56 protein-coding genes (1 of these 56 running past the window's edge) are annotated in these 56,414 nt (G+C 69.5%); 35 read left to right on the plus strand and 21 right to left on the minus strand.

The genetic code is table 11. The annotated features are described in order from the left end of the window. The first annotated feature begins 366 nt into the window (after positions 1-366). Both E1181_RS17565 and E1181_RS17570 read left to right on the plus strand, forming a co-directional pair. The gene (locus E1181_RS17565) at positions 367-1,167 is read left to right on the plus strand and encodes an exodeoxyribonuclease III (protein ID WP_132676113.1); all 801 of its coding nucleotides are present in this window, start codon (positions 367-369) and stop codon (positions 1,165-1,167) included. A 64-nt stretch (positions 1,168-1,231) separates the two neighbouring features. Then, positions 1,232-2,644, plus strand: coding sequence for an amidase (locus E1181_RS17570; protein ID WP_132676115.1), 1,413 nt, complete (start codon positions 1,232-1,234; stop codon positions 2,642-2,644). A gap of 180 nt (positions 2,645-2,824) precedes the next feature. Here E1181_RS17570 and E1181_RS17575 read toward each other — a convergent pair whose 3' ends face one another. Beyond that, a complete protein-coding gene (locus E1181_RS17575) occupies positions 2,825-3,484 on the minus strand; it encodes a hypothetical protein (RefSeq protein WP_132676117.1) in 660 nt (219 codons plus the stop codon). Between the two features lie 236 nt (positions 3,485-3,720). Here E1181_RS17575 and E1181_RS17580 point away from each other — a divergent pair, with 236 nt between their 5' ends. Further along, the gene (locus tag E1181_RS17580) at positions 3,721-5,172 is read left to right on the plus strand and encodes an MFS transporter (protein ID WP_132676119.1); all 1,452 of its coding nucleotides are present in this window, start codon (positions 3,721-3,723) and stop codon (positions 5,170-5,172) included. Positions 5,173-5,182: 10 nt separating this feature from the next. Beyond that, entirely contained in the window at positions 5,183-5,758 is a 576-nt protein-coding gene (locus tag E1181_RS17585) for a TetR/AcrR family transcriptional regulator (RefSeq protein ID WP_132676121.1), read from the plus strand. A 106-nt stretch (positions 5,759-5,864) separates the two neighbouring features. Here the strand turns inward: E1181_RS17585 and ssuE are convergent, their stop codons facing one another. Next, complete coding sequence (ssuE, locus tag E1181_RS17590; RefSeq protein WP_132676123.1) at positions 5,865-6,425, minus strand: NADPH-dependent FMN reductase; 561 nt, start codon at positions 6,423-6,425, stop codon at positions 5,865-5,867. A gap of 310 nt (positions 6,426-6,735) precedes the next feature. Here ssuE and E1181_RS17595 point away from each other — a divergent pair, with 310 nt between their 5' ends. The 4 genes from E1181_RS17595 to E1181_RS17610 all read left to right on the plus strand — a co-directional run bounded on the left by E1181_RS17595 (position 6,736) and on the right by E1181_RS17610 (position 11,104). Next, a complete protein-coding gene (locus tag E1181_RS17595) occupies positions 6,736-7,986 on the plus strand; it encodes an aminotransferase family protein (protein WP_132676125.1) in 1,251 nt (416 codons plus the stop codon). Between the two features lie 378 nt (positions 7,987-8,364). After that, positions 8,365-8,874 (plus strand): ATP-binding protein, encoded by a 510-nt coding sequence (locus E1181_RS17600; RefSeq protein WP_132676127.1) that lies wholly within the window; start codon positions 8,365-8,367, stop codon positions 8,872-8,874. Between the two features lie 150 nt (positions 8,875-9,024). Beyond that, entirely contained in the window at positions 9,025-10,845 is a 1,821-nt protein-coding gene (locus tag E1181_RS17605) for a transketolase (protein ID WP_132676129.1), read from the plus strand. Between the two features lie 58 nt (positions 10,846-10,903). After that, positions 10,904-11,104, plus strand: coding sequence for a DUF2795 domain-containing protein (locus tag E1181_RS17610; protein WP_132676131.1), 201 nt, complete (start codon positions 10,904-10,906; stop codon positions 11,102-11,104). Positions 11,105-11,108: 4 nt separating this feature from the next. Here E1181_RS17610 and E1181_RS17615 read toward each other — a convergent pair whose 3' ends face one another. Beyond that, a complete protein-coding gene (locus E1181_RS17615) occupies positions 11,109-11,387 on the minus strand; it encodes a DUF3040 domain-containing protein (protein ID WP_132676133.1) in 279 nt (92 codons plus the stop codon). A gap of 176 nt (positions 11,388-11,563) precedes the next feature. Beyond that, positions 11,564-12,580, minus strand: a complete 1,017-nt coding sequence (locus E1181_RS17620; protein WP_132676135.1) for an MBL fold metallo-hydrolase — start codon at positions 12,578-12,580, stop codon at positions 11,564-11,566. A gap of 194 nt (positions 12,581-12,774) precedes the next feature. Between E1181_RS17620 and E1181_RS17625 the strand changes: the two genes are divergently transcribed. From E1181_RS17625 to E1181_RS17645, 5 genes are all read left to right on the plus strand, one after another. Further along, a complete protein-coding gene (locus E1181_RS17625; protein ID WP_132676137.1) occupies positions 12,775-13,428 on the plus strand; it encodes a FadR/GntR family transcriptional regulator in 654 nt (217 codons plus the stop codon). 49 nt (positions 13,429-13,477) lie between these two features. Further along, entirely contained in the window at positions 13,478-15,331 is a 1,854-nt protein-coding gene (locus E1181_RS17630) for a CocE/NonD family hydrolase (protein WP_132676139.1), read from the plus strand. Then, positions 15,328-16,170: a HalD/BesD family halogenase gene (locus E1181_RS17635; RefSeq protein WP_132676141.1), complete on the plus strand. Its 843-nt coding sequence runs from the start codon at positions 15,328-15,330 to the stop codon at positions 16,168-16,170. The genes E1181_RS17630 and E1181_RS17635 overlap by 4 nt, the downstream gene beginning before the upstream one ends. 101 nt (positions 16,171-16,271) lie before the next feature. Continuing rightward, on the plus strand, positions 16,272-18,035 hold the full coding sequence (locus tag E1181_RS17640; protein WP_235876846.1) for a choline/carnitine O-acyltransferase: 1,764 nt from the start codon (positions 16,272-16,274) through the stop codon (positions 18,033-18,035). After that, entirely contained in the window at positions 18,032-18,835 is an 804-nt protein-coding gene (locus E1181_RS17645; protein ID WP_132676145.1) for a hypothetical protein, read from the plus strand. The genes E1181_RS17640 and E1181_RS17645 overlap by 4 nt, the downstream gene beginning before the upstream one ends. 103 nt (positions 18,836-18,938) lie before the next feature. On the opposite strand, the gene E1181_RS17650 is transcribed toward E1181_RS17645, so the two are convergent. Further along, positions 18,939-19,328, minus strand: coding sequence for a winged helix-turn-helix transcriptional regulator (locus E1181_RS17650; RefSeq protein WP_132676147.1), 390 nt, complete (start codon positions 19,326-19,328; stop codon positions 18,939-18,941). 101 nt (positions 19,329-19,429) lie between these two features. On the opposite strand from E1181_RS17650, the gene E1181_RS17655 reads away from it, so the two are divergent. Both E1181_RS17655 and E1181_RS17660 read left to right on the plus strand, forming a co-directional pair. Continuing rightward, on the plus strand, positions 19,430-20,287 hold the full coding sequence (locus tag E1181_RS17655; protein WP_132676149.1) for an alpha/beta fold hydrolase: 858 nt from the start codon (positions 19,430-19,432) through the stop codon (positions 20,285-20,287). A 76-nt stretch (positions 20,288-20,363) separates the two neighbouring features. Continuing rightward, on the plus strand, positions 20,364-20,570 hold the full coding sequence (locus E1181_RS17660) for a hypothetical protein (RefSeq protein ID WP_132676151.1): 207 nt from the start codon (positions 20,364-20,366) through the stop codon (positions 20,568-20,570). A 106-nt stretch (positions 20,571-20,676) separates the two neighbouring features. On the opposite strand, the gene E1181_RS17665 is transcribed toward E1181_RS17660, so the two are convergent. The 4 genes from E1181_RS17665 to E1181_RS17680 all read right to left on the minus strand — a co-directional run bounded on the left by E1181_RS17665 (position 20,677) and on the right by E1181_RS17680 (position 25,818). Beyond that, entirely contained in the window at positions 20,677-22,440 is a 1,764-nt protein-coding gene (locus E1181_RS17665) for an acetyl/propionyl/methylcrotonyl-CoA carboxylase subunit alpha (RefSeq protein WP_132676233.1), read from the minus strand. 70 nt (positions 22,441-22,510) lie between these two features. Further along, positions 22,511-22,750: an acyl-CoA carboxylase subunit epsilon gene (locus E1181_RS17670; protein WP_132676153.1), complete on the minus strand. Its 240-nt coding sequence runs from the start codon at positions 22,748-22,750 to the stop codon at positions 22,511-22,513. Between the two features lie 23 nt (positions 22,751-22,773). Next, entirely contained in the window at positions 22,774-24,414 is a 1,641-nt protein-coding gene (locus tag E1181_RS17675) for an acyl-CoA carboxylase subunit beta (protein ID WP_132676155.1), read from the minus strand. 222 nt (positions 24,415-24,636) lie between these two features. After that, on the minus strand, positions 24,637-25,818 hold the full coding sequence (locus tag E1181_RS17680) for a TetR/AcrR family transcriptional regulator (RefSeq protein WP_132676157.1): 1,182 nt from the start codon (positions 25,816-25,818) through the stop codon (positions 24,637-24,639). A 304-nt stretch (positions 25,819-26,122) separates the two neighbouring features. Between E1181_RS17680 and E1181_RS17685 the strand changes: the two genes are divergently transcribed. Continuing rightward, positions 26,123-27,469 (plus strand): DUF2252 domain-containing protein, encoded by a 1,347-nt coding sequence (locus E1181_RS17685; RefSeq protein ID WP_132676159.1) that lies wholly within the window; start codon positions 26,123-26,125, stop codon positions 27,467-27,469. A gap of 3 nt (positions 27,470-27,472) precedes the next feature. Here the strand turns inward: E1181_RS17685 and E1181_RS17690 are convergent, their stop codons facing one another. The 4 genes from E1181_RS17690 to E1181_RS17705 all read right to left on the minus strand — a co-directional run bounded on the left by E1181_RS17690 (position 27,473) and on the right by E1181_RS17705 (position 31,614). Beyond that, on the minus strand, positions 27,473-28,159 hold the full coding sequence (locus E1181_RS17690; protein ID WP_132676161.1) for a GNAT family N-acetyltransferase: 687 nt from the start codon (positions 28,157-28,159) through the stop codon (positions 27,473-27,475). Positions 28,160-28,218: 59 nt separating this feature from the next. Next, positions 28,219-29,598, minus strand: a complete 1,380-nt coding sequence (locus E1181_RS17695; protein WP_132676163.1) for a type I glutamate--ammonia ligase — start codon at positions 29,596-29,598, stop codon at positions 28,219-28,221. Between the two features lie 313 nt (positions 29,599-29,911). After that, entirely contained in the window at positions 29,912-30,514 is a 603-nt protein-coding gene (locus E1181_RS17700; protein ID WP_132676165.1) for an FMN reductase, read from the minus strand. Next, positions 30,511-31,614, minus strand: a complete 1,104-nt coding sequence (locus E1181_RS17705) for an LLM class flavin-dependent oxidoreductase (protein ID WP_132676167.1) — start codon at positions 31,612-31,614, stop codon at positions 30,511-30,513. Before E1181_RS17705 ends, E1181_RS17700 begins: the two co-directional genes overlap by 4 nt. A gap of 196 nt (positions 31,615-31,810) precedes the next feature. Here E1181_RS17705 and recQ point away from each other — a divergent pair, with 196 nt between their 5' ends. Together recQ and E1181_RS17715 are read left to right on the plus strand one after the other, a co-directional pair. Beyond that, the gene (gene recQ, locus E1181_RS17710) at positions 31,811-33,676 is read left to right on the plus strand and encodes a DNA helicase RecQ (protein WP_132676169.1); all 1,866 of its coding nucleotides are present in this window, start codon (positions 31,811-31,813) and stop codon (positions 33,674-33,676) included. A 53-nt stretch (positions 33,677-33,729) separates the two neighbouring features. After that, positions 33,730-34,533 (plus strand): SAM-dependent methyltransferase, encoded by an 804-nt coding sequence (locus tag E1181_RS17715; RefSeq protein ID WP_132676171.1) that lies wholly within the window; start codon positions 33,730-33,732, stop codon positions 34,531-34,533. A gap of 7 nt (positions 34,534-34,540) precedes the next feature. On the opposite strand, the gene E1181_RS17720 is transcribed toward E1181_RS17715, so the two are convergent. After that, a complete protein-coding gene (locus E1181_RS17720) occupies positions 34,541-35,533 on the minus strand; it encodes an aldo/keto reductase (protein ID WP_235876847.1) in 993 nt (330 codons plus the stop codon). A 101-nt stretch (positions 35,534-35,634) separates the two neighbouring features. On the opposite strand from E1181_RS17720, the gene E1181_RS17725 reads away from it, so the two are divergent. Both E1181_RS17725 and E1181_RS17730 read left to right on the plus strand, forming a co-directional pair. After that, positions 35,635-36,480 carry a helix-turn-helix transcriptional regulator gene (locus E1181_RS17725; protein WP_207922195.1) on the plus strand — a complete coding sequence of 282 codons (846 nt, stop codon included), beginning with the start codon at positions 35,635-35,637 and terminating at the stop codon, positions 36,478-36,480. A 374-nt stretch (positions 36,481-36,854) separates the two neighbouring features. Beyond that, positions 36,855-37,049, plus strand: a complete 195-nt coding sequence (locus E1181_RS17730) for a hypothetical protein (RefSeq protein WP_132676173.1) — start codon at positions 36,855-36,857, stop codon at positions 37,047-37,049. Positions 37,050-37,114: 65 nt separating this feature from the next. On the opposite strand, the gene E1181_RS17735 is transcribed toward E1181_RS17730, so the two are convergent. Beyond that, positions 37,115-37,276, minus strand: coding sequence for a DUF4236 domain-containing protein (locus E1181_RS17735; RefSeq protein WP_165944655.1), 162 nt, complete (start codon positions 37,274-37,276; stop codon positions 37,115-37,117). A 356-nt stretch (positions 37,277-37,632) separates the two neighbouring features. Here E1181_RS17735 and E1181_RS17740 point away from each other — a divergent pair, with 356 nt between their 5' ends. After that, positions 37,633-38,250: an acyltransferase gene (locus E1181_RS17740; RefSeq protein ID WP_132676177.1), complete on the plus strand. Its 618-nt coding sequence runs from the start codon at positions 37,633-37,635 to the stop codon at positions 38,248-38,250. On the opposite strand, the gene E1181_RS17745 is transcribed toward E1181_RS17740, so the two are convergent. Then, positions 38,247-39,482, minus strand: a complete 1,236-nt coding sequence (locus tag E1181_RS17745; protein WP_132676179.1) for a DUF445 domain-containing protein — start codon at positions 39,480-39,482, stop codon at positions 38,247-38,249. The two genes, E1181_RS17740 and E1181_RS17745, sit on opposite strands and share 4 nt — an antisense overlap. A 75-nt stretch (positions 39,483-39,557) precedes the next feature. After that, positions 39,558-40,373: an Abi-alpha family protein gene (locus E1181_RS17750; protein ID WP_132676181.1), complete on the minus strand. Its 816-nt coding sequence runs from the start codon at positions 40,371-40,373 to the stop codon at positions 39,558-39,560. Positions 40,374-41,008: 635 nt separating this feature from the next. Here E1181_RS17750 and E1181_RS17755 point away from each other — a divergent pair. Both E1181_RS17755 and E1181_RS17760 read left to right on the plus strand, forming a co-directional pair. Then, the gene (locus E1181_RS17755) at positions 41,009-41,203 is read left to right on the plus strand and encodes a ferredoxin (protein ID WP_132676183.1); all 195 of its coding nucleotides are present in this window, start codon (positions 41,009-41,011) and stop codon (positions 41,201-41,203) included. After that, positions 41,200-42,399: an NAD(P)/FAD-dependent oxidoreductase gene (locus E1181_RS17760; protein ID WP_165944656.1), complete on the plus strand. Its 1,200-nt coding sequence runs from the start codon at positions 41,200-41,202 to the stop codon at positions 42,397-42,399. The genes E1181_RS17755 and E1181_RS17760 overlap by 4 nt, the downstream gene beginning before the upstream one ends. A 75-nt stretch (positions 42,400-42,474) precedes the next feature. Here E1181_RS17760 and E1181_RS17765 read toward each other — a convergent pair whose 3' ends face one another. Continuing rightward, positions 42,475-44,049, minus strand: coding sequence for a Rieske 2Fe-2S domain-containing protein (locus E1181_RS17765; protein ID WP_132676187.1), 1,575 nt, complete (start codon positions 44,047-44,049; stop codon positions 42,475-42,477). 417 nt (positions 44,050-44,466) lie between these two features. On the opposite strand from E1181_RS17765, the gene E1181_RS17770 reads away from it, so the two are divergent. Next, positions 44,467-45,456 (plus strand): NAD-dependent epimerase/dehydratase family protein, encoded by a 990-nt coding sequence (locus E1181_RS17770; RefSeq protein ID WP_132676189.1) that lies wholly within the window; start codon positions 44,467-44,469, stop codon positions 45,454-45,456. 162 nt (positions 45,457-45,618) lie between these two features. Then, positions 45,619-46,590 carry a glycosyl hydrolase family 18 protein gene (locus tag E1181_RS17775; protein WP_165944657.1) on the plus strand — a complete coding sequence of 324 codons (972 nt, stop codon included), beginning with the start codon at positions 45,619-45,621 and terminating at the stop codon, positions 46,588-46,590. Between the two features lie 112 nt (positions 46,591-46,702). Here E1181_RS17775 and E1181_RS17780 read toward each other — a convergent pair whose 3' ends face one another. Continuing rightward, entirely contained in the window at positions 46,703-48,223 is a 1,521-nt protein-coding gene (locus E1181_RS17780; protein WP_132676193.1) for an acyl--CoA ligase family protein, read from the minus strand. A gap of 397 nt (positions 48,224-48,620) precedes the next feature. On the opposite strand from E1181_RS17780, the gene gvpJ reads away from it, so the two are divergent. The 8 genes from gvpJ to E1181_RS17820 are packed head-to-tail and all read left to right on the plus strand — an operon-like array spanning position 48,621 to position 52,193. Further along, positions 48,621-49,040, plus strand: a complete 420-nt coding sequence (gene gvpJ / locus E1181_RS17785) for a gas vesicle protein GvpJ (RefSeq protein WP_408010091.1) — start codon at positions 48,621-48,623, stop codon at positions 49,038-49,040. Beyond that, on the plus strand, positions 49,037-49,813 hold the full coding sequence (locus E1181_RS17790) for a GvpL/GvpF family gas vesicle protein (protein ID WP_132676197.1): 777 nt from the start codon (positions 49,037-49,039) through the stop codon (positions 49,811-49,813). Before gvpJ ends, E1181_RS17790 begins: the two co-directional genes overlap by 4 nt. 1 nt (position 49,814) lies before the next feature. Then, complete coding sequence (locus E1181_RS17795; protein WP_132676199.1) at positions 49,815-50,060, plus strand: gas vesicle protein GvpG; 246 nt, start codon at positions 49,815-49,817, stop codon at positions 50,058-50,060. A 6-nt stretch (positions 50,061-50,066) separates the two neighbouring features. Then, positions 50,067-50,480 carry a gas vesicle protein GvpO gene (locus tag E1181_RS17800; RefSeq protein ID WP_132676201.1) on the plus strand — a complete coding sequence of 138 codons (414 nt, stop codon included), beginning with the start codon at positions 50,067-50,069 and terminating at the stop codon, positions 50,478-50,480. Positions 50,481-50,496: 16 nt separating this feature from the next. Beyond that, positions 50,497-50,880 carry a gas vesicle protein gene (locus tag E1181_RS17805; RefSeq protein ID WP_132676203.1) on the plus strand — a complete coding sequence of 128 codons (384 nt, stop codon included), beginning with the start codon at positions 50,497-50,499 and terminating at the stop codon, positions 50,878-50,880. Continuing rightward, on the plus strand, positions 50,873-51,652 hold the full coding sequence (locus E1181_RS17810) for a GvpL/GvpF family gas vesicle protein (protein ID WP_132676205.1): 780 nt from the start codon (positions 50,873-50,875) through the stop codon (positions 51,650-51,652). Before E1181_RS17805 ends, E1181_RS17810 begins: the two co-directional genes overlap by 8 nt. Beyond that, a complete protein-coding gene (locus tag E1181_RS17815; RefSeq protein ID WP_132676207.1) occupies positions 51,649-51,867 on the plus strand; it encodes a gas vesicle protein in 219 nt (72 codons plus the stop codon). The genes E1181_RS17810 and E1181_RS17815 overlap by 4 nt, the downstream gene beginning before the upstream one ends. After that, positions 51,864-52,193, plus strand: a complete 330-nt coding sequence (locus tag E1181_RS17820) for a gas vesicle protein K (RefSeq protein ID WP_235876849.1) — start codon at positions 51,864-51,866, stop codon at positions 52,191-52,193. Before E1181_RS17815 ends, E1181_RS17820 begins: the two co-directional genes overlap by 4 nt. A 58-nt stretch (positions 52,194-52,251) precedes the next feature. Here E1181_RS17820 and E1181_RS17825 read toward each other — a convergent pair whose 3' ends face one another. Then, a complete protein-coding gene (locus tag E1181_RS17825; RefSeq protein WP_132676209.1) occupies positions 52,252-52,749 on the minus strand; it encodes an XdhC family protein in 498 nt (165 codons plus the stop codon). A 43-nt stretch (positions 52,750-52,792) separates the two neighbouring features. After that, positions 52,793-53,407 carry a class I SAM-dependent methyltransferase gene (locus tag E1181_RS17830; protein WP_328590897.1) on the minus strand — a complete coding sequence of 205 codons (615 nt, stop codon included), beginning with the start codon at positions 53,405-53,407 and terminating at the stop codon, positions 52,793-52,795. Positions 53,408-53,686: 279 nt separating this feature from the next. Between E1181_RS17830 and E1181_RS17835 the strand changes: the two genes are divergently transcribed. Both E1181_RS17835 and E1181_RS17840 read left to right on the plus strand, forming a co-directional pair. Then, positions 53,687-56,173: an ATP-dependent Clp protease ATP-binding subunit gene (locus E1181_RS17835; protein WP_132676213.1), complete on the plus strand. Its 2,487-nt coding sequence runs from the start codon at positions 53,687-53,689 to the stop codon at positions 56,171-56,173. Between the two features lie 179 nt (positions 56,174-56,352). Then, positions 56,353-56,414: the 5' end (the start) of a DUF3040 domain-containing protein gene (locus E1181_RS17840; RefSeq protein WP_132676215.1), read on the plus strand. Its footprint extends 205 nt past the window's final position; the window shows 62 of its 267 coding nt (coding positions 1-62); the start codon lies at positions 56,353-56,355; the stop codon falls past the right edge of the window.

Raw genomic sequence — 56,414 nt, forward strand, 5'->3', positions numbered from 1 at the left:
CTGGGGCAGCCTGACCCTCTACAAGATCATCCGCGAGCTACAAACCCTGCTCGCCACCTGGTCCGGCACCTGCCCCACCTGCCATCAACACATCCACCGATTACCGACCTAACAAAGCACTACTAGGAGCTGTCGAGGAATTCCGTTGCTTGGCGGTGCCAGTGGCAGAACCTGAGCGGCTCCGTGGACTCCGTGCGCCGCTCCTTATGTATGTCCAAGACACGGCGTCCCGGCGTACTCACCACGAAACCGCTCAGAACCTGCGGCGGTGCAGGTTGCGTCCCACACCTGAAACAACGGCTTCGCCGGGTCCTCAAACAGCACCTAGCCGGTCCGAGCGTCGGGGGGCTGTGCCAAGCTGCGGCCATGCGGATCGCCACGTGGAACGTCAACTCGGTAGGAGCCCGGCTGCCCAAGCTGCTGGACTGGCTCGGCACGGCCGAGCCCGACGTGCTGTGCCTGCAGGAGCTCAAGTGCGCCGAGGACGCCTTCCCGTTCGACGAGGTCGGTGAGCTCGGCTACGAGATCGCCGCGCACGGGACCGGCCGCTGGAACGGCGTCGCCGTGCTCTCCCGGGTCGGCCTGACCGACGTCCGCCGAGGGTTGCTCGACCAGCCCGGCTTCCAGGCCGACGGCTCCATGTTCGAGACGCCCGAGCCCCGCGCGGTCGCCGCGACCTGCGGCGGGGTCCGCGTCTGGTCGGTCTACGTGCCCAACGGACGCGAGGTCGGGCACGCCCACTACGACTACAAGCTGCGCTGGCTGGAGGCGCTGCGCGCCACCGCGGTCGAGGAGCTGGCCGCCGACCGCCCGTGGGCGGTGCTGGGCGACTTCAACATCGCGCCCAACGACGAGGACGTGTGGGACATCGCCGCCTTCGAGGGCTGCACCCACGTCACCCCGGAGGAGCGCAAGGCGCTCACCGCGCTGACCGAGTCCGGGCTGACCGAGGTGCACCCGAGGGCGCTGAAGTACGACGTGCCGTTCACCTACTGGGACTACCGGGCGCTGCGGTTCCCGAACAACCAGGGCATGCGCATCGACCTCGCCTACGGCAACGCGGCGTTCACCGGCGCGGTCACCGACTCCTACGTCGACCGCAACGCGCGCAAGGGCAAGGGCACCTCCGATCACGCCCCGGTGGTCGTCGACCTCGACCTGGGCTGATCCGCCCGGCACGTCCGGGCGGCTATCTTGCGTGGCGAACCACGCTGCGAGGAGGAGCCACGACGTGCCGGATTCGCTCTGCCACCACACCGCCACCGAACTGTCCGCGCTGATCCGGGCGCGGGAGGTCTCGGCGCGCGAGGTGATGCAGGCCCACCTGGATCGCATCGAGCTGCTGAACCCGAAAGTCAACGCCCTGGTCTCGGTGGACCCCGAGCGGGCGCTGGCCGCGGCCGCCTCCGCCGACGAGCGGCTGGCCTCGGGCGCCCAGGTCGGTCCGCTGCACGGGTTGCCGATCGCGCACAAGGACACCCACGACACCGCGGGCATCCGCACGACCTACGGCTCACCGCTGCTGGCCGACAACGTCCCGGACCGCGACGAGCTCGTCGTGGAACGGCTCAAGGCCGCGGGCACGATCGCGATGGGCAAGACGAACGTGCCCGAGTTCGCGGCCGGTTCGCACACCTTCAACCCGGTCTTCGGCACCACCGCCAACCCCTACGCCCTCGACCGCTCGGCGGGCGGCAGCAGCGGTGGTGCGGCGGCCTCGCTGGCCTGCCGGATGCAGCCGCTCGCCGACGGCAGCGACATGGGCGGCTCGCTGCGCAACCCGGCGTCGTTCTGCAACGTCGTGGGCCTGCGGCCGGCACCGGGCCGGGTGCCGACGTGGCCGGACCTCGCGGCGTGGTCGACGCTGTCGGTGCAGGGCCCGATGGGCCGCACCGTCGCCGACGTGGCGCTGATGCTCTCGGCGATCGCCGGGCCCGACGACCGCAGCCCGATCGCGATCAGCGAGCCCGGCTCGGCGTTCCAGGGCTCCCTGGAGACCGACCTGTCCGGGCTGCGGGTGGCGTTCTCGCTGGACCTCGGCGGCGAGCTCGTGGTGGACCCGCAGGTGCGGGCGGTGCTGGAACCGGCCGCGCAGGTGCTCACCGACCTCGGTGGGGTCGTGGAGGAGGCCGCGCCCGACCTCACCGGCGCTGACGAGGTCTTCCGGACGTTGCGCGCCTGGCAGTTCGAGCTGGCCCTCGGCGAGTTCCGCGACGCCCACCCGGACCGGATCAAACCCAGCCTGCGCGACAACATCGACGCGGGACGGGCGCTGACCGGTGCCGACGTGGGGCGCGCCGAACGGCTCCACGCCGGGCTCTACCACCGGGTCCGCGAGTTCTTCGGCCACTACGACGTGCTCGCGCTCCCGGTGAGCCAGGTGCCGCCGTTCGACATCGACCTGGAGTTCCCCACCGAGATCGGCGGCGTGGCCATGCCGTCCTACCTCGACTGGATGCGCTCGGCGTACTGGATCTCAGCCACCGGCTGCCCGGCGATCTCCGTCCCGGCCGGTTTCACCCCGCAGGGCCTCCCGGTCGGCATCCAGCTCGTCGCCCCGCACCGCGGCGAACGGCGTCTGCTGCAGATCGCCCACGCCTTCGAGCGGGCCACTCACCACGCCACCGTCCTCCCCCAGCTCTGACCGTCGCGGAGCCGTTTCAGGTGTGGGACTCAGCTCGCACCGCCGCGGGTTCTGACACGTCTTCTGGCGAGGACAGCCGTTGCGCCGTGTAGTGGACATACATCAGCAACGGATCCCGCAGCCAGAAGACGTGTCAGGTTCCGCCACCCGCACCGCCAAGCAGAACAACCCATCAAGAAACTAGCCGCGGTCGGCGGTCGTGGCGTGGTCGTAGTAGCCGACTACGCCGGTGGCACCGTGCAGGGCGAAGCCCGCTTCGGGCGTGGCGGGCTCGCCCGCGGTCTCGATGATCCGACGCATGGTGGTGTCGACGAGCGCGTCGAGGTCCCGCCAGCGTCGCGCCGGGTCGCCGCCGACCGGGGCGTCCTCGGCGAAGTCCTCGGCGCACCGGTCTAGCCCTTCGCGCAGCAGCCGCGCGTGGTTCATGAACTCGCCCCTGCCCCAGTCCGGAGCCAGGTCTTCGGCGTGGGTGGCGAGCAGACCCGCCATGTGGGCGATGTCCTCGACGTGGTTGCCGAGCCACTTGCGGCGCCGGTGGATCGACCCCAGCTCCGGCCACCGCTTGCGCGCGGCCTGCCGGGTCCTGCCGGTGACCGCGCTCAGGTCGGCCAGGCTGGCGCCCAGCCACACGCTCTCGGCCGACGCCGACTCGGTCTGCTGAGCCGCGGCCTCGGCCACGAGCTCTTCGGTGGCCAGCGCCGCCTGCAGCCGCGCGAGCGAGGCCGCCCGCCGCTGCTGCTCATCACCCACGTCGGAGCCCTTCGGGCCGGGATCGCGGACCTCCACGACGACGTCCGCGGCCAACTGCTCGACGAGCCGAGCTGCTTCCTGTGCCGCCACGACTCCCCCTCTCTGTAAACCCGAGGTTCACAGTATCAGTGTGAACCTCGGGTTTACAACGTCGAGCCTCAGCCTCCCGCCGGAAGACACCCCCACTTGGTGTCCACAGTGGACGTCACGGCGGTGAATTTTCGCGACTGCCACGCGAAATCGGACACCCGGCGCCTTGCATCCAGTGGTGAACACAGGTTTACTCACCTGGTGAACACGAGTTCACGCTGGGAGTGAGGAGTCTGATGAGCGTCGCCGGGTCCGCTTCGTCCGCAACGCGCAGTTCGAAAGTGGTCATCATCGTGCTCGCCTCCTGCGGGATCGCGGTATCGCTGATGCAGACCCTCGTCGTCCCTCTGCTCCCCGAGTTCCCCCACCTGCTCCACACCACCGCCGCCAACGCCGGCTGGCTGGTCACCGCCCCGCTCGTCGCGGGCGCGGTGTGCGCGCCGGTCACCGGACGGCTGGGCGACATGTACGGCAAGCGCCGGATGCTGCTGTTATCCCTGGCCACGATGGCGGTGGGCAGCGCGATCGGAGCGGTCAGCGACGACTTCACCGCGGTGCTGGTCGGCCGCCTGCTGCAGGGCGCGGCCGTCGGCGTGGTGCCGCTGGGCATCAGCATCATGCGCGACGAGCTGCCCGAGGAGCGCGTGGGCTCCGGGGTGGCGCTGATGAGCGCGACGCTGGGCATCGGCGGTGCGGTCGGGCTGCCGATCACCGGTGTGGTCGCCCAGGAGCTCAACTGGCACTGGCTGTTCGCCGGAGCGATGGTCTTCGCCCTCGTCGAGATCGCGCTGATCCTGTGGGTGGTGCCGGAGTCATCGCTGCGCACGGGCGGGAAGTTCGACTTCGTCGGCGCCGTGGGGCTCTCGGCGGCGCTGACCTGCCTGCTGCTGGCCATCTCCAAGGGCAACGAATGGGGCTGGTCGAGCGCCCTGGTGCTCGGACTTCTCGCCGGAGCCGTGGTCGTCCTGCTGCTGTGGGGCGCCTACGAGCTGCGGACCGCCGCGCCGCTGGTGGACCTGCGGGTGTCGGCGCGCCCGACGGTGCTGCTGACCAACATCGCGTCCGTGCTGGTGGGCATCGCGATGTTCACCGGCTTCCTGGTCGGTTCGCAGCTGCTGCAGGCCCCGCCGGAGACCGGCTACGGATACGGCCTGTCGCTGGTGGTCGCGGGCCTGGTCCTGCTGCCCATCGGTGCCGCGATGGGCCTGTTCTCCCCCGTCTCGGCCCGGATCTCCCGCCGCTACGGTCCGCGCACCACGCTCATCCTCGGGGCCTGCGTGCTGGCGCTGGGCAACCTCGGCGGTTCACTGCTGCACGATCCGCTGTCGGTCGTGGTGGTGAACCTGACGATCGCCTCGATCGGCGGAGCCCTGGCCTACGGCGCGCTGCCCGCGCTGATCATGCGGTCCGTGCCCACCACCGAGACCGCCGCCGCCAACGCGCTCAACAGCCTGGCCCGGTCGATCGGCACCTCCGGGTGCAGCGCGATCGTGGTCGCGCTGACCACCGGATCCCTGGTGCACGTGGCCGGCGGGACCTACCCCTCGATCAACGCCTACTCCTGGGTGTTCGTGGTCGCCGGCGGCGCCGGACTGGTGGCCGCGCTCATCGCCGCGGCGACCCCGGCACCGCCTCGGTACGAGGCTGTTACCCATCGGGTGGCCTTCGCGGTGGGGGGCTCGCGCTAGCCTGAGGTGCATGCCCACCACGGGGTCGATCGAGGAGCAGCGCCGCGACGCGTGCGCCACGCGGGAAACCATCCTGAAGGTGGCGAGGCGGCGCTTCTCCTCCTGCGGTTACGCCGACGTGACGCTGCGCGACATCGCCGCGGACGCCGACGTCAGCGCCGCGCTGGTGGTCAAGTACTTCGGCAGCAAGGAAGACCTGTTCGCGCAGGCCTCGGGTTTCGAGCACGACGCCGAGCGGCTGCTGGACTGCGAGCTGCCGAACCTCGGCGAGCACCTGGTGCGCACGCTGCTGGACTACCACGAGCGCACCCAGGGCGATCCGCTCGTGCGCGCGGTGTTCACCTCGTCGCGCCCGGCGGGCGGCCGCTTCCGCGACAACTTCGAGTCCCAGCTGGTCACCCGGCTCGCCGATCGTCTCGACGGCCCCCGGGCGCGACTGCGCGCCGAGCTGGTGTGCAGCCACCTGATGGGGCTCGGCGCCGCGCGCCTGGTGCTGCGCACCCAAGCGATCAGCGCCGAGCCCACAGAAGAGCTCGTGGCCCTCACCGCACCGCTGATCCAACGGTGGATCGACGGCCCGCTCTAGGTGTTGTTAAGAGCGCGGCGTAGCCGCTGTTCCAGGTGTGGGACTCAGCTCGCACCGCCGCGGTTTCTGACACCCGCACCGCCAAGCAAAACAACCAAGAACACTGTTAGGCGGAGCGACCCAGCACCGTGGCGTGCGGGATGCCGTCGAGCGCCTTGCCGAACTGCTCGATGACGTCGGCCAGCGGTCCCGCGCTGTCGTCGTGCACGGCCAGCTCCTCCCCGACCAGCGAGAGGTGCTTGTCGAGCAGGAAAAAGCTCTGCACGGCGTGCCGGGCGCCCAGCGAGTGCACCACCGGGCGCAGCGCGTAGTCGATGGCCAGCACGTGCGCGACGCTGCCGCCGGTGGCCAGCGGCAGCACGGCCTTGCCCGCGAATCCGAACTGCGGCAGCAGGTCCAGGAACGACTTCAGCAGACCCGAGTAGGCGGCCTTGTAGGTCGGCGTGGCCAGCACGATGCCATCGGCCGCCGCGACCTGCTCGACCGCCACGGAGATCGCCGGGTCGGAGACGTCGGCGCTCAGCAGCGCCTCGGCCGGCAGGGTCCGAACCCGGAGGTGTTCGGTGGTGCGCCCGGCCGCGGCCAGCCGCTGCGCGATGTGCTCGCCGATCTTCTCCGTCTTCGAGGTGCGCGACGGACTTCCGGAAATGACCAGGACGGTGGACACGAGCTGCTCCCTGAATCTGGCCCTCTGCGGACCGTTACCGGGTTCGGCCGGATGCGGCGTCACCCCTGACTTCGTGGTTTCGTCAGGAGCGACAGCCCTGCGCCGTCACGCGCCGCAAGTCGACGTGCATCCGCCTGCTGAGTCTCGGAGTGGTCACGGACCCCATCGTCTTGGCGGTGCGCTTGCGGTGTCAACGAGCGGTCGCCCGATCTCATCTGGCGGACGCCGGCGGCCGAACTCCCCGTCCGCGCCTCTGGCCATGGAGGTGTCCGGGAGACGAAGCTGTCGGGCGAACTACGAAGGAGGATTCATGTCATCAAGCCAGACCGCGCTGTGGCACCCGTTCGCGGACATGTTCGAGGTCAAGAGCAGCAGCTTCTGCGTGACCAAGGCCGAGGGAGTCTGGATCTACGACGACTCCGGGCGCCGCTACCTCGACGGCACCGCGAGCCTCTGGTACGCCAACGCCGGGCACGGCCGCACCGAGATCGTCGAGGCCGCCGCCGCGCAGATGCGGGAGCTGGAGTCCTACTTCGTCTTCAACGACTACACCAACCCGCCCGCCGAGGCGCTGGCCACGCGACTGTCCGAGCTCTCCCCGATGCCGGGCGCCAAGATCTTCCTGACCACCGGTGGCGGCGAGGCCATCGACACGGCCGCGAAGCTCGCGCGGCAGTACTGGGCGCAGCGCGGGCAGCCGCAGCGCACCCACATCCTCAGCCGCGGCAACGCCTACCACGGCACCAACGGCATGGGCACCAGCATCGGCGGCATCGAGGCCAACCAGGCCGGGTTCGGTCAGCTGGTCCCCGAGACCGGCCGGGTGGCGCACGACGACGCCGAGAGCCTGCGCGAGGCCATCGACCGCATCGGCGCCGAGAAGATCGCGGCGTTCTTCGCCGAGCCGGTGATGGGCGCGGGCGGTCTCCACCCACCGGAACCGGGCTACCTGGAGGCCATCGCCAAGATCTGCGCCGAGAACGGGATCCTGTTCGTCGCCGACTCGGTGATCTGCGGCTTCGGCCGGGTGGGCACCTGGTTCGGCGTCGAGCGCTGGGGCCTGCAGCCCGACATGATCACCTTCGCCAAGGGCGTGACCAGCGGTTACCTGCCGCTGGGCGGTGTGGTCGTGGCCGAGCACGTCGCCGAGCCGTTCTGGGAGGAGCCGGGCCGGGTGTTCCGCCACGGCGCCACCTACTCGGGCCACCCCACGGTGGCGGCCGCGGCCATGGCCAACCTCGACATCCTGGAGCGCGAGAAGCTCATCCAGCGCTCCGACGAGCTGGAGCAGCCGCTGCACGACGCGCTCAACAGCGTCGCCGACCACCCGGCGGTCGCCGAGGTGCGCGGTGGCGTCGGGCTGCTCGGCGCCGTCGAGCTCACCGCGGAAGCGCTGCAGGCGGGCGGTCTGCCCAAGCTGCAGAAGAAGATCCGCGAGCTCGGGGTGATCGTCCGCCCGCTGGGCAAGGCGCTGGCGGTCTCGCCGCCGCTGATCATCACCGAGGACGAGATCGGCCTCATCGGCAAGGCGTTCGCGGAGGGTCTCGACTCCTTGGCCTGACGCGCAGAGGTTGTCGGAGCGGCCTCGACACGCCGTGGCCGCTCCGACACGCGCGGCGCCCGATCGCCGTTCACACCCTCGGTTATTACAGCGGCCATCCGTCTGGAACTTCCCCGTTGTGGAACCGATACGTCCGGAGGTGGTCCCGACCTGCTTTCGTCACGTACGTTTTTCACCAGATCGTGCGTCGTCGCAGATGGAGAAGGCTGTCGGCGGCGGTTGCGATGTTCGCGGCGGCCCGCCGATCCCGGGCCGATCGGTGAACGGCAAAGCCGAAAGCAAAAGGGCCCCTGCGTACAAGCCACCCAGTAGAGTTGGCAAAATACGGCTTCCGGGTGATCGAAAGCGCAGTGGGGGCGGACGGAGGAACTCAACCAGGTGAACACTCAGACCGCACAAGTCGACGACCTTCGACTGATCGCGCTCCCGAGCGCGGTGAACTGCACCGAGATGTTCGTGCGGTTCTCCCTGGCCGAGTGGTCTCTGCGCGAGATGACCGACATCGCCACGCAACTCACCGGCGCCCTGGTGACCGCCGCCGTGGACGCCGCCGACCAGAAGAACCCCGGCTTCATCACCGTCCGCCTGCGCTTGAGCGGTGAGAGCCTCGTCGCCGAGGTCCAGGACGAGCAGGCCACCGTTCCCCCGCAGCTCGCGCCCGGGTTCGCCGAAGGCCGCTGCGGTGCGACCGCGCTGCGCGCCGGCGGCACCCTGGTGTGGTGCGAGATGCCGCTGCCCAGCGGCGTCAAGGCCGACTCCGTCCCGCTCCCCCGCCGCTCCCGCAAGAAGAACGCGATGGCGCCGCAGACCACCGAGGAGACCGCCGAGGTCGACCCCGAGGTCATCAAGCGCCTGCTCTCCGGACTGAGCAACGGCGGCTTGGACTGACACCCGCCGAGCGGTCACCCCGCTCGGCGGCGCCGGTTGAGTCCCGCGCCTGAAACGACGGCTCCGCCGGTCTCCTCACACCGGCTCCGGCGCGGGCTGGTTGACCTGGGCCTTGTTTCGCCGGGCCGAACCACGGGCACCTTTCGGAGCATGGACCAGTCACTCTTCCGCTCCGAACTGGCTCAGCAGCTGCGGGTGGACTCGGTTCGGGCCAGCACGGCCGCCGGTTCCGGGCACCCCACCTCGTCGATGTCGGCGGCCGACCTGCTGGCGGTGCTGCTCGACGGACACCTGCGGCTGGACTTCGACCGCCCGGACAACCCGGCGAACGATCACCTGATCTTCTCCAAGGGCCACGCCTCGCCGCTGCAGTACGCCGCGTTCAAAGCGGTCGGCGCCGTCGAGGACGACGAGCTGCTGACCTTCCGCAAGTTCGGCAGCCGGCTCGAAGGCCACCCGACACCGATCCTGCCGTGGGTGGACGTGGCGACCGGTTCCCTGGGCCAGGGCTTGCCCATCGGCGTGGGCCTCGCGCTGGCGGGCAAGCGGCTGGACCGGCTGCCCTACCGGGTCTGGGTGCTCTGCGGTGACAGCGAGATGACCGAGGGCTCGGTGTGGGAAGCCTTGGAGCACGCCGGGCACGAGCAGCTGGACAACCTGATCGCGATCATCGACGTCAACCGCCTTGGCCAGACCGGACCCACCATGCACGGATGGGACCTCACCTCCTACTCCGCCCGAGCCCAGGCGGCCGGCTGGCGCACGATCGAGATCGACGGTCACGACCTCGACGAGATCGAATCAGCGCTGACCCAGGCCGAGGACGGCGACGGCCGCCCGGTCGCGATCATCGCCGCCACCCAGAAGGGCAAGGGCGTCGCCGAAGTCGCCGACAAACCCGGTTTCCACGGAAAACCGCTGGCGCACGCCGAGGAATCGATCGTCGAGCTCGGCGGGCTGCGCGACCTGCGGGTCAAGCCCGCCAAGCCCGACGCCGACGCCAAGCCGCACGTGTTCGACACCGGGAGCGGCGGGCTGCCCGCCTTCGAGGAGGGCACCGAGCTGGCCACCCGCAAGGCCTACGGGCAGGCGCTGGCCGCCCTGGGCGACCGGCGCGGGGACGTGGTGGCCATGGACGGCGAGGTGTCGAACTCGACCTTCGCGGAGCTGTTCCGGGATGCCCACCCGGACCGGTACTTCGAGATGTACATCGCCGAGCAGCAGCTCATCGCCGCCGCGGTGGGAATGCAGGTCCGCGGGTGGTGCGCGTTCGCCTCGACCTTCGCCGCGTTCCTCTCCCGCGCCTACGACTTCGTCCGGATGGCCGCGGTGAGCCGGGCCGACCTGCGGCTGATGGGTTCGCACGCCGGCGTGGCGATCGGCGAGGACGGCCCGTCGCAGATGGCGCTGGAGGACCTGGCCGCGTTCCGCGCGGTGCACGGCAGCACGGTGCTCTACCCGTGCGACGCCAACCAGACCGTGCAGCTGGTGACGGCGATGGCGGACCTGCCCGGCATCAGCTACCTGCGCACCAGCCGCGGTGCGATGCCGGTGATCTACCCGGCCGGAGAGCAGTTCCCGATCGGCGGCTCCAAGGTGGTGCGCGACGGCGACGACGTGACGCTGGTCGGTGCCGGGGTCACGCTGCACGAGGCGGTCAAGGCCGCGGACGTCCTGGCGCACGAGGGCATCGAGGCACGGGTGATCGACCTGTACTCGGTCAAACCCGTCGACTCCGGCACGCTGCGGCGCGCCGCTTCCGAAACGGCAGGACTGGTCACCGCCGAGGACCACTGGCCCGAGGGCGGTCTCGGTGAAGCGGTGCTCAGCGCGCTGGCCGACCAGCCCGCGCAGGTGCGCACGCTCGCCGTGCACGAGATGCCCGGTTCAGGTCAGCCCGCTGAGCTGCTCGGCCAGGCCCGCATCGACGCCACCGCCATCGCCGAGAAGGCCCGCGAACTGGCGTCCTGAGGGTTTCCGCGCGTTCGGCCCGGGTAGTTGGTGGGCGAGGTTTCTGAACGGAGGAATCATGGTGCTGGCCGATCGCGCGGACATGCTGCGGGTGCTCTGCCACGTCCGGTTCCCCGCGACCAAGCGGGAGATCGTGCAGCAGTGCGCGGAGCTCGGGGCCGGTCCTGAGCAGATGGACCGCCTCGACGAGCTGCCCGAGGGCACCTACGTCGAGGCCGACACGGTGCTGCAGGCCCTGCCGCACCCGATGCACGACTGACGAGTCACGTCTCCTTGTGCTGGCGTCCGGTGAAGCACGCCGCGATGGCGCCGGCGGCAGTGATCATGCCCAGCGCCGCCGAGGTCCACACCAGGCCGCTGGCCAAGGACAGCAACGACAGCATCGCGGTCAGCGTGAGCGCGGTGAACACCAGGACGCGGCGCATCAGGCCCCAGCCCGGCTCACCTTCGAACCGCTCGAACTTCTCCGCGAGCTCAGGGTCTGCGGACTCCAGCGCCGTTTCGATCTCGGCGAGCATGTCCCGCTCGTGCTTGCTCAACATGACGAGCTCCTAGTGACGTCCCCTTTGACCCCAACGAGGTACTCGCTCCTCAACTGCCGCACGCGGCCCGTGGAGCTCATCCAGGCTCGCACGTGATCGCCTGCCGCCCCTACGCTCAGTCGGGTGATTTCGGCCCGCCGATGGTCCGCCCGGCGATCACGCTCCGTCGCCGATGGCTACGAGTAGTGCAGAACTCCTCCGACGCGCTGCGCGCCGAGCTCGTCCTGCAGGACCAGGACGTCCAGGTGCGCCGCCGTTTCGAGCACCGCCATCATCTGGTTGAACACGTCGAGGTCGTCGAAGGCGCGCTCGCGACGGGTCCAGGTCAGCGCCCGAGCGGCCTCGTAGGCCGTGCTCGCACCGGCCGCGACGACAGCGGCGGTGGCCACCAGCCGCGCGTCGTGGTGGGCCAGGAGCTCGTCGACCCGGTCGTGGACGCTGTCGGTAACGGGCCCGTGAGCGGGCAGCAGCCGCATGTCCGGCAGGCCGCGCACCAGCCGCAACGAGGCCAGGTAGTCGCGCAGCGGGCTCGCGGTGGGGGCCTGCTCGAAGCCGATGGACGGGGTGATGTGCGGCAGCACGTGATCGCCGGCGAACATCAGCCCCGCCTGCTCCTCCAGGAACACCAGGTGGCCGCGGGTGTGCCCGGGCGTGGGCATGGCGCGCAGCTGCCGGTCGGACAGGCCGAGGTCGGTGGTGGCGTTGATCCAGGCGTCGGGCTTCTCCCAGACGTGATTGCGCGGCGCGTCCGAGCGCACGCTCAGCAGCGCGTCGCGGACCGGCTTGGCGCCGTGCTCGGTCAGGAGTTCCAGCTGGCGGTCCATGGACCGGTGGTCAGGGGACATCAGCCGGTCGAGGGTGTGCCGCTCCTCCTCGCCGAGCATCACCTCGGAGCCGAACTCGCGGCGCAGCGTGAGCGCCTGCGTGTAGTGGTCGCGGTGCGCGTGGGTGACCAGGAAGCGGGTGATGTCGCCGGCACCGGCGCCGATCTGGGCGAGCGCGGCGTCGAGCTGCTGGCGGGATTCGTCCAGGGCCCAGCCGCCGTCGACGAGGGTCAGCGAGTCGCCGTCGGCGATGGCGTAGACGTTGACCGCGCGGAGGCCGTCGTTGGGCAGCGGCAGCGGGATGCGGTGCACGCCCGGCGCCACCTCGAACGCCCCCGGCTCCATCCACTCGTAGCGCGACTCACCCATGGCGACACACCTCCAGAGACCCGATCCACCAGCTCTACCACACATACCAACCGGTTGGTGTGTGGCAACGCTCACTGGTGCAGTAGACTCCCCGGATCCGGATCACCCACGAGTCCACTGTGGACGTGGTGACCTTGTTGGCGCGAGAACCGCGGGTTCTCGCGGTGTGGAGATCGCGAACGGGCGGAGACCGCGTGTCGTTGCCGGAAGAGCTGTCCGAACAGCTTCTCGGGTCGATCATCGACGGGACATACCCGCCCGGTGCCGCGCTGCCCTCCGAACCCGAGCTCGCCGAGCTGTTCTCGATGAGCCGGCTGACCGTGCGCGAGGCCGTCAAGGCACTGCGGGTGCAGAACGTCGTGCGCATCGAGCGCGGACGAGGCACCTACGTCAATCCGCCGGCCGAGTGGACCTCGCTTCACCCGATGATCCGCGCCGCGACCTCCCCCGGCGCCGATCCCGAGGTCGTCGCCGGGATCCACGAAGCGCGGCGGATGCTGGAGTCCGGGATCGCCGAGCTCGCCACGATCAAGCGCACCGACGCCGATCTGCGGCGCCTGCGCGAGCAGCTGCGGAACATGCGCGAGGCCGGAACGCCCGAAGCGCACGCCACCGCCCACATCGCCTTCCACCAGGCGATCGTGCGCGCCACCGGCAACGCCTTCGTCCCGCTGCTCTTCGAACCGTTCATGCGGCTGCTCGCCGAGCTGCCCGTGGAGACCGACCGCGGCGCGATCGCGCGGCACGAGCGGCTGCTGACCGCGATCGAGGCCGGCGACCCGGCCGAGGCGCGCCGAGTCATGGCCGCTCACCTGCGTTCTCAGCAGAACCGGCCGCGAACCGCGTAACCTCGGCTGCGCATGATCGTTGATCTCCCGGAATTCCCGGGAGGTCTGAATGCGTCGCTCATTGCTGGCCCTGCTCCTCGCCCTGCTGACCGGGCTCACCGGTCTCACCGCCGCCGATGCCGCGCCGACGTCCGGATGGACGGCCCGAGCCGAGGACCACCCGGGCTCGGTGTCCGAGACCGACGTCGAGGTCCCGATGTCCGACGGCACCGTCCTGCGCGCCGACGTGCGACGCCCGGCCGACGCCGAGGGCGACCCGGTCGAGGGCCGGTTCCCCGTGCTGCTGACCATCACCGCCTACAACAAGTCCGTCATCAGCGGTCCTGGTGCCGCGGCGATCGACGGTGACCCGGACTTCTTCGTCAAGCGCGGCTACGTGCACGTCACGGTCGACGCTCGCGGCACCGGCTCCTCCGGCGGTGACTGGCAGGCGTTCAGCGCGCGGGAGAACGCCGACTCCGGCGAGATCGTGAACTGGGCGGCCTCCCCGGATCGGCCGTGGAGCAACGGCGCGGTCGGCATGCACGGCGCGTCGTACATGGGCATCAGCCAGCTGTTCGCGGCGGGCAACCGGCCACCCGGGCTCAAGGCGATCTTCCCGCAGGTCCCGGCGGTGGACACCTACCGCGACGTGGTCGCCTCCGGCGGCGCGCTGGACGTCGGATTCATCCCGCTGTGGATGGGCCTGGTCACCGGAACCGGGCTGATCCCACCGGCTTACGGCCCGGCCGAGCCGGACAACGCGCTGCAGATGTACCTCGACCGCGTCCAGGGCGCCACGAGCTTCACCGCGCCGACGCTGCTGGAGGCCACCCTCGGCCTCAACGCCGCCTTCGACGGCCCGTTCTACGCCGAGCGCTCCCCCGCGAGCGTCCTCGACCGCATCGACGTCCCGACCTTCCTGGTCGGTGGCGAGTACGACCTGTTCCAGCGCGGCACGCCGATGGTGTTCGACAGCCTGCGGCAGCGCGGCGTCCCGGTGAAGATGATCTTCGGGCCGTGGGACCACCTGCAGGGCAGCGGGGACGGCGTCGCCGAGGCCGGGCACGGCACGCTGCAGGAGCTCCAGTTGCGCTGGTTCGACCACCACGTGCGCGGGCAGGCCGATCCGTCGCTGGACACCGACATCCCGCCGCTGACCTACCACGAGATCGGCTCCGGGCAGTGGTTCGAGGCCGACCAGTGGATCGGTGAGCAGCGCGCCCGCAGCTTCCAGCTCTCCGGCACCTCGCTGCCCGGACTGCCCGGCGGGCTCGTGGACTCCGACCCGCAACCGGGTCAGAGCACCGTCGCACCGCTGCCCGTCTCCGGGCTGTGCACGCGCTCGACCAACCAGTGGACCGCGGGAATGCCCAACGCCATCGGCATCGCGCAGCTGTGCCACGACAACCGGTGGAACGACCTCTCCGGCGCGGTGTTCGATACCGAGCCGATGACCGAGGCGATGCGGATGCGCGGGCCGATCAACGCCCACCTCCACGCCTCCACGCCCACCGGCAACGGGATGCTGTCGGTGTCGGTGTCCTCGGTGGCACCCGACGGCGCGGTCAACCGGCTCACCGGAGGCTGGCAGGTGCTCTCCCACCGAGCCCTCGACGAGTCGCGCTCGCGCTACCTCGACGGCGAGCTGATCCAGCCGTTCCACCCGTTCACCAAGGATGCCCAGCGCACCATGGAACCCAGCGAGGTCGAGCCGATCGACGTCGAGGTGTTCCCGACCGCCGCGGTCATCCCGCCCGGCCACAAGCTGCGGATCTCGGTGCAGGCCTTCGACGTTCCGCACCTGCTGCCGACGGTGCGCGACCTGCCCGCCGCGCTGTCGCCCGTTGCCATCCACAACTCCCCGGAGCATCCTTCGGAGATCACGCTGCCCGTCATCCCGGCCACGGAGGGAACCCGATGACCGTTGCGGTCACCGACATCGTCGACACCGCCCGCTACCCGCTCCACGATCCCGGCGGCGAGGGCTGGGTCCGGGCGGTGGAGCGCGTGCGCGCGGAACTGCGCGAATCCGGGTGCAGCGTGCTGCGCGACTTCGTGGCCGCCGAGCACCGGGAGGCGCTGCGAGCCGAGTGCGCGAGCATCGCCGATCGCGCGTACTACGAGGAGCAGACGGTCAACGTCTACAACACCGCGCCCGACGACTCGCTGCCCGACTGGCACCCGGCGAGGCGGACCACGTTGCGCGGCAACGCCTTCGTGGCGCGCGAGGACATCCCGGCCGAGCACCTCATCCACCGGCTCTACACCGACGAGCTGTTCCAGCGCTTCCTCGCCGACTGCCTGGAACGGCCCCGGATCCACCCGCTGGAGGACCCGCTGGCGGGGCTCGTGGTCAACATCGTCAACCCGGGCAAAGAGCACCCGTGGCACTTCGACACCAACGAGTTCGCGGTCAGCATGCTCACCCAGCAGCCGCAGGACGGCGGGGTCTTCGAGTACTGCCCGCACATCCGCTCGGCCGAGTCGGAGAACTTCGCCGACGTCGGCGAGGTGATCAACGGCGGCCGGGACCGAGTGCGCCAACTGCCGCTGCGACCGGGTGATCTGCAGCTGTTCCACGGCCGGTACGCGTTGCACCGGGTCAGCGCCGTGGCAGGGGAAGTCGCCCGGCATTCGGCGATCTTCGCCTACAGTGATCGTCCAGGGGTGGTGGGATCCGCGGAACGCACCCGGCAGCTGTTCGGCCGGGTGACCGCGGCTCACGGGACCACCGCCCGCACCGACGACCTGCTCGACTGAGGCGTTCGTCGAAGCCCCGGCGGTGCGAGCCGCTCGGGGCTCACCAGGACGAGAGTGGCTCCGCCACTTCGAAACAGGACCTAGAGACGATCGAGGTTGCTTTGCGCACCAGCACTTTCGGCAACGAGGACGCGCTCCCCCGGGTTCCGCTGCCCACGCTCGAGGACAGCGGCGCCCGGTTCCTGCAGTGGTGCGCGCCGCTGCTGAGCGAGGACGAGCTGTCCGCCACCCGGCAGGCCGTCGAGGAGTTCCTCGACTCCGACGCGGCCGAGGAGCTGCACGCCTCCCTGACGGCCTACGCGGGCCAGGACGACGTGCACAGCTGGCTGGACGAGTTCTGGCGCGACCGCTACCTGGGCCGCCGGGACCGGATCGCGCTCAACGCGAACTTCTTCTTCCTGTTCAACGACACCGACGACGACCAGATCGCCCGCGCGGTGCGGCTCATCGCGGCGTCGGTGGACCACAAGCTGGCGCTGGACACCGAGTCGGTGCCCCCGACGGCGCGGCGCGGACAGCCGCTGTCGATGCAGCAGCACCGGTACCTGTTCTCCACCACCCGCATCCCCCGCGCCGAGCGCGACGGGGTGCGGGCGCCCAACACGCCCGAGCAGCCCGGTCCCAGCCAAGCCCGGCACATCGTGGTGTTCTTCCGCGGCAACGCCTTCCGCCTCGACGTGATCGGGCAGGACGGTATCCCGCACACCCTCGACGAGCTCGCCGAAGCGCTGCGCCAGGTCATCGCCACGACCGACCGCGGACCCGGAGTCGGAGCGCTGACCAGCCACGACCGCGCTCGCTGGGCGGGCAACCGGGAGGCGCTGCTGATCGACAACACCGGCTCGGTCGACGTGATCGAGACGGCGTTGTTCTGCCTGGCGCTGGAGCACGAGCTGCCCGCCGACACCGACGGCAAGTGCAAGCAGCTGCTGGCCGGAGACCCGACCGACCGCTGGTTCGACAAGGGCGTCACGCTCATCGTGTTCCCCGACGGCTCGGCGGGAATCAACGGCGAGCACTGCCTGCTGGACGGCACCACCATCGTCGAGTTCGTCGACTCGCTGATGGCGGGCACCGCCGAATCCCACTCGCAGTCCTCGGGCGCGGCCCCGCAGGGCGCGCCGGAGCCCCGGGCGCTGGAATTCCGCCTCTCGCCCGAGCTCTCCGGTGAGATCGAGGCTGCCGCCAAGGACTACACGGCCTACGCCGACGCCACCGCGACCCGCACCGTGCGCTTCGACGACTTCGGCTCGGAGCGCTCCAAGGCGCTCGGCGTCTCGCCGGACGCGTTCGTGCAGATGGCCTTCCAGCTGGCGCACCGGCGTTCCAAGGGCTTCACAGGCGCGACCTACGAATCCATCGCGACCCGTCACTTCCACCACGGCCGCACCGAGGCGATGCGGGTGGTGACCCCGGAGATCCTCGACTTCGTCGCCGCGATGGAGGATCCCGACGCCGACCGCTCCACCCGCGAGCAGGCGTTCCGGCGCGCGGCCGACGCGCACGTCACGCGCGCCAAGGAGTGCCAGGCCGGGGACGCCCCCGAGCAGCACCTGTGGGAGCTGCAGCTGATCGCCGGCCGCCGGGGACAGGACTTCGCGCCCGCGCTGTACTCCTCGCCCGGATGGCAGAAGATGCGCGACGACTACCTGAGCACCAGCGCCGCGCCGTCGGTGAACATCCAGTACTTCGGCTTCGGCGCCACCAGCGAGCACTGCATCGGAGTCGCCTACGTGCTGCTGCCGCAGAGCTTCAACGTGCACCTGAGCACGCCGCGCACGGTCGGCGAGCAGATGACCGCCTTCGCCGACCAGCTCGCCCGCGCGATCGACGAGCTCACCGACCTCGTCAGCACCGGATCATGAGCCTGACCGGAGAGCGCAAGGCCGACTTCAGCGACATCTACGCCCAGCCGGACCCGCGGGCGTACGTCTCGACGCTGGAGCGGTTCGAGTACCAGATCCCGCAGCGCGCCACCCCGATCTTCCGCGAGGTGATCGGGGCGGCGCGCCCCGGGCGCGTCCTGGACGTCTGCTGCTCCTACGGCATCAACTCGGCGCTGCTGAAGTCCACTCAGGACCCGCGCGAGGTCCTCACCCGCTACACCGATCCGTCGGCGGCGCGGTTGTCCCCTGCCGAACTCGCCGAGGCCGACCGGCGCGATTTCGCCGACGACCTCGACATCGTCGGCCTGGACATCTCCGAACCGGCGATCTCCTACGCCCGCAAAGCCGGCCTGCTGGCCGACGGCTGGGCCGAGAACCTCGAAACCACCGACCCCTCCCCCGAGCTCACCAAGGGGATCGCCGACACCTGCCTGATCATCTCCACCGGCGGCGTCGGCTACGTGGGCCGCAACACCTTCGAGCGCCTCCTCGACGGGATCGACCGGCCGGACGAGCTGTGGCTGGCGATCTTCGTCCTGCGGGTCTTCGACTACTCGGACATGGTCGAACTCCTCGCCGACCACGGCCTGGTCACCGAGCGCCTGCCGGAGACGTTCCCGCAGCGCCGCTTCGCCGACGAGGAGGAGCAGCGGGCAGCGGTGCACGACGTCGAGCTCCACGGTCTCGACCCCGCGGGCAAGGAAGCGGCCGGCTGGTACCACGCCCACTGCTACCTCACCCGCCCGCGCAACGCCCCACCCCTGGACGTCCTCGGCTGAGAACCAGCGCGCTGGAGGAGAACGGCGCGCGTCGACCTGATGATTCCGCGCCCGGCACGGGCGGCCACATCGAGCGCCCGTGCTGTGCGTGGAACCTGCCCGCCTACCCCTCGTCGGCGGCTTCGTTGGCGCGGTCGATCTCGGCCATGTGCTCCTCAGCCCAGGTCCGCAGCCCCGCGAGCGCGGCTTCCAGGGACGACCCGAGTTCGGTGAGCCGGTAGGAGACCTGCGGCGGCACGGTCGGGTCGACCCGGCGCGAGACCAGCCCGTCGCGAGTGAGGCTGCGCAGCGTCACGGACAGCATCTTCTGCGAGATGCCGGGCATCCGGCGTCTCAGCTCAGCGAAGCGCACCTCGTCGGGTGCGGCATCGGCGAGCGTCTTGACGGCCATGGACGTCCACTTCGTACCGATGCGGTCCAGCAACTGCCGCGTCGGGCACTGGGGATCGAACAGATCACCGCGACCGGCGGCCCGGGCTCCTCGGGTGGTCACCTGTGGCTCACCACCTTCCCTGAAAGTGCCGTCTACCCAGCGGTCCGGCAGTTACCTATCGTTCTGTGGTCACCAATGGTAACCATCTTCGAGGAGCCGTCATGCCCGTCGCCACCGCCCACCACCTGCGACGCCTCACGGTGAACGGCGTCCCGCTCAACGTCGCGATCGCCGGGGACGGACCTGCGGTCCTCCTGCTGCACGGCTTCCCGCACACCTGGCAGCTCTGGAGCGGCATCATGGGCCGGCTGGCCGGGCAGCACCGGGTCATCGCTCCGGACCTGCGAGGCTTCGGTGCCAGTGCACGCGCCGTCGAGGGCTACGACGCGGCCACTCTGGCCGCCGACGCCGAAGGGCTGCTCGACGCGCTCGGCGAGAGCTCGGCAGCGGTGGTCGGCATCGACGCGGGCACCGCCCCCGCCGTCCTGCTCGCGCTGCGCCGACCCGACCTCGTCCGGCGCCTGGTCGCGATGGAGGCACTGCTCGGCGGGTTGCCCGGAGCGGAGCACGTCTTCGCGGGCGGCGCCCCGTGGTGGTTCGGGTTCCACGCCGTCCCCGACCTCGCCGAGACGGTCCTGGCCGGGAACGAAGCGCCGTACATCGACTGGTTCCTCGGCGCGGGGACGCTCGGACGAGGAGTGCCCGACGACATCCGCGCGGCCTTCGTCCACGCCTACACCGGGAGCGAGGCCCTGCGCTGCGCGTTCTCCTACTACCGGGCCCTGCCCGCCAGCGCGCAGCAGATCCGGGAGGCCGTCGCGACGGCTCGGCTGACCATGCCCACCATGGCCGTCGGTTCTCACCCCATCGGCACCGGGCTCGAACGCCAGCTCAGGCCCATCGCCGACGACCTGGTCGGACACCATCTCCCGGACTGCGGCCACATCATCCCCCTCGACCGCCCCGACGCTCTGTTCGAGCTCCTCGCGCCCTTCCTCTCCGCCGATCTGCCGCAGTGACCGGAGAAAGGCCGACACCACGCTCGTCGTCCCAGAGCGGTTCGCGCGGCCGTGATCCGCGAGCACAGGTGCCCCGATGATCGCCGAAAGTCGCAACCTCGGTCATCACCGGGACCCGAACCCGCTGGTCCGCCGGTTCCCCAACCGCAATCGCCCGCGCGTCTTCCCCACCGCCGCGGCCACCTCACAGCGCGGCGTTCCGATTTCAGTGGAAATCAGGACCCCGATTTCAGTGGAAACCGGTGGCCCGATTTCCACTGAAATCATGCGAACGACTGGGTGAGGCGACCGCGGGTGGGATGCGACAGCCGGTCCCACCCGCGTTAGGTCGGGCCAGCATGGGTCGGCCCAGGCCCGGTCAGGTCGGGTCAGGCCAGCTCGGGGGCTTGCTACTTGATCTCGCAGATGGTGGTGCCCTGGGTGATGGAGTCGCCGGGCTTGGCCGTGAGGCCGGTGACCGTGCCCGCCTTGTGGGCGGTGACCGGGTTCTCCATCTTCATGGCCTCCAGGACGGCGATCTGGTCGCCCTCGGCGACCTCCTGACCGTCCTCGACCGCCACCTTCACGATGGTGCCCTGCATCGGCGCGGCGACCGCGTCGCCCGACACCGCACCACCGGCCTTGCCCGCGGCGCGCTTGCGCGGCTTGGCCTTCGCCGCCGGAGCGGCCGAGGTCGCCGCGAACGCGGCGGGCAGCGAGACCTCCAGGCGGCGGCCGCCGACCTCGACGAGGATCGTCTGCCGCTCCTCGGGCTCCTCGCCCGCTTCAGCGGCACCCGCGAAGGGCTCGATGGTGTTGTCGAACTCGGTCTCGATCCACCGGGTGTGCACGGTGAAACCGTCGGTGCCCACGAACGCCGGGTCGCGCACGATCGCGCGGTGGAACGGCAGGACGGTGGCCATGCCCTCGACCTGCATCTCGTCGAGGACGCGGCGGGCGCGCTGCAACGCCTGCTGCCGGTCGGCGCCGGTGACGATGACCTTGGCCAGCAGCGAGTCGAACTGGCCGCCGATGACGCTGCCGGTCTCCACGCCCGCGTCCACGCGGACGCCCGGGCCCTGCGGGGCGACGAACTTGGTCACGGTGCCCGGCGCGGGCAGGAAGTTGCGGCCCGCGTCCTCACCGTTGATGCGGAACTCGATGGAGTGGCCGCGCGGTTCCGGGTCGGCACCGAGGTGCAGCTTCTCGCCGGAGGCGATGCGGAACTGCTCGCGGACCAGGTCGATGCCGGTGGTCTCCTCGGAGACCGGGTGCTCGACCTGCAGCCGGGTGTTGACCTCCAGGAACGAGATCGTGCCGTCCTGGCCGACGAGGAACTCCACCGTCCCTGCGCCGTAGTAGCCGGCCTCGGAGCAGATCGCGCGGGCGGCTTCGTGGATCCGGCTGTGCTGGTCCTCGGTCAGGAACGGCGCCGGGGCCTCCTCGACGAGCTTCTGGTGGCGGCGCTGCAGCGAGCAGTCGCGGGTTCCCACCACGACGACGTTGCCGTGCTGGTCGGCGATCACCTGCGCCTCGACGTGACGCGGGCGGTCCAGGTAGCGCTCGACGAAGCACTCACCACGGCCGAAGGCGCTCTCGGCCTCGCGGACCGCGGAGGCGAACAGCTCGGGGATCTCCTCGATGGTGCGCGCGACCTTCAGACCGCGACCGCCACCGCCGAAGGCGGCCTTGATGGCCACCGGCAGCCCGTGCTCCTGGGCGAAGGCCACGACGTCGTCAGCACCCGGGACCGGGTCCTTGGTGCCGGGCACCAGCGGCGCCCCGGCGCGGGTGGCGATGTGCCGGGCGGTGACCTTGTCGCCGAGGTCGCGGATGGCCTGCGGCGACGGGCCGATCCAGATCAGGCCGGCGTCGAGCACGGCCTGGGCGAAGTCGGCGTTCTCCGACAGGAACCCGTAGCCGGGGTGCACCGCGTCCGCGCCGGAGCGCTTGGCGACGTCGATGATCTTGTCGATGTTCAGGTAGGACTCGCCGGGCGTGGAACCGCCCAGCGCGAAGGCCTCGTCGGCGAGCCGCACGTGCTGCGCGTCGGCGTCCGGCTCGGCGTAGACCGCGACGGAGGTGATGGCCTCGTCCTGGCAGGCGCGGATGACCCGCACCGCGATCTCACCGCGGTTGGCGATCAGGACCTTGCTGATCGGCGTCACGTCCACAGTGGTCAACTCCTCATGTACCCGGCGCGACGCCGGAGCAGGCGGAAAACGTCAAGTCTGGAAACGAGGTTCAGCCCGGCAGGGCCGAGGCCCGCCACCCGTGCGGCCCCGGCCGGAGCGGGCGGCGACCCGCCGGGTGGCGCACCGCCGCGACCGGGTCACCCCACAACGACATGGGCTCGGGCTGGTCCTCGGGCGTCTTGGCGGCGGCCGCGCCGGCAAGCGCGGCTGCCACGGCGGCGATCTCGACGTCGTCGGGATCGCCGCGCACGATGCGCAGCACCGGCCGCTGCGGGGTTTGCTCGCTCATCGGATGGCTCCTTGCTTCGCCGATCACAGCGGGATGTTGCCGTGCTTCTTGGCCGGCAGGCTCGCTCGCTTGTCGCGGAGCATGCGCAGCGACCGGGCCACGTAGCCGCGGGTCATCGACGGCGGGATGACCGAGTCCACGTAGCCCCGCTCGGCGGCGGTGTAGGGGTTGCACAGGGTGTCCTCGTACTCCTGCTGCAACCGCGCGCGCAGCGCCTCGACGTCCTCGCCGGCGGCGGCCGCGTCGGCGAGCTGGCGCCGGTAGAGGATGTTGGCCGCGCCCTGCGCGCCCATGACCGCGATCTGCGCGGTCGGCCACGCCAGGTTGATGTCGGCTCCGAGGTGCTTGGAACCCATCACGTCGTAGGCGCCGCCGTAGGCCTTGCGGGTGATCACGGTGACCAGCGGGACGGTGGCCTCGGCGTAGGCGTAGAGCAGCTTGGCGCCGCGCCGGATGATGCCGTTCCACTCCTGGTCCGTGCCGGGCAGGAACCCCGGCACGTCGACGAAGGTCAGCACCGGGATGTTGAAGGCGTCGCAGGTCCGCACGAAGCGGGCGGCCTTCTCGCTGGCGCCGATGTCGAGCGTTCCGGCGAACTGGGTGGGCTGGTTGGCCACGATGCCCACCGGCTGGCCCTCGACGCGTCCGTAGCCGGTGATGATGTTCGGCGCGAACAGCGAGGAGACCTCCAGGAACTCCTCGTCGTCGACCACGGTCTGGATGACCTTGTGCATGTCGTAGGGCTGGTTCGGCGAGTCCGGGACCAGCGCGTCGAGCTCGCGGTCGGCGTCGGTGATCGCGTCGGCGATCGCCCCGGCGCCGGTGTCGGCGCCCTCGAAGACCGGGGCCTCCGAGAGGTTGTTGCTCGGCAGGAACGACAGCAGTTCCTTGACGTAGCCGATCGCGTCGTCCTCGTCGGAGGCGAGGTAGTGCGCGTTGCCCGAGCGCGAGTTGTGGGTGTGCGCGCCGCCGAGCTCCTCGAAGGTGACGTCCTCGCCGGTAACGGTCTTGATGACGTCCGGGCCGGTGATGAACATGTGCGAGGTCTTGTCGACCATCACGGTGAAGTCGGTGATGGCCGGCGAGTACACGGCACCGCCCGCGCACGGTCCCATGATCAGCGAGATCTGCGGGATGACGCCGGAGGCGTGGGTGTTGCGCTTGAAGATCTCGGCGTAGAGGCCCAGCGCCGCCACGCCCTCCTGGATGCGGGCACCGCCGGAGTCGTTGATGCCGATCAGCGGGCAGCCGGTCTTGAGCGCCAGGTCCATGACCTTGACGATCTTCTCGCCGAAGACCTCGCCGAGCGAGCCGCCGAAGACGGTGAAGTCCTGGGAGAACACGCACACCTTGCGGCCGTCGACGGTGCCGTAGCCGGTCACCACGCCGTCGCCGTAGGGGCGGTTCTCCTCCATCCCGAAGTTGGTGGAGCGGTGCCGCGCGTGCTCGTCGAGCTCGACGAACGAGCCCTCGTCCAGCAGCATGTCGATGCGCTCGCGGGCGGTCTTCTTGCCCTTCTCGTGCTGCTTGGCCACCGCGCGAGCCGAGCCGGCGTGCACCGCCTCGTCGTTCCGCCGGTACAGATCCGCCAGCTTGCCCGCGGTCGTGTGGATGTCGGGCACATCAACCGGCGGCTGACCGACCGGCTCCGTCGCGCTGCTCATGCAACCAACCTGTCCTCGTTACCTGCTCGGTTCCAGTATCCGCAGGTCTGCGCGCAGCCTGTCGCCGTCGGTTCGGCGGGCGGATCTGTCTCGCCGGAGATTAATTGCCGGGGGTTGATCGAGTCAAACGCACAAGTGACCGAGCATTAGCCGCGCCGAGGCGTTCCAGCCGGGTTCTCCTGCCTTTTCTCCCTCTAAGTGAACGGCTGGTAGCGCGCCGGTTCAGCCTTCGACGGGTGTTTCGAGCATCAGCGCCGAGCCCAGGCGCAACACGGCGACGGCGTCGCGGATCGGGCCGGTGCGGGCCATGTCGTTGGCGGCGGTCAGCGCGGCCTGCACCAGGATCCGGGAGCGCACCGGGTCCAGCTCGGGACGCGCCTCGCACAGCAGTCCGACCCACTCGGCGACGTAGGAGTGCTGGGTCTGGCGCGCGCGGTGGCGTTCGGCGGCGGGCAGGTGGCCGACCTCGCTGACCAGGATGTCGATGAACCCGCCGTGGTCGAAGGCGAAGCGGATGTAGGAGCGCAGCAGGGCCCGCAGCGCCTCGGCGGGGTCGGCCTTGGTGGCCAGCGTGCGTTCCAGCTCCACCTCCAGCCACGCGTTGCCCCGGGTGATCACCGCGCTGAGCAGCTCCTGCTTGCTGGCGAAGTAGTTGTAGAGGCTGGGCCCGGCGATCCCGGCCGCCGCGCCGACGTCCTCGGTGGTGACCTTGGTGTAGCCGGCGTCGGCGAACAGCCGGGTCGCCGCGGCCAGCAGCAACCGCCGCCGCGAGGCCCGTCCGGAGAAGCGCTCCAGCTGGTCGGGACGCGCTTCCGGACGCGGCGCGAGCTCCTGCGGCGGCAGGGTGCCGATGATCACCACCATCTCGCCGAGCAGGCGTTCGAACTCGCCTCGCCCCAGCTGCACCTGGTGGTAGGAGGGGCTGGTCAGCACGCTGAACATGCACCAGGCGCGGAACCGCGCGTCGGCGTCGCCGAGCTCGGGCCGGAAGGCCCGGGCCAGGCCGGTGAGCCCGCGCGCGACCTCGCGCAGTTCGCCGCGCAGCACGTCGCGACGCTCCTCGGGCAGCCGCCGGGACTCGCGCTGCCAGAGCACCCCGAGCTGCCGGTGGTCGAGCGCGGTCGCGGCCAGCCGCGCCACCACGTCCTCGACGTCACCCGGCTCGGCGGTGATCTCGACGAACGGGTGCAGCTCGTCGAGCACGACGTGGGTCAGCAGCTGCTGCTTGCCCGCGAAGTGCCGGTAGAGCGCGGAGGACCCGACGCCGACCGCCTCGGCGATGTCGCTCATGCCGACCTGGTCGAAGCCGTCCCGGTGGAACAGCTCGGCCGCCGCAGCGGTGATCAGCGCTCGCCGGTTCCGGGGCCGCGTGTTGCGCGCGGGCGGACTCCCCACCTCGGCCATCACCACCTCCGTTCGCTCCGGTGCCGTGTCCGGCTGAGGCTATTTCGCCACGCGAAGCGGAACAACCTCGGCTCATCTCCACGAGGAGCACCCCGGTTTCGCCCGCAGGACTCCCGCTGTTCCCGCTCTCGTTGCGACGTGGTGGCGGCGGGCTGATACTCGCCGTGCCGATGCGGACGATCGGTATCGCACCGGGGATCCGTTTTGTCCTACGTGGATGGCTTGTCGTCGTCGAAAACCGCAGAAACTTCGGATAATCTGCGAACGCCTCATTGTCACTACTGTTCACAGTGGACGGAACCACATGTCCGAGCTCGCTCGAAGCCTCGGCGTCACCGACACCGACGCCCGCCGCCGATGGATCGCCGACATCCTCGTCGATTCCTTCTCCGAACTCATGGAACGCGACCCGGCGGCGTTCCGCACCAAGTTCCGCAAGATGGCGGCCGACCCGTTCGCCTTCTACCGGGGCACCGCGTGCCTGTTCTACGCCGACGTCAACAGGCTGCCCGATCCGTGGGCCGACGAGCGCACCAGCAGGGTGTGGATCCAGGGTGACCTGCACGCGCAGAACTTCGGCACCTACATGAACGCCTCCGGCGTGCTGGTCTTCGACGTCAACGACTTCGACGAGGCCTACCTCGGGCACTTCACCTGGGACCTGCAGCGCTTCGCCGCGAGCCTGGCGCTGCTGGCCTGGAGCAAGGCGCTGCCCGACGCCGACATCGTGGCGTTCGTCCGGCGCGCGGCGACGTCCTACCTCGACCAGGTCCGGTCCTTCGCCACCCAGAGCGGCGACTCCGACTACTCGCTGCGGCTGTCGACCACCGACGGCACGATCCACGACCTGCTGCAGCAGACCCGGCTGCGCAGCCGCACCGGCCTGCTCGACCGGCTCACCGAGGCCGAGGGCTACGACCGGCGGATGCGGCGTGGGCCGAACATCCGCCAGCTCGACGACGCCGAGCGCGGCAAGGTCGAGAAGGCGTTCGCGCGCTACCTGGAGACCATCCCGCAGGAGAACCGGATGCGGGAGGTCGCCTACACGGTCAAGGACATCGTCGGTTCCAGCGGCTTCGGCATCGGCAGCGCGGGCCTTCCCGCGTACAACGTGCTCATCGAGGGGCCGACCGAGGCCCTGGAGAACGACATCGTGCTCTCGATGAAGCAGGGCAACGTGGCCGCGCCGTCGCGGGTGGTCACCGACCAGCGCATCCGCGACCACTTCGAGCACCACGGGCACCGCACGGCCCTGTCGCAGCGCGCGCTGCAGGCCCACGCCGACCCGATGCTCGGCCACACCGAGATCGGCGGGGTCGGCTACCTGGTCGACGAGCTCTCGCCGTACGAGTCGGACCTGGAGTGGAACGACCTGACCGAGCCGAGCGACATCGTGCCGGTGCTGGACTACCTGGGCCGCGCGATCGCGAAGATCCACTGCGTGTCGGACGCGCAGTCGGACAACCAGCTGGTCGACTTCCAGGTCGAGGAGGCGATCCTCAACGCCGTCGGCGACCGGGAGCAGGAGTTCGTCGACTGGCTCGTGGAGTTCGCGCTGGACTACGCCGACGTCGTCCGCGACGACTACCGCCTGTTCGTCGACGCCTTCCGCAACGGCGAGATCGGCCGGGTCACCGCCACCGCGGGATGAGCCTCATCCGTCCGCCCGCAGGGCCTGGAACCCCGGGCGGCGGTGGATGCGGAACCCCATCCGCTCGTAGAGGGCGATGGCGCCGGTGTTGGTGGCGACGGCGTGCAGGAACGGCTGCTCGTCGCGCGACCGGATGCCGGCGACCAGCGACCGGACCAGCCGGTCCGCCAGCCCCTGGCCTCGGTGGGCCGGGTCGGTGCACACCGCGCTGATCTCGGTCCACCCTCCCAGGCGCATCCGCTCGCCCGCCATCGCGATCAGCGCTCCGTCGCGGCGGATGCCCAGGTAGGTGCCGAGCTCGAGGGTGCGGTCCCCGAAGGGGCCGGGCTTGGTGCGCCTGACCAGGTCGAGCATCTCGGGCACGTTGGCCGCGGTGAGCCGGACCGCCTCGGGATCGGCGGCTCCGGTCACGCCGTCATCGATCATCTGGACGCCCGGGAGGTCTTCGATGATCTCCCAGCCCTGCGGTGGCGTGCGCGGCTCCCCGGTGATGACCATGAAGCCGCCGGGCCCGACGAGCTTCGCCGCGTCGGCCCAGGCCCCGGCGTCGGGCTCGGTGGGCAGCGCCGCGAAGGGCGAGACGTCCGGCGCGTAGCGGGCGACCTCGCCGGATCGCTCGGCGAAGTCCGCCTGCGCGCCGTTGAGCGCGTGCCACACCGGGTTGTCCAGTTGTTCCAGGTCGTTCGACACAGCACTCCCCCGTGTTCGGTCGTCCTCGGAGACAACCGTCCGCGCGACGACGATGTTCCCTACCAGGTCCAGCGGGTGGCGGCGGCCACCTCGTCGGGGGTGGCTTCGCCGAACCGGGCCGCTTCGCCCCTGCGGACGGTGAGGATCGCGTCGTGCAGTTCCGGCTCCAGCGCCTCGGCGAGCACCTCCGAGCCGGCGAGGGCGTCGGCGGCCTCCTCCGGCCCGGCCGGGAGGCGTTCGATCCCGACTCCGGCGCGGTCGGATTCGCTCAGCAGCGCTGGATCGCCGGTGATCTCGTCGGGCAGGGTGAGCTCCTCGCGCACACCGGCGAGCCCGGCGGCGACCACCGCTCCGGCGACCAGGTACGGGTTGGCGGTGGCGTCGAAGCACTTGATCTCGGCGTTGGCCGCCCAGGACTGCGTTCCCTCGGTGCCGGTGATCAGGCGCAACGCGGCCTCCCGGGTCTCCCGTCCCCAGACCTGCCAGATGCCGGCCCAGCGGGACGGGCCGAGCCGCAGGAAGCTCGCCGGGTTACCGGCGCCGATGGCCACCAGCGCGGGCAGTTCGCGCAGCACACCGGCCAGGAACGCCTCGCCGTCCGGCTGCAGGCCGTAGCGGCCGCGACCACCGGCGAGCAGGTTCCCGCGCGAGTCGTGCACCGACAGGTGCAGGTGCGCCCCGGCACCCGCGCCCTCGGGGACGAGGCAGGGGGCGAAGCTCGCGCGCCAGCCGTGTCGGAGGGAGACCGCGCGGATGGTGTGCCGGGTGAGCACCGCGTCGTCGGCGGCGCCCACCGGGTCCTTGGCCGCCACCGAGAGCTCGGCCTGCCCGAGCGCGTACTCGGGGTGGAACTGGAGCACCTCCAGCCCCTGCTCGCGCAGGGTCCGCACCAGCGCCAGCCCGTAGTCGGCGAGGGCTTCCAGCCTGACCTGGCCGTACCCGGATCCGGTGACGGCAGGCACGAAGTCGTCGGTGCCGGGCTCGGCCAGGGCCCACTCGTGCTCGAAGGCGGCCGAGACCGTGAGGCCCATCGAGGCGGCCGCGGCGACCTGCCGGGCGGCGAAGGCCCGCTGGCAGGCCACGAACCGCGGCCCGTCCTGGGTGTACTTGTCCGCGGGCGCCCACGCCCACCCAGGCATCGCCACCAGCCTGGTGAGCCGGCTGATGTCGGGGATCAAGCGCAGGTCACCGTCGGGACCGCCGAGGTGGGTTCCGCGCAGCATCACGTCGTCGAAGGTGAAGGTCTCGAAGCAGGGCGAGGCGCCGAGCCCGTAGCGGGCGAGCTCGGGCAACCGGTCCAGCGGTGCGGTCTTGACCCGCACGATGCCCGCGTTGTCCACGATGGACAGTTCCACCAGTTCCACGCCCTCGGCCCGCAGCCGCGCCGAGGCGGGCACCAGCTCGGCCGGCTCCGCTGCCGGGATCCGATCACCGCTCATGCACCCACGGTAGTCGCCGCAGCGCACCGGTCGCAGCGGAATTCAGCGCGCGCACGCCCACTCCCCCGCGATCGGCGGTGGGCGTGCGCGGTGCTTCTCAGGTTTGCTGAGGAAGGCGGCGGGAGCCGCTGCTTCAGGTGCGGGACGCAGCTCGCACCGCCGCGGGTTCTCAGCGGTTCTCTGGCGAGGACAGCCGACACGCCGTGTTGGACATACATCAGTCTCGGATCCCGGAGCCAGAGGACCGCTGTGCCTTCCCCGTTCGGGGTTTCCGCCACCCGCACCGCCAAGCAGGGTGATGTTTGAACAGTCCTCAGTTCTGCTGTTGTGCCAGGAGTTGTTCGAACGGGACCGGCTCGTCGAACGGGTCGGCGGCTCGGGCCGCCGGTCGCTGCTCGATGAGCGCGGCCAGCTCGCCCGCCGCGCGCTCGACGCGGTCGGCCAGCGTGCTGTCACCACCGGTGGCCCAGTCCTCCGAGGCCGCGTACACCGAGGTCGGCGCGACCACGGCGTGCAGGTAGGCGAACATCGGCCGCATCGCGTGCTCCAGCGCCAGCGAGTGCCGGGCCGAACCACCGGTCGCACCGATGACCACCGGTGTGCCCGCCAGTGCGTCCTTGTCGAGCACGTCGAAGAAGGACTTGAACAGCCCGCTGTAGGACGCCTGGAAGATCGGGGTGATCGCGATCAGCCCGTCGGCCTCGCGGACGGCTTCGAGCACCTCCTCCAGCTCCGGGCCGGCGAAGCCGGTGACGAAGTTGTTGGCGATGTCCTTGGCGTGGTCCCGCAGCTCCACGACCCGGACGTTGACCGGGGTGTTGCGCGCGGTGGCCGCGGCCAGCCGGTCGGCCAGCATCCGCGTCGAGGACGGAGTGCTGAGGCCGGCCGAGATCACGACGATGTCGCGCTCGCTCATTTCGCGACCTCCTGCTTTCGCTCGTCCTGCTGCTTCGCGGCGAGCAGGGACTGGTGGGTCGGGGCGTCCGGCACGTGGGCGGGCTTGAGCTTGGCGAACTCCTCGCGCAGCACCGGCACGACCTCTTCGCCGAGGATGTCGAGCTGCTCCAGCACCGTCTTGAGCGGCAGACCGGCGTGGTCCATCAGGAACAGCTGGCGCTGGTAGTCGCCGACGTTCTCGCGGAAGCTCAGCGTGCGGTCGATGACCTGCTGCGGGCTGCCGACGGTGAGCGGGGTGGCCTGGCTGAAGTCCTCCAGCGACGGTCCGCCGCCGTAGACCGGGGCGTTGTCGAAGTAGGGCCGGAACTCGCGGACGGCGTCCTGGGAGTTCTTGCGCATGAACACCTGGCCGCCGAGCCCGACGATGGCCTGGTCGGCCTTGCCGTGCCCGTAGTGCTCGTAGCGCTGCCGGTAGAGCCGCACCATGCGCTTGGTGTGCTCGGCCGGCCAGAAGATGTTGTTGTGGAAGAACCCGTCGCCGTAGTAGGCGGCCTGCTCGGCGATCTCGGGCGAGCGGATCGAGCCGTGCCACACGAACGGCGCCACGCCGTCGAGCGGACGCGGGGTCGCGGTGAACGACTGGAGCGGGGTGCGGAACTTGCCTTCCCAGTCGACGACGTCCTCGCGCCACAACCGGCGCAGCAGCGCGTAGTTCTCGATCGCCAGCGGGATGCCCTGCCGGATGTCCTGGCCGAACCACGGGTAGACGGGCCCGGTGTTGCCTCGGCCCATCATCACGTCCACCCGGCCGCCCGCCAGGTGCTGCAGCATCGCGAAGTCCTCGGCGATCTTCACCGGGTCGTTCGTGGTGATCAGCGTGGTGGAGGTCGACAGGACGAGGTCCTTCGTCTGGGCCGCGATGTAGCCGAGCATCGTCGTCGGCGAGGAGGCCACGAACGGCGGGTTGTGGTGCTCGCCGGTGGCGAAGACGTCCAGGCCGACCTCCTCGGCCTTGAGCGCGATCCGCACCATCGCCTGAATCCGCTCGGCCTCGGTCGGGGTCCGGCCGGTGGTCGGGTCAGTCGTCACGTCACTGACCGAGAAGATCCCGAACTGCATTGTGAACTCCCTACTGGACCCGAGCCCGCCTTTTTGTACGAGCTTCAACTACTTCCGGGAACGAGTCTTCCCTACGAAGTATTCCAGGGGAACCACGGCACTCCTCCAAGGCGACGCAGGTCACATCCGAGCGCCTTCCCGAGCCGACTCACCGGTGGCGTGTGGGCGCCCGGAGACGTCCGGCCCGCTGCGTAAGATGCCCGCCGTGGCGTCTCCTGAAACCGCGACCGACCAGACCACCGAACCCCTGCGGGTCCTGCGACGAGTCTTCGGCTACGACTCCTTCCGGGGCACCCAGCAGGAGATCATCGACCACGTGGTCGCAGGTGGCGACGCCCTCGTGCTCATGCCCACCGGCGGCGGCAAGTCGCTGTGCTACCAGGTCCCGGCGCTGGTGCGCCCCGGGGTCGGCATCGTCGTCTCCCCGCTGATCGCCCTCATGCAGGACCAGGTCGACGCGCTCGGCGCTCTCGGCGTGCGCGCGGGCTTCCTCAACTCCACGCAGAGCTACCCGCAGCGCCGCGACACCGAGGACGCCTACCTCAACGGCGAGCTGGACCTGCTCTACCTCGCCCCCGAACGCCTCCGGCTCGACTCGACGCTGGAGCTGCTCGCGCGCGGCGAGGTCGCGGTCTTCGCCATCGACGAGGCGCACTGCGTGGCGCAGTGGGGTCACGACTTCCGGCCCGACTACCTGGCGCTGTCCGTCCTGCACGAGCGCTGGCCCGACGTGCCGCGCATCGCGCTGACCGCCACCGCCACGCCCGCCACCCGGCAGGAGATCGCCACCCGCCTGCAGCTGACCGAGGCGCGGCACTTCGTCTCCGACTTCGACCGGCCCAACATCCAGTACCGGATCGCGCCCAAGAGCGACGCCCGCAGGCAGCTGCTGCAGCTCCTGCAGACCGAGCACCTGGGCGAGTCCGGCATCGTCTACCGGCTCTCCCGCGCCGAGGTGGAGCGCACCGCCGAGTTCCTGACCGCCAACGGCGTCACCGCGCTGCCCTACCACGCGGGCCTGGACAAGGCGGTGCGCGCGAAGCACCAGTCCCGCTTCCTGCGCGAGGACGGGCTGGTCATGGTCGCCACGATCGCCTTCGGCATGGGCATCGACAAGCCCGACGTGCGGTTCGTGGCGCACCTCGACCTGCCCAAGTCGATCGAGGGCTACTACCAGGAGACCGGTCGCGCGGGCCGCGACGGACTGCCCTCGACCGCGTGGATGGCCTACGGCCTGCAGGACGTGGTGCAGCAGCGCAAGCTCATCGACAACTCCGAGGGCGACGAGGCGCACCGCCGCACCCAGAGCAGGCACCTGGATTCGATGCTGGCGCTGTGCGAGACGGTGAAGTGCCGCCGTTCGCAGCTCCTCGACTACTTCGGTCAGCCGGATTCGAGCCCGTGCGGCAACTGCGACACGTGCCTGAACCCGCCGGAGTCCTGGGACGGCACGGTCGCCGCGCAGAAGCTGCTGTCGACCGTCGTGCGGTTGCAGCGGGAGCGCAACCAGAAGTTCGGCGCGGGGCAGATCATCGACATCCTGCGCGGCAAGAAGACGTCGAAGGTCGAGCAGTTCCGCCACGACGAGCTCAGCGTCTTCGGCGTGGGCGCCGACATCAGCGACAACGAGTGGCGCGGTGTGATCCGCCAGCTGCTGGCCCAGAGCCTGCTCGCCGTCGAAGGCGATTACGGCACGCTGGTGCTCACCGACACCAGCTCCGAGGTGCTGCGCCGCGAGGAGCCGCGGCAGGTGTGGCTGCGCACCGAGCCCTCGAAGAAGCCCGCGGCCAAGGCGAAGGCCCGGGATTCCAAGCGGGTGCCGCAGGACATGCCGCCCGAGGTCGAGCCGGTCTTCCAGAAGCTGCGCGCGTGGCGGATGGAGGTGGCCCGCGAGGAGGGCAAGGCGCCGTTCATCATCTTCCACGACTCGACGCTGCGGCAGATCGCCACCGTCGCACCGTCGACGTTGGACGAACTGGCGACGATCAGCGGCGTCGGCGAGGGCAAGCTCAACCGCTACGGACAAGGCGTGCTCGACGCCTTGGCCGCCCCGGAGGAGTGACCGGGCGTTTAGACTTCGCGCCTGAGAACGGGATTTCGGAGGAAGCGGAGCAGATGAGCGACTGGACTGCCGGAACTCCACTTCGGGGCGTGAACACCACGGTCGCGCACAACGCGCGGGTGTGGAACCACTGGCTGGGCGGCAAGGACAACTACGAGGTCGACCGCAACGTCGGCGACCACATCCAGGACATGTTCCCGCTGATCGCCGACGTGGCCCGCGCCGACCGCGCCTTCCTCAAGCGCGCGGTCGCGCACCTGGCCGGTGAGGCCGGCATCCGCCAGTACCTCGACATCGGGACCGGGCTGCCGTCGGCCGACAACACCCACCAGGTGGCGCAGCGGATCGCCTCGGACTCCCGCATCGTCTACGTCGACAACGATCCGCTGGTGCTCACCCACGCACGCGCGCTGCTGACCAGCTCGACGCTCGGCCGCACCGACTACATCGAGGCCGACGCCCGGCACCCGGGCGAGATCCTGCGGGCGGCCTCGCGGACGCTGAACCTCCAGAGCCCGGTGGCCGTGATGCTGCTGGGGATCCTCAACTTCATCCCCGACACAGCCCAGGCCACCGGCATCGTCAGGCAGCTGGTGGAGGCGATCCCGTCCGGCAGCTACGTGGTGATCAGCCACCCGACGACCGAGCTCGACGGCGAGGCCAACCGGGAGGCGATGGCGTTCTGGAACGACAACGCCACGCCCCCGATCACCGCCAGGGGCGGGGACGAGATCGCGGCGTTCGTCGAGGGCTTGGAGGTCATCGAGCCCGGGATCGTCTCCTGCGCCCGCTGGCGCAACCCGGACGAGTCCGAGCCGAGCGTCCCCCAGTACGGCCTGATCGCCCGCAAGCCCTGACGACGAGTCACCTCTCGCTGTCGAGCTGGGCCATGAAAGCGGTCGGGTACCGGTCGCCGCGCACCGCGCCGCGCGGGATGAGTTCGTCGATCCTCGCGAGGTCGCCCGCGTCGAGCGCGACGGCGTTGCTGCCGATCATCGAGTCGACCTGCTCCAGGCGCCGAGCGCCGACGACGGGCAGGACGTCCTCGCCCTGCGCGGCGACCCAGGCGATGGCCAGTTGCGCGACGGTCGCGTCCTTCTCGGCCGCGATCTCGCGCACCCGGTCGACCAGCGCTCGGTTGTGCTCGCGGTTGCCCTCCTGGAATCGGGGCATGAACGACAGGCCGCCGCCGATGGCACCGCTGCCGCCGATGAGACCCCGGGAGAGCACGCCGTAGGCGGTGATGCCGATGCCGAGCTCCCGGCAGGTCGGCAGGATCTCGTCCTCGATCGTGCGGGTGAGCATCGAGTACTCGATCTGCAGGTCGCTGATGGGCGCCACGGACGCGGCGCGGCGGATGGTGTCCGCGCCGACCTCGCTGAGGCCGATGTGGCGGACGTAGCCCTTGTCGACCAGCTCGGCCATCGCGCCGACGGTCTCCTCGATGGGGACGTCGGGGTCGAGCCTGGCGGGCCGGTAGACGTCGACGTGGTCGACGCCGAGGCGCTGCAGGGAGAAGTGCAGGAAGTTCTGCACCGCCTCCGGACGCGCGTCGATGCCGAGCGAGGCGCCGTCGGGCCCCCGCATGGCGCCGAACTTCACCGAGAGCACGACCTGGTCGCGGTCGTCGCGATCCTCGAGCGCACGACCGATGAGCATCTCGTTGTGGCCGTGACCGTAGAAGTCGCCGGTGTCGAGGACGTTGCCCCCTGCGTCGAGGTAGGCGTGGATGACCTTCAAGCTCTGGTCGTCGTCGGTCTGGCCGTAGACGCCGGACAGGCCCATGCAGCCGAGTCCGGGCGAGGTGGCGGTGGGACCGGTGGCGCCGAGGCGGCGGGTGTTGAGCTGAGCTGTCATGCCACCACTGTGGCCACGCCCGCCGAGGGCGCACAGGTCCGCTTCATCCAGGGACGCGCGCTCCCTGGTTGCCGGGCGCGGTCAGGTCGACAATGGGTGGTGTGATCGACCGACCGGGACTCGCCGACTTCCTGCGCCGCCGTCGCGCGCTGCTGCGCCCGTCCGACGTCGGCTTGCCCGAAGGGCTCCGCCGGCGCACTCCGGGGCTGCGACGAGATGAGGTCGCCCAGCTCGCCGGGATCTCCACCGACTACTACACGCGCCTGGAGCAGCAGCGCGGGTCGCACCCGTCCGAGTCCGTCGTGGCCGGTCTGGCGCGCGCCTTGCGGTACGACCTGGACGAGCGCGACCACCTGTTCCACCTGGCCGGCCTGACCCCGCCGCCGCGCCGCGCGGGCGGGCACGTCCGCCCGGGTCTGATCAGCCTGGCCGACCGGCTCACCGACGTCCCGGTCGTCATCTGCACCGACCTCAACGAGGTCCTGTGGCAGAACCCGCTGGCCATCGCCCTCATGGGCGACCACCGGTCGTACCGGGGACGGCATCGCAGCATCGTGTGGCGCTGGTTCACCGAACCCGAGGTGCGCGCCGGGATGCCCGACGAGGACTGGGCGCACAACTCGGCGGCCCAGGTCAGCGACCTCCGCGCGACCTACTCCCGGCGCGCGGGCGAGCAGGACATCACCGGCCTGGTCGAGGACCTGCTGGAGTGCAGCGAGGAGTTCCGCGAGCTCTGGGAGCGGCACGAGGTCGGAATCCGCCACCTGGACCGGAAGCGCTTCATCCACCCCGAGGTCGGCGTGGTCGAGATCAACTGCGAAACGCTGCTCACCCCGGACTCGGACCTCAAACTGCTCGCCTACTTCCCCGCGGAGGGCACCGACGCCAGGGAGAAGCTGGACCTGCTCCGGGTCATCGGCACCCAGGACCTGCACCCCAGCCCCTGATCCCGCGGTGACCCCGCACACGCGCACAAGGCGTGCAATCGAACACCGGCGCGACTGAAAAAAGCGCTCTGACCAGGGACTTCTTGCTCTTGTGGCTGACGTCACGCGCGCTCGTGCGCGCAGGCGTTTTCGCTGGTCGCACATGAACACCTTCAGTTACCCTCCGCAATCGATCAGGGGTCGCAGGCCTGCGTATCCCCTGTTCGCGTGAAGGCATCTTGAAGCTACGACTACCCCTGGTTACCTTCGGTGAGGCGAGTTACGGAACGGTCACGGCGGCAGCCGTCCCCGACGACAGCCGGAGCCCCCGAACGGTTGGGACCGCTTCCGACTCGCACCCCCCGGACAAGCCCTGCGCTCCCGAAAGGAAGGTCGTGTTCCGCCAGCGTCTTCTCCAAGTGCTCCCGGAGTCCGTTCGCGAGGACCCCACCCGCCTGACGCATGGTCTCGCCGCTGCCGCGGTCCTGGCCATGGCCACCGTCGCCCCGACGGCTCAGGCGCTCGCAGCACCCACCCCCGAACCTGCGCCCGCCGTCGCCCCCGCGGCGGTGTCGCAGACCTCCCCGTAGAACCCCACGATCTGAGGTGGACCGGAATGCCACCCCGCTTCCGGTCCACCTCTCACCAACTCAGCTCACCGACGCCGGCGCTTGCCGTCGAACGTGTAGCGCCCCGGCCCCGGGGTGTCGATGGTCGTCTTGCCGTGCGTCATGTTCCGGCTGAACCGGCCGAGCTTGAACCCCCACGACGTGATCCGCGTGTTGTGGACGTTGAGGTAGATCGGCCCCAGTCTCACCCTCCTGTGCAGGTGAAATCCCATTTCTCGCACCTCCGCAGTACGTTCGCTTCACCGCTCGCGAGCCGAACCCGCAGCGAGCCGGGCACAAACCCCAGCAAATCACACATCGGACACCTCCAGCCACAAAGTCGATCTTCGCCGGTCATTCGCCCCACCCCGAGAGCGAGCGGCCGGCGACTTCGGCGACGGGGCGACCCGCTCATGAGCAGCGGTCACCGGGCGCGAGGAAAGCCGGAGCACCGCGACAGGTGTTCGAGGACCGCCACGCGGCCCGTTACGGTAGCTTCCCTACCGCTGGGTAGGGCTTGCTCGTTGTGGGAACGCAGGGTTGCGTCGTTGTTCGAGGTCGACAGATGAACCGTTGGATGGGCCGGCTGACGCGGGCTTGGTGGCAGTGGGCGCGCAACGGCGCCGCCATTACCGCGCGGACCCGGGAAGGCCGCCGGTTCGGGTCGATGGGAGCCCGCAGTCATCTCGCGTTCCCGCAAGGAGCGCTGACCGGGTCCGAACGCATCCACATCGGCGCGGACTGCATCGTCAACGAGCACTCGGTGCTCTCCGCGGGCCTGCCCGGAGCCGATCTGGGCGACGGCGATCCGATGATCGTGCTGGGTGATCGCTGCGTGCTGGGTCGCAACTCCGAGATCCTGGCGATGTCGTCGGTGGTGCTCGGTGACGACGTGTGGACCTCCAGCCGCGTGACGATCGTCGACCACCACCACCGCCACGACCTCACCGACGTGCCCGTCGCCGCGCAGTGGCCGCTGCCCGTGCGCCCGGTGACCATCGGCTCCGGAACGGTGATCAGCACCGGATCGGTCATCCTCGCCGGGGCTCAGATCGGCGAGAACTCCATCGTCGCCTCCGGAGCCCAGGTGACGGCCGGGACCTATCCGCCCAACAGCGTCCTGGCCGGAGTTCCCGCGCGCGTCATCCGCACCCACACCGCCGTCGAAGCCGACGCCGTCTAGCTCGTGAGGAATTCGAGGGCGAGGACCTGCACCTCGCCGACGCCGAAGCCCAGCAGCGCGCCGGTGGCGATGAGCATCCACTCCTCCTCGCGGAAGGCCGGGCGCAACAGCTCCTCGAACTCGTCGGCCTCCAGCTCCTGCATCTTGCTAACCAGGGTGTTGCGGATGTCCATGGCGTCGGCGGCGTAGTCCTCGACGTAGCTCATGGTCTCCGGCAGCCTGCTCATCACCATCTCGGCGATGCGGCCCTTGAGGTCCTGGTAGCGGCGCCCGCCGACGGCGAAGACCACCAGCGGTTTGGCGATGCTGGTGCGCCTGCTGAGCTCCTCGTCGACCTTGCGCGTCACCAGTGCCAGCACCTTGTCCGACAGCGGTCCGCGCATCACCTCTTCGATGACGTTGCGCGGGGTGACGATCTCCCTGGCGATCAGCTCGCCGTACGCCTCGGAGACCTCCTTGCGGCGCTTGAGGAACAGGCCCTGCCACTCGAAGAGGCCGAAGTAGGTGGTCGGCTGCTGCGGCCGGAAGATCATCTTCAGCGCGAGCCAGTCGGTGAACCACCCGGTGAACAGGCCGAACAGCGGCATCAGGATCGGCGCCTTGAACAGCACCCACGCCGACATCTGCACCAGGCCGATGATGAAGCCGAACACCGCGCCGGAGCGCCGGATGAACTGGAACTCCTTGCCGCCGGCTTCCAGGAAGATCCGGTTCAGCAGCTCCTTGTCCCGCACGAGTGCGGTGACCACCATGGACTTGAGGTCGAAGACGTTGTCCACATCGGACTTGATCTCGTCCATGATCTCGGCCAGCATGCGCGGCGCGTCGTTCTGCACCCGCTGGATCATGGCCCGCCGCACGATCTTCGGCATCGCCTCCCACACGCCGGGCTGGTAGGTGGAGCCGACCTCCTCGACGATCTCCTCGATCGCGTGCCGGAGCGGTTTCTCGACCTCGGCGACGATGCGTTCGGGGTCGAGCCGCTCGACGACCTCCTGCGGGCTCAGGAGCTGTTCGGTGAGCGTGTCGCAGGCGATGCCGGCCATCTTCGCCGCGTGCTTGGGGACGATGCCCTGCCAGCCCAGGAACGGCTTCTTCCCGCGGAACTCCACCGGGTAGAACATCATCTTGATCGCGAGGATCTTGGTGACGTAACCGATCAAGGCGGCCACGAGCGGGATCGACAGGTAGAGCATCCAGTGCTCGCCGAAGTCCTGGAGGATCGCGCCCATCTCACACCCTTCCCCGGAAAACCCCGAAACCGCCTGCGCACCCCGCCGCAGTGGCTGCGACCATACCTGTCTCGACTACGCGTTCACCGCGTCGCCGGTGGTCGGCAGCACGGTCGGATCGCAGCGCTGCCAGAACCGAGCACCCAGCTCGGAGATCCGCACGCTGCGGCGCACCGCCTTCGTCGACTTCGCCGAGCGCAACGCTTCCCGGATCCGCGACTCGGTCTGCAGGATCTCGTACTGGTCGTCCATGGCCTCCAGCTCGGAGCCGATCTCGACCAGTCCCAGCGCGTGCAGGCGGCTGAGGTAGAGCGGAACCTCCTCGTGCAGCGCCACTCCCACCGCACGACCGACGGTCGAGCCGTTGCGGAGCACGAACCTGCTGGTCCCGCCGATGCCGGCGCGTTCGGCGACGTGCACCACGGGATAGGCGGCACCGTCACCGAGTCCCGCGAGGATGCGGGCTTCGTCCGGGGTGATCAGCCGCAGGATTCCGGCGTAGAGGACTTCTCGGGCTTCGGCCTTGCTCGCGGTCGCCGAGCGGAACAGCAGCTCGGACATCGCCTCGCGCAGCCCGTCGTGGGCGTTCGCGACGTCCTCGCCCTCGGGAGCCTCCGGATCCGGCTGCTCCGCCTCGTCCTCCTGGCGTTCGTCGACGGAGTCCAGCCAGACCCGCACGCCGGAGGCCACGACCTTCTCGATGGCCTGCACCTGGCGTTCCACCTCGACGCCACCGGGCAGTTCGCGGACCAGGCCCATTCCGGTGCGCGCGACGTCGCGTCCGACCCGGCTAGCCAGGCCCAGCAGCCCGCCGATCACGTTCGAGCCCGTCGCCTCCGCGGCCTCGTGGTGCTCCTCGACGTGCCGGCTGAGCTCGATCTCCCCTGCCACTCGGCCCCCCCTACCGTTGCCCCGACTCACCGCGACCCGTTCCGGCGTGGATCAGCGACGTGCGGAAGTATCGCCTGACCGACCCCGCCGGGACCAGGCCGGGGGTGCCTCGGTCTCATCCGGCCACGGCCTCCGCACGCAGCACGTTCTTCAGCGGCTCGCCCGTGGAGGTCTCCCGCAGCTTCCCGAAGACGATCTTCCCCGGCGCTTTGAAGGCGGCTCACCGAGGACTTTGGGCCCTGCAGCACCGCACCACCTTGGTGCAGGCTTGGCGGTGGAGTGGGTCGACACTCCGACCACTCGTCCGGGAGCGGGTTTCGGCAAGCCTCCCTGAAATCAGGGGGCTCCCCAACCCGCTACCGCCTCGTGCCGAGGAGTCTTCAGAACGATTCCAGCGAAGGGGGACCTACCGTGGCGGAATTCATCTGAAGCCGCCCTGGGACAGGTGAACAACATCCGCACCCGCGAACGCCGGGCAGTGCCGGATCAACAGTCGTTGAGCTCGCACGGCTGAGCGAACAGGGCGTCGTACCAGCGCCGACGTACGAGCTCAGTGCGACGCTGCCCCGCGAGGCCCTTCAGGCGCTGGTGGATACGAACAGCCGTCGAGCAGCGCGAACGCGAGGAGAACACTCATGGCACGCGTACGAGCAGACACCGGGAAGTGCGAAGGGCACGCCAATTGCCAGATCGCTGCGCCTGACTTCTTCGACCTCGACGAGGACGGCACCGTTGAGACTCTCCAGGACACAGTGGACGAGTCCCATCGGGCAGAGGTCGAGGAAGCCGTCCGCAATTGCCCGGTCGACGCCCTGCGGATCGAACAGTGAATCGGCGGACCATCATTGTCGGTGCCGGCCTGGCGGGTTTCCGCGCCGCGCAGGAACTGCGTGCGCGAAGATACGACGGGGAAGTCGTGCTGGTCGGGGCGGAAACGCATCCTCCCTACGATCGTCCGCCCCTTTCGAAGCAGATCCTCAGCGGGCGATGGTCACCGCACGACGCTTTCCTCGGCACTGCCGAGGGCACCGAGCTCGACGGTTCCGTCGAGCTCCGGCTCGGCACTGCCGCCAAGGCGCTGCACACCGCGGGCCACCAGCTCGTGCTGGACACCGGCGAGGCACTCGCGTTCGATGCGCTGGTCATCGCCACCGGCACCACACCGCGCACTCTGCAGGGCCGGGTTCCTCCTGGTGTGCACACGTTGCGCACGCTAGACGACAGCACAGCCATTCGGTCGGACCTGCTGCGGGGCGGACCGTTGGTGGTCGTGGGCGGAGGCTTCGTCGGCGCTGAAGTCGCGGCGGTGGCGAGAGAGCTCGGCCTGCAGGTCACGATCGTCGAGGCGCTCAGCGCACCCATGGAGCGTGCGGTGGGAGCCGCGGCCGGGGCGATGTGCGGACAGATCCATCAAGAGCACGGCGTGACGGTCAAGTGCAACGTCTCGGTCGAGAGGTGCGACGGCCACCACCGCGTTGAACGGGTTCACCTCAGCGATGGAGCAGGCCTCGATGTTGCTCTCGTCGTCGTTGGCGTCGGGGTGCGTCCGAACACCGGCTGGCTGGAAACCTCCGCCTTGCCGCTCGACAATGGTGTTGTCTGCGACGAGTTCGGCTGCGCCGACCAGGAAAATCGCATCTACTCCGCTGGCGACGTCGCGAAATGGCTCAACCCCCGCACTGGACGCCGAAGCCGGGTGGAGCACTGGAACAGCGCCAACGAGCAGGCTCGGCTCGTCGCCCACAACATCACCAACCCGCACCAGCAGCTGGTCATGGATGCCGTGCCGTACTTCTGGTCGGACCAGTACGGCGAGAAGATCCAACTCGTCGGTGAGGCAGATCCTAGGCTGCAAACGACCGTGCTCACCCGGCGAGGAGACGAGGCCCACCGGCTCGTGCTGTTCTCGGAGAACGGCACTCTTTCCGCGGCCCTGGGATTCGGTTGGACACGTGCGGTCGCCCTTTGCCGCCAGGTCATCACGCGGGGAGGGTCATTGGAGGAAGCAGTGGCTCAGGTCCGATAAGGGGCCGGTGAAGCCTCAGTTCGTCGCGGCACACCGGGAAGGCCGAATCCCAGGATGACCAGCACCAACACTCCATCAGCCCGAACTGCCCCCGGCATCAGCGGTGGCCTGGAGCGGGCGTGCCGCGATCGTGTCGGAACTCGTGGTGCACTGCCCATCGGAGAGCCGAAACGCCCATCCGTGGCCAGGACATACGATGCATCCATCCCGGATCTCGCCCTTCGACAGGTCCGCCATCGCGTGAGGACAGTAGCGCTGGATCTCATACGCCTGCCCGTTGTCGTGCACGACCGCTCGTTCGTCGAGCTGCTTCCGCCTCTCATAGCGCGCATACGCCCGGTAACTCTCCGGGTCAGCGAACCGGAGGAAGACCACCAGCGACTCGTTGTACTGATCGGGTTCCCTGCTGGCCCGGACTCGCAGGCTGAGCAGCAGTTCTTCCCAGCTCAGCTTCTGGTCCAGCACGAGGTTCAGGAGCTTGTCCTCGATCTCCAACGTGTAGAAGCAGCTCTCACCGGCGTGCGGGTAAACCGAATTCTCAGATCTGGTGAAATCCACGACCATGGATTCCGGATGTTCCCCTGTGGTGCGGATCAGCATTCTGCCGCCGATACGTCGCCGGAAGAACGCCGAGGAGGCGATGAGCGGCTGAAAGTGTTCCTGGAGCTTGCGCAGGAGCGACCCCTCCGGGGGAGGGATCGAGTCGAGTTCGCGACGAATCAACGGCAACCGCTCACGCTGGTATTCTTCCAGATAGCTCGCCTTGCGCATGAAACAATCGGAGTTCAACCGATTCTCGTTTTCCACTGGGTGATCCGCGTCGCCCACGACCTCGTCTCCGGGAAGCAGGACGATCGTTCGATCCGCGAACCCTTCACGCTGGGCATATCGGTAGAAGTCGGCCTGAGTGGGGAAGATCGAGTCCCCGTCGAAGTTCAGCTCGTAGTGCTGCGGGTCCAGAAAGCAGGGCGGGCCGGCAGTGGGGACCAACCAACGCGCTTTCGAGGCGACGAACGTTTTGTGGACCGTCGCGAATTTGTTCTCCCGCTTGGCACGGGAAATCTCCTTCTTCCGCTCAGGAGTGTAGTCGTACACGTACGGATGCCAGTTCGCCCCGGAGAACTGCATGAACAGGTAGTCGATGTCGAATGAATCCCGGATCCAGTCCAGGTCTTTGGCCGACACCTTCATGTCATTGACATCGACGATGGTCGTCTCCGGTGTTTCGATGACGAGCGTGCAGTCGTCCCAGATCGGGACCGACTGCACGACCGGCGTCAGAGCCAGATCATCGGACAGGTTCAACTTCTGGTGCGACGGCGCGATCAGGACTTCGTTCGAAACGTTTTCCTTCAGCTCGTTCAGCAGGTAGTCATCAGTGTATTTCGGAATGATGATTTTGGTCCACGGACTGAGCGTCCGCAGAAAATCGACATCGAAATGATCCCGGTGCTCGTGCGAGAGGACTACGTAGTCCACTTCGCGCAGCGCCCCGAGGTCGAGGAAGTCATTCCGCGGGAACTGATGCCAACTCGACAGGAACGCGCCCCTCGATGAGAACCACGGGTCGGTCACCAACGACGATGTCGGCGTCTGAACAAAGATGCTGGCGTGCCCGTAAAAGCGGACCGAAGTGTTCAGATTTTCCATGATTCCCCCTCGCTCGCCCCCCGAGTATCGGCGTCAGGTCTTTGCATTGTCCCCAGAAGATCCGCAGTCCCGCAAGGTCCTTGGCCCCTGCAAAACCCGTAAGTCCCCGCAAGTCGGTCGCCCATGATCTAATAGTCCGGCGTAGCGGCTGCCGCCCATAAGACACGGCTAATGCCAGAACCACAAGAAGCCCTCACTCGATCGAGTGGTTTCCGCTTTCGTCGCTCATTGCTTGCCGCAGGTGGTGCACAGTGGGCTGTTGAGGGGTAAATACCCGCAACACAAAGGGGAGAACCGCCTCCGCATTATCGATATTGACCCACATTTGCTGACCCGATCTACCAAACGCGGTACGCCCGGCGGGAAGCAGGCAGGCCGGCGCTGGGACGCTGGCTCGTCATGGCTGTAAGGAGAGCGATGAGATTCCTGATAACCGGCGGTGCAGGATTCATTGGATCACATCTGACCGCGCACCTGTTGCGGACCGGAAACGAGGTCCTGGCGCTCGACGATCTCAGCACGGGTACCCAACGAAATCTTGCGTCCGCGACCGAAGAACCCGGGCTGCAGATCATCGAGGGTTCGGTGCGCGACTCCGAACTCGTGAACCAATGCGCGTCCGAGGTGGACGGAATCTTCCATCTCGCCGCGGCCGTCGGCACCTTCACGATCTCGCAGAAGACCCTCGAGAGCCTTCAGACGAACATCCACGGGACCGAGGTCGTCGTCGAAGCGGCATGTCGTCATCAACGTCCCGTTCTCGTGGCCTCCACGAGCGAGGTGTACGGCCGGAACACGAAGATCGGCCTGACCGAGGACGACGACCTGATTCTCGGTTCCCCGCTGCACAGCCGTTGGTCCTATGCGGAAGCAAAAGCATTGGACGAGACGCTCGCTTACGTCCACGCAGCAGAGCACGGGCTTGGTGCGGTGATCGTGCGACTGTTCAACACCGTGGGGCCAGGCCAGAACGGCCGCTACGGAATGGTCATCCCCCGTTTCGTCGCGCAGGCTCTCGCCGGGGAGCCGCTCACGGTCTTCGGCAGCGGTCAGCAGATCAGGTGCTTCTGCCATGTGCTCGATGTGGTTCCCGCTCTTGTTTCCCTGCTCCGCGACACCGGCGCCTACGGCCAGGTGTTCAACGTCGGCAGCTCCGAACAGGTGACCATCGACGAACTCGCACGGCGTGTCATCGCGATCACAGGATCGTCGAGCGACATCACGCACGTCCCCTACGCGGAGGTTTTCGGCCCCGGCTATCAGGACACGCTGCGCCGAGTACCGGATTGCGGCAAGGCGCGCGCGCAGGTCGGCTTCTCGCCGACCCGCACTCTCGACCAGATCATCGAGTCCGTCGTCGCTCACCAACGTGCCGCCCCGCAGCCCGTTCTCAAGTCTGGAGGCTGAGCAAGGGTGCCAAGTTTCTGGACGCCGGCGGGCAGAGCACGGCGAGGAGCGCGCAGCACGGTCAAGCTCAGCACGCTGTTGGTCTTTCTCGCGGCGGCCTGCGCGACCCCCGGCCCCTCCCCGCCCCTGGGATGTGACCCTGAACGGGTCACCCTCATGTCGGTGCCGTACTGGAACCTGGCCGACGGAGCAGCCAAAGTGGGGGCGCACGCGCGGACTCTGACCGGGACCTCGCCCTGGGTTTACGGCGTTCGCCCGGACGGAGAGATCTCCCCCCACCTGTCCAATCCCTCTGCTGAGGACACGAAGAACCTCGAGTCGATCTACGCGTCCGGGCTGACCACCATTCCCACAGTCGCGAACCATTTCGACGGCGGGTGGCAGTACGAGCCCATCTCCCGGATGTTGCACGATCCGGCCGTGATGCGGGACCACATCGAGGACCTCACCGCGTTGGCGGTCAGCCAGAACTTCGCGGGGATCGACATCGACTACGAGGAACTCCGCGCCGTTGACCGCACCGCGTTCACCGAGTTCATGACCCGTTTGGGAGAAGCGCTGCACAGCAAGGGAAAGAAGCTGGCGGTGACCGTTTCGGCCAAGACGAGCGACGCCGGCAACAGCGAGCCCAACCGCGCTCAGGACTACGGCGCGATCGCGCGAGCGGCCGACGAGGTTCGAGTGATGGCCTACGACTACCACTGGCAAACATCCGAACCCGGGCCGGTCGCTCCTGGTTTTTGGGTACGTGACGTGCTCGCCTACGCGACAACGCAGATCGAGCCGAACAAGATCGTCCTGGGGGTTCCGGCCTACGGCTACGACTGGAGCGTGGGCGTCGCACCTCCCGTCTCGTGGGCTAGGGCTCATGAGTTGAGCCAGCAGCACAACGCGGAGGTGCAGTGGGACGAGGAGAGTGAGACGCCGTGGTTTCGCTACTGGGAGGGCGATACCGAGCACACGGTGTGGTTCGAGAACGCCTACAGCTCCGCGGTCAAGTTCCAGCTGGCCCGGGAATTCGGCGTCCGAGGTGTGTACCTCTGGGTTTTCGGACCGGAAGACCAGCTGCTGTGGAAGAAGATCAACGACGACTGGAAGATGCTCCCCTGCCCCGGCCCTCCGCCACCCCGCTAGATCGCATTCCAGAGCGGAGGCATCGATTTCGCCGAGAGAACGAGGAATGCGGTCGTGGACCGTTGGCAACGTTCCGCAGGCACTCGCGGACCAGGCCGGAGGTGCCTAGGTCTCATTCGGCCACGGCCTTCGCGCGCAGCACGTTCTTCTGCAGCTTTCCGGTGGAGGTCTTGGGCAGCTCGCCGAAGACGATCTTCTTCGGCGCCTTGAACGCGGCGATGCGGGCGCGGACGAAGTCGATCAGCTCGGCTTCCCCGGCGCTCGACCGCTCGCGCAGGCTGACGAAGGCGACCGGGACCTCACCCCACTTCTCGTGCGGGGCCGCGACCACGGCGGCCTCCAGCACGTCGGGGTGGGCGGTGAGGGCGTTCTCGACCTCGATCGAGGTGATGTTCTCACCGCCGGAGATGATCACGTCCTTGAGGCGGTCGCGCAGTTCGACGTAGCCGTCGGGATGGCGAACACCGAGGTCGCCGCTGCGGAACCAGCCGTCGAGGGTGGCGTTCTCGGTGGCCTCGGGGTCGCGGTAGTAGCCGAGCATGACGTCGTTGCCGCGCAGCAGGATCTCGCCCGGCGTCCGCCCGTCGGCGGGGACGTCGTTGCCTTCGGGGTCGGTGACGCGCACCGGTTCGGCGACGACGTTGGCGATGCCCTGGCGGGCGATCAGCCACGCGCGGTGCTCCGGGTCAGCGCTGTCCCACTCCGGTTGCCACTCGCAGACCACGGCGGGACCGAAGGTCTCGGTGAGCCCGTACAGGTGGCGGATGTCGAACCCGAGCTCGCTCATCCGCGCCAGCAGCGCGGGCCACGGCGGCGCTCCACCTGCGAACACGCGCAGCACGTGGTCCAGCGTCCGCGCGTCGGGGTGTTCGGCGAGCATCGTCAGCACGGTCGGCGCGGCGCAGAAGTGCGTGATGCCCTCGGCATCGATCGCGCGCCAGATCTCGCCGGGGTCGACCTTGCGCAGGCAGTGGTGCACGCCCCCGGCAGCCGTCACCGCCCACGGGAAGCACCAGCCGTTGGTGTGGAACATCGGCAGCGTCCACAGGTACTGCGAGGAGGTGTCGAGCTTGGCGTGGTACGCCATCGCCAGGGCCTGCAGGTAGGCGCCCCGGTGGTGGTACATGACGCCCTTGGGACGGCCGGTGGTGCCGCTGGTGTAGTTGATCGACAGCAGAGACCGCTCGTCGGTCACCTCGACCCGGTGCGGTTCGGCGGCGTCGACCAGGTCGTCGTAGGACTCCGAGTCGATCACCGGGATCGGCTGCTCCCCCAGCACCTCCCGGAACTCGGCGTCGAGCAGGACCAGGCTCGCCCCGCTGTGCTCCACGATGTAGGCGATCTCCGACGGGGCCAGCCGGGTGTTGAGCGCGACCAGCACCGCACCGGCCAGCGGGACGCCGTAGTGCGCTTCCAGCAGCAGGTGCGTGTTCGGCGAGAGCACCGCGACCCGATCACCGGGTTCGACTCCCCGCGCGGCCAGCAGCCCGGCCAGCCGCTGCGCGCGGTCCCAGAGCTGCGCGTAGGTGTCCCGGCGATCGCCGTCGACGACCGCCGGCCGGTCGGCGAACACCGCCGCCGCGCGCTCCAGGAAGGACACCGGACTCAGTTCCCGAAAAGCGATCCCGGTCAACCTCAAGCCTCCTTCTGCACCCGTCGTTGGGTGCGCGGAGCATAACCACCCGGATCGGCCAGGTGCGAGAGTTCGCGAGCGCGAACCGTCCGGCGAGAGGCACGGCGAGACCCGGAGGCCTGGCACCTCGCACGAACTCGATCTCAGCGGAAGCGTCGACGCAGGTGTGATCCCGGCAGTCGACCTCGGAGCCGCTCGAAGCCGTCCACAGTGGCCTCACGACGTGGTCGACGCGGCCCATCCCGGCACCCTTCGTCGCGCGCCGAACACGTTGCCCGCACAAGGTGTGTTTCGCGGAAACCGGGGTACTCCGAGTCTATCCATTCGGATGCCGAACAAGATCTCGCGAGGAAGAGACCGGAGACGCACAAGCTGCGGACGCGGGGAGGTTGCTTCCGTGACGGTGGCAAATAACCAACAGAGCCGAAGTTCCGCTGTTTCCAAGCAACAGGCGAGCAGTCTCGCCGACGTCGTGGACCTCATCTTGGAGAAGGGCTTGGTGATCGATGCGTTCGTGCGCGTGTCGCTCGTCGGCATCGAGCTGATCACCATCGACGCGCGCGTGGTGGTCGCCAGCGTGGACACCTACCTGCGCTTCGCCGAGGCGACCAACCGCCTGGACCTGCACGAGAAGGGCGGCAAGGACCTGCCCGAGCTCGTCGAGGGCGTCACCGAGAGCGGTTCGCAGGGCAAGACGAAGGGAGTGATCGAGGCGGCTAAGGACACGGTCGACGAGTTCCGCGACAACAGCCGCGAACGGGAGAAGGAGCCGGCGCGACCCAAGCGAAGCGCCCAGCGGAGGGAGCGGGAGGAATGACCGCGCAGGCCGATCACCAGCAGAGCCGCGCCGAGACGAGGCACGGTGCGTACGTGTACGGGATCATGCGTGAGCAGGAGGCCGCGCCTGGTGATCTCCCGGCTGTCGGGGGCGAATCCGAGGTGCGCGTGGTGTCACGTGGTGGGCTGTCGGCGTTGATCAGCGACCTGGAGATCAACCGCCCGCTCGGCGCGCCCGAGGACCTGCTGGCGCACGAACGCGTGCTGGATTCCGTCGCAGCCGATACCACCGTGCTGCCCATGCGGTTCGGTGCCGTCCTCGCCGATGCCGACGCCGTCGCCGACGAACTCCTCGAACCCCATCGCGACGAGTTCGCATCGGCGCTCGCCGAGCTCGACGGCACGATCCAGTACGCGGTCCGCGGTACCTACCTCGACGATGCGCACCTGCGCGAAGTCGTCGCGGAGGACCCCGCGATCGCCGAACTGCGCGAGCAGCTGCGCGGTATCGCGGAGGACGCCGCCTACGACGAACGCGTTCGGTTGGGAGAACTGGTCCACGACGCGGTCTTGGCCAAGCGCCGGGCCGATGCGGAGCACCTGGTCCGGGCGACCGATTCGGCAACGCTGCGGTCGCGAGTCCACGACGTCGTGGGCGAGTCCGAAGCCCTGCACGTGTCCTTCCTCGTCGATCGGGATCAGGTCTCCGACTTCGAAGCCGCGCTCGGGGAACTCGCGCAGCAGTGGACCGAGCGGGTCGGCCTGCGCCAGATCGGCCCGCTCGCGCCGTACGACTTCGTGCGGGAGGACTGAGATGGGTTTGATCACGGCGTTCCTCGACCTCCCCTTGAAACCGGCCCGAGCGACGGTGTGGGTGGCGGAGAGGCTCAAGGAAGCGGCGGAGGCCGAGTACTACGACCCGGCGGTGGTGCGCAACGAGCTGGCGAAGGTCGAAGACGCGCACGCCGCTGGGGAGTTGACCGACGAGCAGCGGGACGACCTCCAGAGGGCGCTGTTGGACCGTCTGGTGGAGGCGCAGAACCGGACCGAGGAGACGTGATCCGCAGTGCCCGGTGATGCCAGGGACGACGCGAAGCCGCGCAGGGAACGTCCGCCGTCGCGTCGGGCGTCGGAGCCCACCGAGCGACGACGTCGCCGTCGCGACGAGGAGCAGGAGAACGCACCACGTCGCCAGGAGGAGCCCGCTCAGGAGCAGACCCGTCGGCTCGGCGCCGCGGAGGCCGCGAAGGTCGCGGTCGATCACGTCACGGCGCTCACCGGGCGTGAGTCGGAGGGGGTCACCTCGCTGGAACGCACCGACGACGGCTGGCTCGTGGGCGTCGAAGTGGTCGAAAGCCATCGGGTGCCCGACAGCACAGACCTCTTGGCCGTGTACGAGGCGGCGGTGGACCACAGCGGCCAGCTCGTCTCGTATCGCCGCGTCGACCGCTACGCGCGGGGGCGCGGAAACGAGCGCTGATCGAGGGAGGACCCGGATGACGGAGCCGAACGGCGGCAAGACCGGCCCTCCGGCGAGGTACGGGCAGGCGGGTGCGCTTTCTTCCCGGCCCGAGTCCGCGAACCTCGCCGACATCCTGGAGCGCGTGCTCGACAAGGGCATCGTCATCGCCGGCGACATCCGGGTCAACCTGCTCGACATCGAGCTGCTCACCATCAAGCTCCGGCTCGTCGTGGCCTCCGTGGAACGCGCACGGGAGATGGGCATCGACTGGTGGGAGCACGACCCGTCGCTGTCCTCGGGGCAGCGCGACCTCGTTCACGAGAACCGCCGTCTGGAGCGGAAGGTGCGCGAGCTCGAATCCGGTTCCGCTGAGACTCCCCCGAACGCCGAGGAGGACGAGGAGCGGCGTGGTGGTTGAACCGTTGACCTACGTGTACGCGATCGCTCGCGGACAGGACGCTGACCTCGCGTCCGAGTTGGAGGGGATCGCTGGATCGACCGTCCGCTGGGTCGAGGTCGCGGGCCTGAGCGCGCTGGTCAGCGACGTCGCCGAGGACGAGTTCGGCGAATCGGCGCTGCGCCGCAATCTGGAGGATCTCGACTGGCTGGGCAAGGCGGTCCGCGACCACAACAGGGTCGTCGAGGCGGCCGCGAACGTCCTGCCGGTGGCACCCATGGGGTTCGCCACCGTCTACTACAACGACCGCCGCGTGCGCGAGTGCCTCGCGGACCGGGCGGACAGGTTCGAGACCGTGCTCGACCGGGTCACCGGCCGAACGGAGTGGGGCGTCAAGGCGTACGCGGACATCTCCGCCGCTCAACCCGGCTCGAGCGAGCCCCGGGGCGAGCGGCCCGGCGCCGCGTACTTGCAGCGGCTTCGCCGCCGCGCGGTGAGCCGGGAGCAGGCGCAGCAGGAGGCGCTGCACCACGCGGCCGAGGTTCACGCGTCGCTCGTCGAGCTGGCGGACGAGTCGACCGCCCACCCACCGCAAAGCCGCGAACTCGCGGACTACGACGGCGTGATGGTGCTCAACGGCGCTTACCTGGTCGACGACACCCGCGAGAGCGCGTTCAAGGAGAAGCTGCGAGAGCTGGCGCACGGCCACCCGAAGTTCAGGTTCGAACTCACCGGACCGTGGCCGCCGTACTCCTTCGCCACGATCCTGGAAGACGAGCAGGAGCAGCGATGACGTCCGAGGAACGCGACCTGGCACCGGTGGAGCTGCGCGGACCCCACGACGTCGCGCTCGTCGACCTGCTGGACCGGCTCCTGGCCGGGGGCGTGGTCATCGCCGGCGACATCACGATCTCGCTCGCGGACGTCGACCTCGTCCAGGTCTCCCTGCGGGCGCTCATCACCTCCATCCACGCGGAGACCACGGCGCAGGAGGGACCACCGACGTGACCGAACCGAACAACGACGTGCACGCGCGATCGCGACGCCTGCAGAACCGGATCGAAGCGGACTCCGAGTCGATCAAACGCGACCTCGTGCGCCTGGTTCTCACCCTGGTCGAACTCGTGCGTCAGCTCATGGAGCGGCAGGCGCTGCGCCGGGTCGACGAAGGCGATCTGTCGGAGGAGCAGATCGAGGAGCTCGGACTCGGCCTCATGCAGCTGGCGGAGGCCATGTCCGAGCTCCAGGACCACTTCGGGCTCTCCCCGGAAGACCTCAACCTCGACCTCGGACCGCTCGGTTCGTTGCTGCCCGACGATCGGGACCGGCCGTGAGCGGTGTCGAGCCCGCTGCCCCGACGCCGGGTGCACGAGCACGCCCCCGAGCGGACGATCAGAACTCGAAGCCGCCCGGTTTTCCGTTGCGGTCGGCGATGAGACCGGCCAGCGCGGCGATGGCGATCTCGGGTGGCGTGCGCGAACCGATGTTGAGCCCGATGGGACGGTGCACCCGCTCGATCTGGGAGTCGTCCACACCGAGGTCGCGCAGGGCCTGGACGTGCGGACCCTCGTGGCGCGGGTTGCCCATGATCCCGATCCAGCGGGCCTCGTGCCGCAACGCGTCGCGCAGCACCGGTCCGAGCTCGTCGCGGTGGTGGTCGGTGACGACCAGGTCCGTGCCGGGGCTCAGCTCCGGCACCTCCGCCAGAGCGTCCAGGCCCGCGGCGCGTTCCGGGTCGGGTTCGATGAGCATCGTGGCGTAGCCGAGGTCCCGGCCGTAGCGCAGCAGGTGTTCGGCGACGGGCGAGGCGAAGACCGCCGCCAGCACTCGCTGCCCGGATTCGGCTGGCACTTCACCGTGCGCGACCGCGCACGCGGCATCCTCGGTCATGCGCCCCAGCATGCCAGCAGCGCCCCGGCCGGGACCACCACCGCTACAGCCGCGTGGCGGTGGCCAGCCAGGCGGGGACGTCCACCTGAGCACCCTCGGCGACGCGGTGGGCCTGCGCGTGATCACCGCGCGCGACGCCCCGGTAGGTGCTCGGGCGGACGCGCTCCAACCGCCAGCCGTCGGTGAACACGCGCGGGAACACCGCTTCGGCGACGCGCGGTCCGAGCGCGGGCTCGGCGTCGGCCAGCGCCAGGACGTGGACCGTCGCGCCCGGCCGGCACACGCCGTGCAGGCTGCGCAGGTAGCGCAGCTGGTCCTCTTCCCCGAAGACGTGGAACAGGGCGCTGTCGACGACCGTGTCGAAGGGTCCGCCGGTCAGCGCCAGCGCGTCGGCTGCCTCGAAGCGCGCGGGCACGTCGCGGGCGGCGGCGTTGGCGCGGGCGAGTTCGATCGCGCGCGGCGCCGAGTCCACGCCCAGCACGTCGTAGCCGAGCTCGGTCAGCAGGATGGTGTGCTCGCCGGTGCCGCAGCCGGGGTCGAGCACCCGCCCCCCGATCTCACCGCCGCGTTCGAGCTCGACGATCGCCTGCTGCGGCGCGCCGATCACCCACGGTGCGGTGCCCGCCACATAGGCCTCGTCGAATACTGAGCGATCCACAGACGTTCCCATGAGGTGTCCCTTTCATCTGAGCAGGTCACCTCAGCCTGCGACCTCCACTTAACTGGAGGTCAACACATCGGCGAGCCGAATCCGCGCGGGGACCACCACACCTGCGGTGCCGCAGCGGGCTGAGCACCTGGCGACCCGCCTCGGACGTGACGCGAACCACTCCACGATCAACTTGGAATTACGGCGCGCTCACTTATGTTGGTTGATAGTGACAGACTCAAGTAGATGGCGGCGATGCTGAGCAACACCGTCACGAGGAGGTAAGTAATGGCGACGTTCTTCGGACCGGTCGGTGGCCCGTTCGACGAGTACTTCGCGCGCTTCTTCGGGGCCGAGGACTCCACGGGCGGCTCGCGCCGCGTCGACATCACCGAGCTGATGACCGAGCAGGCGCAACAGCTGGTCGGCGAGGCCGCGAAGTTCGCCCGCGACCGCGGGCAGGGCAGCCTCGACGCCCTGCACCTGCTGTGGTCGGCCGCCAAGCAGGAGCCGACCCGGGCGCAGCTCGGCCAGCTGGGCGTGGACACCGAGTCCTTCGCCAAGCAGGTCGAAGGCCACCTGCCCGCTGCGGGCAGCCCGGTCGCCGAGGAGTCCGTCTCGCTGACGCTGGCCGCGCGCACCGCGCTGGCCGACGCCCACCGGGTGGCTCGCGCGCTGGGTTCGACCTACATCGGTCCGCAGCACCTGCTGCTGGCTCTGTCGGCCAACCCCGAGACCGAGGCCGGCCGCCTGCTGGCCGGTGCCGGTGCGGGCCCCGAGGCCCTGCGCGACGCCGGGCAGCGGCCCACCCCGCAGCAGACGCCGAAGTCCAGCCCGAGCGGCGGTCAGACGCCGACGCTGGACGAGTACGGCCGCGACCTCACCGAGCAGGCCCGCGACGGCGGCCTGGACCCGGTGATCGGCCGCGCCGACGAGATCGAGCAGACCATCGAGATCCTGTCCCGTCGAACCAAGAACAACCCGGTGCTGGTCGGTGAGGCCGGCGTCGGCAAGACCGCGATCGTGGAGGGACTGGCCCAGGCCATCGCCTCCGGTGACGTGCCCGAGGTGCTCACCGGCAAGCGGGTCGTGCAGCTGGACCTCTCGGCGATGCTCTCCGGCACCCGCTACCGGGGTGACTTCGAGGAGCGGATGACCAAGGTCATCGACGAGATCGCCGAGCACAGCGGCGAGCTGATCGTGTTCATCGACGAGCTGCACACCGTCGTCGGCGCCGGTGGTGCCGAGGGCGCGATGGACGCGGGCAACATGCTCAAGCCGCGCCTGGCTCGCGGTGAGCTGCACGTCGTCGGTGCCACCACGCTCGACGAGTACCGCAAGAACATCGAGAAGGACCCGGCCCTGGAGCGCCGCTTCCAGCCGGTCCAGGTCCCCGAGCCGAGCGTGACCGACACGGTCACGATCCTGCGGGGGCTGCAGGAGCAGTACGAGAAGCACCACAAGGTGAGCTACACCGAGGAGGCCGTGCAGGCCGCCGCGAAGCTCTCCGACCAGTACATCAACGACCGGTTCCTGCCGGACAAGGCCATCGACCTGATCGACCAGGCCGGTGCCCGCAAGCGGCTCAACGCCGGCGTCGCCGACGACACCGAGCTGCGCGAGCGGGTCGAGCGGCTGGAGCAGCACAAGAACGAGGCGGTCGCCGAGGAGGACTACGAGCGCGCCTCCGCGCTGCGCGACGAGATCACCGCCGCGCAGGCAAGGCTGGAGCAGGGCGGTTCGGGCGTGCTGGAGGTCGGTCCGGCCGACATCGCCGAGGTCGTCTCCCGGGCGACCGGTGTTCCGGTGGCCCGGCTGACCGCCGAGGAGAAGGTCCGGCTGCAGAACCTGGAGTCGGAGCTGCACGAGCGGGTCGTCGGGCAGGACGACGCGGTGCGGGCGCTGGCCCGCGCGGTGCGGCGCTCGCGCAGCGGACTGGGCGACCCGTCCCGTCCGGTGGGCAGCTTCCTGTTCCTGGGTCCGACCGGTGTCGGCAAGACCGAGCTGGCCAAGGCGCTGGCGGAGTCGCTGTTCGGCGACGAGCAGCGGATGATCCGGCTGGACATGAGCGAGTTCCAGGAGCGGCACACGGCCAGCCGGCTGGTCGGCGCCCCGCCCGGGTACGTCGGGCACGGCGAGGCCGGTGAGCTGACCGAGGCCGTGCGGCGGAACCCCTACTCCGTGGTTCTGCTCGACGAGATCGAGAAGGCGCACCCGGACGTGTTCAACACCCTGCTGCAGGTCCTCGACGACGGCCGCCTGACCGACGGTCAGGGCCGCACGGTGGACTTCAGCAACACGGTGCTGATCATGACCAGCAACCTGGCTTCGGAGGTCGTCTCCAGCGCGGGCGGCAAGATCGGCTTCACCGCCGGCAGCCCCACCCAGGACCTGGAGGAGCGGGTCATGCCGAAGCTCAAGGACGCCTTCCGGCCGGAGTTCCTCAACCGCATCAACGAGATCGTCGTGTTCAAGCGCCTCGACGGCGAGCAGCTGCACACCATCACCCGTGCTCTGCTGGCGACCACCACGAAGCGGCTGGCCGACCTGGGCGTCGAGGTCGTCTTCGACGACGACGCGGTGACCTGGGTCTCCGAGCGCGGCTACCAGCCCGAGTTCGGTGCGCGGCCGTTGCGCCGGGCCATCGAGCGGGAGGTCGACGACCGGATCAGCGACCTGATCCTGGACGGCGAGCTCACCGAGGGCACCCGGCTGCGGGTCGGCACCCGCGACGGCGGCCTGGACCTCCAGGTGGAGGCCCCTGTCGCCGCGTGACGGCCGAGCGAGCTCCAGAGGCGGGCACCTGCGGGTGCCCGCCTCTCGTCGTGAAATGCCCCATCGCTGGTCACGGGGTTGCGGGTTGCTGCGGAGGTCGCCTGGATTGACCCTTCACAGCACGTTCCAACGTTGCGATACTTGTTCAACCAGGCGGTACTACCCGGTGGAGGTGGGCCATGCTTCCCAGGGACGAACGACGCCGCCTGCGCGAGATCGAGCAGCAGCTCGTCGACGAGGA

Source organism: Saccharopolyspora terrae, from assembly GCF_004348435.1.
Classification (GTDB): Bacteria; Actinomycetota; Actinomycetes; order Mycobacteriales; family Pseudonocardiaceae; genus Saccharopolyspora; species Saccharopolyspora endophytica.

Coding starts and splice junctions, on each gene's coding strand:
- E1181_RS17715 (WP_132676171.1), top strand. CDS start 33,730: ATGAGCGACTGGACTGCCGGAACTCCACTTCGGGGCGTGAACACCACG.
- E1181_RS17670 (WP_132676153.1), bottom strand. CDS start 22,750: ATGAGCGAGCAAACCCCGCAGCGGCCGGTGCTGCGCATCGTGCGCGGC.
- E1181_RS17580 (WP_132676119.1), top strand. CDS start 3,721: ATGAGCGTCGCCGGGTCCGCTTCGTCCGCAACGCGCAGTTCGAAAGTG.
- E1181_RS17720 (WP_235876847.1), bottom strand. CDS start 35,533: ATGACAGCTCAGCTCAACACCCGCCGCCTCGGCGCCACCGGTCCCACC.
- E1181_RS17605 (WP_132676129.1), top strand. CDS start 9,025: ATGGACCAGTCACTCTTCCGCTCCGAACTGGCTCAGCAGCTGCGGGTG.
- E1181_RS17795 (WP_132676199.1), top strand. CDS start 49,815: ATGGGTTTGATCACGGCGTTCCTCGACCTCCCCTTGAAACCGGCCCGA.
- E1181_RS17835 (WP_132676213.1), top strand. CDS start 53,687: ATGGCGACGTTCTTCGGACCGGTCGGTGGCCCGTTCGACGAGTACTTC.
- E1181_RS17745 (WP_132676179.1), bottom strand. CDS start 39,482: ATGGGCGCGATCCTCCAGGACTTCGGCGAGCACTGGATGCTCTACCTG.
- E1181_RS17630 (WP_132676139.1), top strand. CDS start 13,478: ATGCGTCGCTCATTGCTGGCCCTGCTCCTCGCCCTGCTGACCGGGCTC.
- E1181_RS17815 (WP_132676207.1), top strand. CDS start 51,649: ATGACGTCCGAGGAACGCGACCTGGCACCGGTGGAGCTGCGCGGACCC.
- E1181_RS17595 (WP_132676125.1), top strand. CDS start 6,736: ATGTCATCAAGCCAGACCGCGCTGTGGCACCCGTTCGCGGACATGTTC.
- recQ (WP_132676169.1), top strand. CDS start 31,811: ATGCCCGCCGTGGCGTCTCCTGAAACCGCGACCGACCAGACCACCGAA.
- E1181_RS17765 (WP_132676187.1), bottom strand. CDS start 44,049: ATGGAAAATCTGAACACTTCGGTCCGCTTTTACGGGCACGCCAGCATC.
- E1181_RS17675 (WP_132676155.1), bottom strand. CDS start 24,414: ATGAGCAGCGCGACGGAGCCGGTCGGTCAGCCGCCGGTTGATGTGCCC.
- E1181_RS17585 (WP_132676121.1), top strand. CDS start 5,183: ATGCCCACCACGGGGTCGATCGAGGAGCAGCGCCGCGACGCGTGCGCC.
- E1181_RS17565 (WP_132676113.1), top strand. CDS start 367: ATGCGGATCGCCACGTGGAACGTCAACTCGGTAGGAGCCCGGCTGCCC.
- E1181_RS17615 (WP_132676133.1), bottom strand. CDS start 11,387: ATGTTGAGCAAGCACGAGCGGGACATGCTCGCCGAGATCGAAACGGCG.
- E1181_RS17790 (WP_132676197.1), top strand. CDS start 49,037: ATGACCGCGCAGGCCGATCACCAGCAGAGCCGCGCCGAGACGAGGCAC.
- E1181_RS17740 (WP_132676177.1), top strand. CDS start 37,633: ATGAACCGTTGGATGGGCCGGCTGACGCGGGCTTGGTGGCAGTGGGCG.
- E1181_RS17700 (WP_132676165.1), bottom strand. CDS start 30,514: ATGAGCGAGCGCGACATCGTCGTGATCTCGGCCGGCCTCAGCACTCCG.
- E1181_RS17705 (WP_132676167.1), bottom strand. CDS start 31,614: ATGCAGTTCGGGATCTTCTCGGTCAGTGACGTGACGACTGACCCGACC.
- E1181_RS17635 (WP_132676141.1), top strand. CDS start 15,328: ATGACCGTTGCGGTCACCGACATCGTCGACACCGCCCGCTACCCGCTC.
- E1181_RS17620 (WP_132676135.1), bottom strand. CDS start 12,580: ATGGGTGAGTCGCGCTACGAGTGGATGGAGCCGGGGGCGTTCGAGGTG.
- E1181_RS17695 (WP_132676163.1), bottom strand. CDS start 29,598: ATGAGCGGTGATCGGATCCCGGCAGCGGAGCCGGCCGAGCTGGTGCCC.
- E1181_RS17770 (WP_132676189.1), top strand. CDS start 44,467: ATGAGATTCCTGATAACCGGCGGTGCAGGATTCATTGGATCACATCTG.
- E1181_RS17755 (WP_132676183.1), top strand. CDS start 41,009: ATGGCACGCGTACGAGCAGACACCGGGAAGTGCGAAGGGCACGCCAAT.
- E1181_RS17680 (WP_132676157.1), bottom strand. CDS start 25,818: ATGGCCGAGGTGGGGAGTCCGCCCGCGCGCAACACGCGGCCCCGGAAC.
- E1181_RS17655 (WP_132676149.1), top strand. CDS start 19,430: ATGCCCGTCGCCACCGCCCACCACCTGCGACGCCTCACGGTGAACGGC.
- E1181_RS17660 (WP_132676151.1), top strand. CDS start 20,364: ATGATCGCCGAAAGTCGCAACCTCGGTCATCACCGGGACCCGAACCCG.
- E1181_RS17610 (WP_132676131.1), top strand. CDS start 10,904: ATGGTGCTGGCCGATCGCGCGGACATGCTGCGGGTGCTCTGCCACGTC.
- E1181_RS17805 (WP_132676203.1), top strand. CDS start 50,497: ATGACGGAGCCGAACGGCGGCAAGACCGGCCCTCCGGCGAGGTACGGG.
- E1181_RS17645 (WP_132676145.1), top strand. CDS start 18,032: ATGAGCCTGACCGGAGAGCGCAAGGCCGACTTCAGCGACATCTACGCC.
- E1181_RS17825 (WP_132676209.1), bottom strand. CDS start 52,749: ATGACCGAGGATGCCGCGTGCGCGGTCGCGCACGGTGAAGTGCCAGCC.
- E1181_RS17685 (WP_132676159.1), top strand. CDS start 26,123: ATGTCCGAGCTCGCTCGAAGCCTCGGCGTCACCGACACCGACGCCCGC.